Source organism: Streptomyces sp. NPDC033216 (assembly GCF_055577115.1).
The window spans coordinates 438078-495748 of sequence record NZ_JBVIQK010000001.1; the positions used below are offsets into that span (position 1 = coordinate 438078).

Annotated in this window: 40 protein-coding genes, 2 tRNA genes and 1 pseudogene (2 of these 43 cut by a window edge); 9 read left to right on the top strand and 34 right to left on the bottom strand. The window is 70.8% G+C overall.

All coding sequences use genetic code 11. The features are described 5' to 3' along the window. A protein-coding gene (locus ACZ5Y0_RS01905) for an NADH-ubiquinone oxidoreductase-F iron-sulfur binding region domain-containing protein (RefSeq protein WP_469126687.1) crosses the window boundary here: on the top strand, window positions 1-323 show its 3' end. The gene continues 1288 nt to the left of window position 1, outside the view; 323 of the gene's 1611 nt are visible here — the last part of the coding sequence; the start codon falls outside the window, past its left edge; it ends in the stop codon at window positions 321-323. A gap of 128 nt (window positions 324-451) precedes the next feature. Here ACZ5Y0_RS01905 and ACZ5Y0_RS01910 read toward each other — a convergent pair. From ACZ5Y0_RS01910 to ACZ5Y0_RS01925, 4 genes are all read right to left on the bottom strand, one after another. Then, window positions 452-524 (bottom strand) — tRNA-Ala (locus ACZ5Y0_RS01910). Window positions 525-630: 106 nt separating this feature from the next. Beyond that, window positions 631-864 carry a hypothetical protein gene (locus ACZ5Y0_RS01915; RefSeq protein ID WP_003976229.1) on the bottom strand — a complete coding sequence of 78 codons (234 nt, stop codon included), beginning with the start codon at window positions 862-864 and terminating at the stop codon, window positions 631-633. 3 nt (window positions 865-867) lie between these two features. Next, on the bottom strand, window positions 868-1041 hold the full coding sequence (locus ACZ5Y0_RS01920) for a hypothetical protein (protein ID WP_469126688.1): 174 nt from the start codon (window positions 1039-1041) through the stop codon (window positions 868-870). A gap of 69 nt (window positions 1042-1110) precedes the next feature. Then, entirely contained in the window at window positions 1111-2583 is a 1473-nt protein-coding gene (locus tag ACZ5Y0_RS01925; RefSeq protein ID WP_469126689.1) for an MFS transporter, read from the bottom strand. A gap of 94 nt (window positions 2584-2677) precedes the next feature. Here ACZ5Y0_RS01925 and ACZ5Y0_RS01930 point away from each other — a divergent pair. Then, window positions 2678-3536, top strand: a pseudogene (locus tag ACZ5Y0_RS01930) (helix-turn-helix transcriptional regulator). 70 nt (window positions 3537-3606) lie between these two features. On the opposite strand, the gene ACZ5Y0_RS01935 reads toward ACZ5Y0_RS01930, so the two are convergent. The 7 genes from ACZ5Y0_RS01935 to ACZ5Y0_RS01965 all read right to left on the bottom strand — a co-directional run bounded on the left by ACZ5Y0_RS01935 (window position 3607) and on the right by ACZ5Y0_RS01965 (window position 8114). Further along, window positions 3607-3679, bottom strand: a tRNA-Ala gene (locus tag ACZ5Y0_RS01935). 99 nt (window positions 3680-3778) lie between these two features. Continuing rightward, window positions 3779-4462 (bottom strand): histidine phosphatase family protein, encoded by a 684-nt coding sequence (locus tag ACZ5Y0_RS01940; RefSeq protein ID WP_469126690.1) that lies wholly within the window; start codon window positions 4460-4462, stop codon window positions 3779-3781. Then, a complete protein-coding gene (gene rsfS / locus ACZ5Y0_RS01945; RefSeq protein ID WP_469126691.1) occupies window positions 4462-4905 on the bottom strand; it encodes a ribosome silencing factor in 444 nt (147 codons plus the stop codon). Before rsfS ends, ACZ5Y0_RS01940 begins: the two co-directional genes overlap by 1 nt. A gap of 130 nt (window positions 4906-5035) precedes the next feature. Next, the gene (locus tag ACZ5Y0_RS01950) at window positions 5036-6898 is read right to left on the bottom strand and encodes an LCP family protein (RefSeq protein WP_469126692.1); all 1863 of its coding nucleotides are present in this window, start codon (window positions 6896-6898) and stop codon (window positions 5036-5038) included. Between the two features lie 16 nt (window positions 6899-6914). Further along, window positions 6915-7553 carry a nicotinate-nucleotide adenylyltransferase gene (nadD, locus tag ACZ5Y0_RS01955; RefSeq protein WP_469126693.1) on the bottom strand — a complete coding sequence of 213 codons (639 nt, stop codon included), beginning with the start codon at window positions 7551-7553 and terminating at the stop codon, window positions 6915-6917. 79 nt (window positions 7554-7632) lie between these two features. Beyond that, window positions 7633-7797, bottom strand: a complete 165-nt coding sequence (locus tag ACZ5Y0_RS01960) for a hypothetical protein (RefSeq protein ID WP_469126694.1) — start codon at window positions 7795-7797, stop codon at window positions 7633-7635. A 155-nt stretch (window positions 7798-7952) separates the two neighbouring features. Next, the gene (locus tag ACZ5Y0_RS01965) at window positions 7953-8114 is read right to left on the bottom strand and encodes a hypothetical protein (RefSeq protein ID WP_469126695.1); all 162 of its coding nucleotides are present in this window, start codon (window positions 8112-8114) and stop codon (window positions 7953-7955) included. A 140-nt stretch (window positions 8115-8254) separates the two neighbouring features. Here ACZ5Y0_RS01965 and ACZ5Y0_RS01970 point away from each other — a divergent pair, with 140 nt between their 5' ends. Then, a complete protein-coding gene (locus ACZ5Y0_RS01970; RefSeq protein ID WP_469126696.1) occupies window positions 8255-9349 on the top strand; it encodes a M48 family metallopeptidase in 1095 nt (364 codons plus the stop codon). 82 nt (window positions 9350-9431) lie between these two features. Here the strand turns inward: ACZ5Y0_RS01970 and ACZ5Y0_RS01975 are convergent, their stop codons facing one another. From ACZ5Y0_RS01975 to proB, 5 genes are all read right to left on the bottom strand, one after another. Beyond that, complete coding sequence (locus ACZ5Y0_RS01975) at window positions 9432-10505, bottom strand: SCO2583 family membrane protein (protein WP_469126697.1); 1074 nt, start codon at window positions 10503-10505, stop codon at window positions 9432-9434. Window positions 10506-10593: 88 nt separating this feature from the next. Further along, window positions 10594-11172 (bottom strand): SCO2584 family spore wall biosynthesis protein, encoded by a 579-nt coding sequence (locus ACZ5Y0_RS01980; RefSeq protein WP_469126698.1) that lies wholly within the window; start codon window positions 11170-11172, stop codon window positions 10594-10596. A 106-nt stretch (window positions 11173-11278) separates the two neighbouring features. Continuing rightward, the gene (locus tag ACZ5Y0_RS01985; RefSeq protein ID WP_469126699.1) at window positions 11279-12565 is read right to left on the bottom strand and encodes a glutamate-5-semialdehyde dehydrogenase; all 1287 of its coding nucleotides are present in this window, start codon (window positions 12563-12565) and stop codon (window positions 11279-11281) included. Between the two features lie 100 nt (window positions 12566-12665). Continuing rightward, on the bottom strand, window positions 12666-13172 hold the full coding sequence (locus ACZ5Y0_RS01990; protein ID WP_469126700.1) for a hypothetical protein: 507 nt from the start codon (window positions 13170-13172) through the stop codon (window positions 12666-12668). Between the two features lie 172 nt (window positions 13173-13344). Next, a complete protein-coding gene (proB, locus tag ACZ5Y0_RS01995; protein ID WP_469126950.1) occupies window positions 13345-14451 on the bottom strand; it encodes a glutamate 5-kinase in 1107 nt (368 codons plus the stop codon). A gap of 240 nt (window positions 14452-14691) precedes the next feature. Between proB and ACZ5Y0_RS02000 the strand changes: the two genes are divergently transcribed. Beyond that, on the top strand, window positions 14692-16074 hold the full coding sequence (locus tag ACZ5Y0_RS02000; RefSeq protein WP_469126701.1) for a polysaccharide pyruvyl transferase family protein: 1383 nt from the start codon (window positions 14692-14694) through the stop codon (window positions 16072-16074). Between the two features lie 140 nt (window positions 16075-16214). Here ACZ5Y0_RS02000 and ACZ5Y0_RS02005 read toward each other — a convergent pair whose 3' ends face one another. The 11 genes from ACZ5Y0_RS02005 to ACZ5Y0_RS02055 all read right to left on the bottom strand — a co-directional run bounded on the left by ACZ5Y0_RS02005 (window position 16215) and on the right by ACZ5Y0_RS02055 (window position 39205). Continuing rightward, the gene (locus tag ACZ5Y0_RS02005) at window positions 16215-17429 is read right to left on the bottom strand and encodes a glycosyltransferase family 2 protein (protein WP_469126702.1); all 1215 of its coding nucleotides are present in this window, start codon (window positions 17427-17429) and stop codon (window positions 16215-16217) included. A gap of 258 nt (window positions 17430-17687) precedes the next feature. Further along, the gene (locus ACZ5Y0_RS02010) at window positions 17688-19727 is read right to left on the bottom strand and encodes a hypothetical protein (RefSeq protein ID WP_469126951.1); all 2040 of its coding nucleotides are present in this window, start codon (window positions 19725-19727) and stop codon (window positions 17688-17690) included. 185 nt (window positions 19728-19912) lie between these two features. Further along, the gene (locus tag ACZ5Y0_RS02015) at window positions 19913-21412 is read right to left on the bottom strand and encodes an SDR family NAD(P)-dependent oxidoreductase (RefSeq protein ID WP_469126703.1); all 1500 of its coding nucleotides are present in this window, start codon (window positions 21410-21412) and stop codon (window positions 19913-19915) included. 1115 nt (window positions 21413-22527) lie between these two features. Then, a complete protein-coding gene (gene obgE, locus ACZ5Y0_RS02020; RefSeq protein WP_469126704.1) occupies window positions 22528-23964 on the bottom strand; it encodes a GTPase ObgE in 1437 nt (478 codons plus the stop codon). 125 nt (window positions 23965-24089) lie between these two features. Next, window positions 24090-24344 (bottom strand): 50S ribosomal protein L27, encoded by a 255-nt coding sequence (gene rpmA, locus ACZ5Y0_RS02025; RefSeq protein WP_040253648.1) that lies wholly within the window; start codon window positions 24342-24344, stop codon window positions 24090-24092. A 14-nt stretch (window positions 24345-24358) separates the two neighbouring features. Beyond that, the gene (rplU, locus tag ACZ5Y0_RS02030) at window positions 24359-24679 is read right to left on the bottom strand and encodes a 50S ribosomal protein L21 (RefSeq protein ID WP_093503080.1); all 321 of its coding nucleotides are present in this window, start codon (window positions 24677-24679) and stop codon (window positions 24359-24361) included. 208 nt (window positions 24680-24887) lie between these two features. Next, window positions 24888-25271: a hypothetical protein gene (locus ACZ5Y0_RS02035; protein WP_467513122.1), complete on the bottom strand. Its 384-nt coding sequence runs from the start codon at window positions 25269-25271 to the stop codon at window positions 24888-24890. 13 nt (window positions 25272-25284) lie between these two features. After that, complete coding sequence (locus ACZ5Y0_RS02040; RefSeq protein WP_469126705.1) at window positions 25285-32163, bottom strand: polymorphic toxin-type HINT domain-containing protein; 6879 nt, start codon at window positions 32161-32163, stop codon at window positions 25285-25287. A 139-nt stretch (window positions 32164-32302) separates the two neighbouring features. After that, window positions 32303-35989, bottom strand: coding sequence for a LamG domain-containing protein (locus ACZ5Y0_RS02045; protein WP_469126706.1), 3687 nt, complete (start codon window positions 35987-35989; stop codon window positions 32303-32305). Between the two features lie 74 nt (window positions 35990-36063). Further along, window positions 36064-37659 (bottom strand): VCBS repeat-containing protein, encoded by a 1596-nt coding sequence (locus ACZ5Y0_RS02050; RefSeq protein WP_469126707.1) that lies wholly within the window; start codon window positions 37657-37659, stop codon window positions 36064-36066. Between the two features lie 43 nt (window positions 37660-37702). Then, a complete protein-coding gene (locus tag ACZ5Y0_RS02055; protein WP_469126708.1) occupies window positions 37703-39205 on the bottom strand; it encodes a VCBS repeat-containing protein in 1503 nt (500 codons plus the stop codon). A gap of 1156 nt (window positions 39206-40361) precedes the next feature. On the opposite strand from ACZ5Y0_RS02055, the gene ACZ5Y0_RS02060 reads away from it, so the two are divergent. Continuing rightward, window positions 40362-40964 carry an acyltransferase gene (locus ACZ5Y0_RS02060; protein WP_469126709.1) on the top strand — a complete coding sequence of 201 codons (603 nt, stop codon included), beginning with the start codon at window positions 40362-40364 and terminating at the stop codon, window positions 40962-40964. A 70-nt stretch (window positions 40965-41034) separates the two neighbouring features. Here the strand turns inward: ACZ5Y0_RS02060 and ACZ5Y0_RS02065 are convergent, their stop codons facing one another. Both ACZ5Y0_RS02065 and ACZ5Y0_RS02070 read right to left on the bottom strand, forming a co-directional pair. Then, window positions 41035-43176 carry a glycosyltransferase gene (locus ACZ5Y0_RS02065; RefSeq protein ID WP_469126710.1) on the bottom strand — a complete coding sequence of 714 codons (2142 nt, stop codon included), beginning with the start codon at window positions 43174-43176 and terminating at the stop codon, window positions 41035-41037. A gap of 135 nt (window positions 43177-43311) precedes the next feature. Continuing rightward, complete coding sequence (locus ACZ5Y0_RS02070) at window positions 43312-44901, bottom strand: glycosyltransferase family 4 protein (protein ID WP_469126952.1); 1590 nt, start codon at window positions 44899-44901, stop codon at window positions 43312-43314. Window positions 44902-45244: 343 nt separating this feature from the next. Here ACZ5Y0_RS02070 and wecB point away from each other — a divergent pair, with 343 nt between their 5' ends. From wecB to ACZ5Y0_RS02090, 4 genes are all read left to right on the top strand, one after another. Further along, window positions 45245-46321, top strand: coding sequence for a non-hydrolyzing UDP-N-acetylglucosamine 2-epimerase (gene wecB, locus ACZ5Y0_RS02075; RefSeq protein WP_469126711.1), 1077 nt, complete (start codon window positions 45245-45247; stop codon window positions 46319-46321). A gap of 147 nt (window positions 46322-46468) precedes the next feature. Next, entirely contained in the window at window positions 46469-47794 is a 1326-nt protein-coding gene (locus tag ACZ5Y0_RS02080) for a glycosyltransferase family protein (RefSeq protein ID WP_469126712.1), read from the top strand. Further along, the gene (locus tag ACZ5Y0_RS02085) at window positions 47791-49437 is read left to right on the top strand and encodes a glycosyltransferase (protein ID WP_469126713.1); all 1647 of its coding nucleotides are present in this window, start codon (window positions 47791-47793) and stop codon (window positions 49435-49437) included. Before ACZ5Y0_RS02080 ends, ACZ5Y0_RS02085 begins: the two co-directional genes overlap by 4 nt. 11 nt (window positions 49438-49448) lie before the next feature. Beyond that, window positions 49449-50579: an acyltransferase family protein gene (locus ACZ5Y0_RS02090; protein WP_469126714.1), complete on the top strand. Its 1131-nt coding sequence runs from the start codon at window positions 49449-49451 to the stop codon at window positions 50577-50579. A gap of 67 nt (window positions 50580-50646) precedes the next feature. Here ACZ5Y0_RS02090 and ACZ5Y0_RS02095 read toward each other — a convergent pair whose 3' ends face one another. The 5 genes from ACZ5Y0_RS02095 to ACZ5Y0_RS02115 all read right to left on the bottom strand — a co-directional run. Beyond that, a complete protein-coding gene (locus ACZ5Y0_RS02095; RefSeq protein ID WP_469126715.1) occupies window positions 50647-51930 on the bottom strand; it encodes a nucleotide sugar dehydrogenase in 1284 nt (427 codons plus the stop codon). 9 nt (window positions 51931-51939) lie between these two features. Then, window positions 51940-53619, bottom strand: a complete 1680-nt coding sequence (locus ACZ5Y0_RS02100) for a glycosyltransferase family 2 protein (protein WP_469126716.1) — start codon at window positions 53617-53619, stop codon at window positions 51940-51942. 110 nt (window positions 53620-53729) lie between these two features. Further along, window positions 53730-54707 carry a Gfo/Idh/MocA family protein gene (locus ACZ5Y0_RS02105; RefSeq protein ID WP_469126953.1) on the bottom strand — a complete coding sequence of 326 codons (978 nt, stop codon included), beginning with the start codon at window positions 54705-54707 and terminating at the stop codon, window positions 53730-53732. Window positions 54708-54745: 38 nt separating this feature from the next. Continuing rightward, complete coding sequence (locus ACZ5Y0_RS02110; RefSeq protein WP_469126717.1) at window positions 54746-55861, bottom strand: DegT/DnrJ/EryC1/StrS family aminotransferase; 1116 nt, start codon at window positions 55859-55861, stop codon at window positions 54746-54748. A 460-nt stretch (window positions 55862-56321) separates the two neighbouring features. Next, window positions 56322-57671: part of an Rne/Rng family ribonuclease coding region (locus ACZ5Y0_RS02115; protein WP_469126718.1), annotated on the bottom strand (this coding region is incomplete at its 5' end). The annotated region continues 2364 nt past the right edge of the window; the window shows 1350 of its 3714 annotated nt.

Sequence of the window (57671 nt, forward strand, 5' to 3'; positions counted from 1 at the left end):
CGGCCGCGGCGGGCATCTCGTCCGGCGGAGCGCCCGAGGACGGCGGCGACAGCCGTCAGAAGATCTTCGTGGACTGGACCCTGTGCCGCGGCCACGGCCTGTGCGCGGACATCCTCCCGGAGGTCTTCCAGCTCGGCGCGGACGGCTTCCCGACGGTCGCCCAGGCGAATGTGCCGCGTTACGCGGAGGCGAAGGCGCTGCGCGCGGTGCGCCGCTGCCCGGCGCTGGCCCTGCGCATCGAGGAGGACACGCGCGCGAAGGAGCCCTCCCGCAACCTTCCGGTCCTCTCCCAGGGCCGTGGCCGCCGCGCCCTGGGGCGGTGAATCCCGTACGACACCGGGAGGGGGCCGCCCGACGGCGCGCGCGGCCCCTCGATCCCCTTCTCGCCGCACGCGCGTGTGCGCACACGAAAAAGATCCCGCCGGATCTCTCGATCCGGCGGGATCTGTTGTGGAGCTAAGGAGAATTGAACTCCTGACCTCCTGCATGCCATGCAGGCGCTCTACCAACTGAGCTATAGCCCCTCGCCCTGTCCGCCTGGTTTCCCTGGCGGCGACGCCAACATTACACGGTCCAGGGGGTGCACCACCAAATCGATTCCGACCCGTCCGTTTCGCCCGGAATGCCGCTTCAGGCGGTGACGAAGGAGTAGAACCGCTTGAGCGTGCAGTGCTCCTCGAGGAGCCGGCCGTAGATCGGCTCGCCCTCGAGTTCGCGGTACGTCTCGATCGGGTCGCCTTTTATGATCAGCGCCCGCGCGCATTCCTCGCACCAGTACTGGTAGTCGGGGTTGACCGGCTCCATGTCGCGGACGATCGGGGTGCCACTGCCGCACCAGTCGCACTTTCGCCTGTGGGCACCCATCGATCAGCTCCAGCTGTGGCCGCAGGCCGTGCACACGTAGGAGATCCCGCCGTTGTCACCGAGGACCTGGGCCACGAAGGCGGAACCGCAGGAAGGGCAGCTGAGCCGGGTGGCCGTTCCCCGTGCCGCCGCTGCTTCGGAGAGGTGACCGCCCTCTCCGAGGATGCTCGCAGGCATCGCAACTCCCTCCCGTCGGGCCGCGCCCCCTTCCGGCCGTTTGATTCTGCCACGGCCGGGCCGATACGGTCAGCGACGCCTCAGAACCAGTCCGGACACGGCACCCAGCGCGGCTGTCGCGGCGAGCGCGAACATGCATGTGAGAAGCGCTTCCGAAGAGGTATACGCCTCCAGGGCGCCGAGTGACTCAAGCCGGTTAAGGAAGAGTGCGCCGAAGACCGCGACACCGATCAACTGCCCGAGCTGCGTGACCGTGGCCAGCAGCCCACTGGCGTCCGCCGCGTCATCGGGGCGTACGGCGGCCAGGGCCCGGGTGAGAGTCGGACTGAACGCCAGCGCGAGCCCCACGCCCACTCCGGCGTACGCGAGGTACAGCCACGCGCCCCCGTGGTCACCGCCCTCGAGGGCGAGGCCCACCGCGGTCACGGAGAGCGCGGTGAGCGTGAACCCGGCCGGGGCGAGCGCCCGTTGCCATGCGGCGGGCCACCTGCGCCAGGTCAGACCGACCACGCCGAAGACGACCGCGGTCGGCGCGAACGTCAGACCGGCGCGCAGCGCGCTGTAGCCGAGGCCCGCCTGGACGTGCAGGGTGAGGACGAACAGGAAGCCGCCGTTGACCGCCATGACGGACCCGATGCGCAGCACGGCGAGCCCCATGCCGGGATGGCGCAGCACGCGGGGCGCGATCAGCGGGGCGCCGCCGCGCCGGGCGAGGCGGGACTCGTAGCCGCAGAACACGGCGAACAGGAGCGCGCCGACGGCCAGCGAGAGCCAGGACCACAGCGGCCAGTCCTCCTCCTGGCCGAGCACGAGCGGAACGGTGACCAGGGAGACGGCCGCGCCGAGCAACACCAGGCCGGGCACGTCCAGGTCGCGGGGCCGCTCGGCCCGGGCCCCGGCGCCGCGCGGCAGCACCCGCCCGCCGACGGCCAGCAGGAAGAGTCCCACCGGCACGTTCACGAGGAACACCGGCCGCCAGCCGGCGCCCAGCAGGTCGGCGCTGACCAGCACCCCGCCGACGACCTGCCCGGCCGCCGCGCCGACGGCGAGGACCGCCGAGTACGCCCCGAGCGCCCGCGTCCGGGCCTCGCCGCCGAAGGCGCGCTGGATCAGGCTCAGTACTTGAGGGATCATCACCGCCGAGCCGGCGCCCTGCACCAGCCGGAAGACGATCAGCTCGGTGCTCCCCCGCGCCAGTCCGCAGGCCAGCGAGGCGGCCGTGAACAGGGCCAGACCGGCGAGATGGACCCGCCCGTGGCCGAACCGGTCGCCGAGCCGCGCGCTGGTGATCAGCAGCACGGAGTAGGTGACGGCGTAGCCGGCGACGACCAGCTGGAGGTCGGCACCCGAGGCGTTCAGGTCGGAACCGATCGTGGGGGCCGCGACGTTCACGATGAAGACGTCCAGCAGTGCCATGAACTGGGCGGCGAGGACGACCGCGAGCAGGCGCCGGGACCGATTGTCGGTGCCAGGGTCTTTACTGGTGTCAGGAGTTGGAGCGGGCGCGGGGTCCGGGCTCGTACGGGGTGAGGTCGTCGTCATGCCGTCGAGCCTGACGCGGCTTCGGTACGGGTGCCGAGGGCCCGCTGATGCTGGTACCGACAGCACCTGGCAGGGGAGGAACGGGGGTTCGACCATGGTGGACGTGACGACGGCGACGAGGACGGCCGCGGGTCCGCGGACCGGGTCCGCACAGCGACGCCGTCCGGAGCTGGCGGTCTTCCTGCGCAGCAGGCGGGCCCGGGTGACACCGGCCGACGTCGGCATGCCGCCCGGCCTGCGGCGCCGCACACCGGGGCTGCGGCGGGAGGAGGTCGCCCAGCTGTCGGGCGTGGGCGTCACCTGGTACACCTGGCTGGAACAGGGCCGACCGATCAACGCGTCCGCCCAGGTGCTGGACGCGGTGGCGCGCACCCTGCGCCTGGACCCGCCGGAGGGCGGAGGTGCCGTACGTGCCCACCCCGGAGGCGCTCGCACGGAGCGTGGGGCCCGAGATCCAGGGCGTCATCGACGCCCTGGTGCCCCGGCCCGCGGTGGTCTACAACTCGCGGTACGACATCCTGGCCGCCGACGCCGTGTACGAGGACCTCTTCCTGACCTCGACACGGGCGCCGGGCGGACCACCGACCAACGCGCTGCGGGCGCTCTTCACGGTGGACGAGGAGGACTGCCCGCTGCTGTTCCGGGAGACGGAGCTGCCCGTGATGGTGGGGACGCTGCGGGCCGCGTACGGGCTGCACGCCGGGGAGCCCGTCTGGGAGGACTTCATACGCGCGCTGTCGGAGACGAGCCCGCTGTTCGCGCGACTGTGGAAGTCCGGCGACGTGGCGGAGCCGGGCCGGCGCGTGAAGGTCTTCCGGCATCCCGCGGTGGGCGAGTTGCGGATGACGTCCCTGTCGCTGTCGGTCAACGGCATGCCGGAGTGCCGGATCGTGGTCTACACCCCGGAGGACGAGGAGACGGCACGGCGCGTGGAGTCGCTGCGCGGGCAATGAAAAATCCCGCCCCCTGAGGGGCGGGATCATTCGAAACCGATCTTTGACAACTCAACAGAGTGTCGACCAGTGGAGCTAAGGAGAATTGAACTCCTGACCTCCTGCATGCCATGCAGGCGCTCTACCAACTGAGCTATAGCCCCCCGCGTTCTTCCCGCTTGCCGCTCGGCGGGGCGAACAAGAAGAACTTTAGCCTGCGACCTGCCGGAAAGTGAAATCCGGGTCCAGGGGTCCCGAGGCAGTCAGTCGTCGTCGCCGAGGACCGGCTCCGGCAGGGTGCCGGCGTTGTGCTCGAGGAGCCGCCAGCCGCGGGCGCCCTCGCCGAGGACGGACCAGCAGCAGTTGGAGAGGCCGCCGAGGCTCTCCCAGTTGTGCGCCTCCAGGCCGAGCAGGCGGCCGATGGTGGTGCGGATCGTGCCGCCGTGGCTGACGACGACGAGGGTGCCGTCCTCGGGCAGCTTCTCGGCGTGCCGCAGCACGACCGGGGCGGCACGGTCGGCCACCTCCGACTCCAGTTCGCCGCCGCCGCGGCGGACGGGCTCACCGCGCTTCCACGCGGTGTACTCGTCGCCGAACCGGGCGACGATCTCCTCGTGCGTCAGTCCCTGCCAGACGCCCGCGTACGTCTCACGCAGGGCTTCGTCGTGGGTCACCTCCAGGCCGGTGAGCGCGGCCAGCTCGGCGGCCGTGTCGGCTGCGCGCCGGAGGTCGGAGGCGACGATGGCGTCGGGCCTGAGGGAGGCCAGCAGCCGGGCGGACCGGCGGGCCTGGGCCACGCCGGTCTCGGTCAGCGCAACGTCCGTGGTGCCCTGGAAGCGGCGCTCCACGTTCCACGAGGTCTGGCCGTGCCGCCAGAGGATGACGCGCCGGCCGCGGTCCCGCGTCCGGCCGGCCGCGGACGCGGCCTCGGCACCCGGTGCGGTCATCACCAATCACCGTCCGGCTCGGCGGCGTCCTGGGCGGCCTGGAGCCGGGCGTGCTCCTGGGCCTTGCCTCGGGTCGCCTTGGCGTCGGCGGGCAGGTCCAGCTCGGGGCAGTCCTTCCACAGCCGCTCCAGGGCGTAGAAGACGCGCTCCTCGCTGTGCTGGACGTGGACGACGATGTCGACGTAGTCGAGCAGGACCCAGCGGGCCTCGCGGTCGCCCTCCCGGCGGACCGGCTTGGCGCCGAGTTCCTTCTGGAGGCGCTCCTCGATCTCGTCGACGATCGACTTGACCTGGCGGTCGTTGGGAGCGGAGGCCAGCAGGAAGGCGTCCGTGATCGACAGCACGTCGCTGACGTCGTAGGCGATGATGTCGTGCGCGAGCTTGTCGGCGGCCGCCTGGGCGGCGGTCTGGATGAGCTCGATGGAGCGGTCTGTGGCGGTCACTACGCGGCTTTCGGTCGGCGGTCGTTTGACCTCAAGGGTCTCACGGCCGCCGACGGCACCCCACGCGAATACTCCGGACCCGGCGTGACCGGGGGTCACTGCTGTGCGCGGCCCCCGGTTCCGCGCCCGGTCAGGACGACGCGGGCTCGTAGTCCTTGCCCAGGACCACCGTGACGTCGGCGTTCGCGGGGACCGTGCCCTTCGTCACGGCGGTGTCGGGCAGGCCGAGGGTCTTGGCGACCTCGGTGGCGTTCTCCTTGTCGGCGGCGTCCGCGTAGAGCACCTTGGACGCGGAGGCGGTGCCGCCCGACGCCGTACCTCCGTCCAGGAAGGTGAAGCCGCCGTTGAGGAGGACCACGCGCGCGTCCTCGGTGGTGGCCTTCGCTCCGCTGGCGTTCTGCACGAAGACGCTGACCGCCGCGTCCTGGTCCGGACTCTTCGCGGTGCCGCCGAGGACGTCCTTGACCACACTCGCACCGGCTTCGGCACTGAGCGTGCCGTCGGCCTGGACGGGCAGCAGAGCGGTCCGGTAGTCGCCGCCCTTGGCGAGGTCTGCGAGGTGGGCGAGGAAGGAGCCGAGGTCCTTGTCGGTGAGCGAGGGGTCGAGGATCTGCGCCAGGGTCTGCACGGTGACCGTGGCGCCCTGCGGATCGGAGGACACCTTGCGCAGCACCGCCTGCATGACCTGGCCGAACCGCTCCAGCTGGGCGTTCTGGGCCTCGCCCTCGGCACGGTAGGTGGCGTAGGCGACGGCCATCTTGCCGCTGAGGGTCCGGCCCTCGCCCTTGCTCACGAGCGGGGCCTGGCCCTTCTTCCCGGCGGCCGGGTCGGGCACGGCGGTGTCGGTGTCCACCTCGATGTTGCCGACGAGGTCGACGAGGTTCTGGAGATACGGGGTGTCCAGCCGCCAGGTGCCCTGGATCTCGGTGCCGAGGACGGTGTCCAGTGACTCGCGTGTGCCGGCGGAGCCGTCGCCGTCGACGGATTTGGCGAGGGTGGTGGTGGTGCCGTCGTCGGTGGTGACGACGAGCGAGTTGGGCAGCAGGACGGTGGTGCCCTGCTCGGTGGTGGTGTTGTCGACGAGCAGGGCCGTGGAGGTGCCGCCCCTGGCGGTGTCGTGCAGGTGGACCACGATCACGTCGCGCTTCTGGGCGGCGGGCGCGGCCGTGGTGCCGGTCCCCGAGTCGTCGGACGACGACAGTCCGGGCAGTTTCCCTGCGTACCAGAGGTAGCCCACTCCACCGACGGCGGTCAGCGCGAGGACCACGACCAGGGCGACCATGCGGCTGCGGGCGCGGCGCTTGGCCTCCTCCCGGCGCTCGGTGCGGTTCTCGGTGAAGTTCAGCCAGTCGATGACGTCCTCGGAATCCCCGTCGGGGTCCTCGACGAACGCGAACTGCTCGGTGTGGTAAGCCCTTTGGTCTCGCTCGGAGGAGGCGTCCCCGTCCTCCTCGGCCCCCGCCGGTCCGGCCTGCTGCGGGATGTAGGGGGTCTGCTCGGCGACACGTGGTTGCCGCCCACTGGTGGCGGTCTGCCCGTAGGGGTCGTACGGGGCCGCGGCCCCGGCCCCCTGCTGCCCGCGCGTACCGGTGCCGTAAGGGTCGTAGGCGGGCGTGGCCGACTGCTGACCGGAGTCGTACGGGTCGTGGGCAGGCGTCGTCGGTAGCTGACCGGAGTCGTACGGCGGGTAGGCGGGCGCCGCCGACTGCTGACCCGTGTCGTACGGGTCGTGGGCAGGCGTGGCCGGCTGCTGACCGGAGTCGTACGGGTCGTGGGCAGGCGTGGCCGGTAGCTGACCGGAGTCGTACGGCGGGTAGGCGGGTTGTTGCTGTCCGCCCTGGGCGTACGGGTCGTAGCCGTACCCCTGCTGCTGCCCGTACGGGTCGTAGGCCTGCTGGGGCGGGACCTGGCCGTACACCGGCCGCCCGTACTCGTCATAGCCGACGACTTCGTACGGGGTCTCTTCGTGGTCCGCGTCGTATCGGTCGTTCACCGGTGCCCCTCTCGGCTCACTCGCCGCGGTACAGCTCGCGCTTGTCGATGTAGCGCACGACTCCGTCCGGCACCAGATACCAGACGGGGTCGCCCTTGGCGACTCTCGCGCGGCAGTCCGTGGAGGAGATGGCCAGTGCGGGGACCTCGACGAGGGAGACACCGCCCTCGGGGAGGCCGGGGTCGGCCAGGTTGTGGCCGGGCCGGGTGACTCCGATGAAATGGGCGAGGGAGAACAGTTCCGCGCTGTCCCGCCAGGTCAGGATCTGGCCCAGGGCGTCCGCCCCCGTGATGAAGAAGAGGTCGGTGTCGGGATTGAGGGACCTCAGGTCGCGCAGGGTGTCCACGGTGTAGGTGGGGCCGCCCCGGTCGATGTCGATGCGGCTGACCGAGAACTGCGGGTTCTCGGCGGTCGCGATGACCGTCATCAGGTAGCGGTCCTCGGCCAGGGAGACTCTGCGGTGGCTCTTCTGCCACGGCTCGCCGGTCGGGACGAACACGACCTCGTCCAGGTGGAACTGCGCGGCGACCTCACTGGCCGCCACGAGGTGCCCGTGGTGGATCGGATCGAACGTTCCGCCCATGACGCCGAGGCGACGCTTGCCCGGGTTCGACGGGCCGTTCGACGGACCGGTAGGCATGTCCTGCTCTCCCATGCGTGCAGACCCTACCGGCCCGTCCCGAGGGCACCGATCGGCCGATGCCCGGAGTGCCCGGCTATGAACACGGCGGGCCTCAGCGGTCGCGGTTGAAGAGCGTGGTGACCCACAGCAGGAGGAGCAGGATCAGGAAGGCGGCACCACCGGTGACCAGGGGGCTCAGGCTCTCGTGGTTGCCACCGTGTTCCTCGCCCTCGGCGGCGAGGGTGACCAACTGGGCGGCTGCGCTGTGCAAGCTCATCTTCGGCAGGACCTATCCGATGGAAGTCCCCCCGCTCGAGCGAGTTCGAGTGTGGGGGAAGGCGGAAAAGATGTCGGCCCATCGTAAGGGGGCACCTCACCGCGCCACACGCCGACTCCGCCGTTGGCGAAGCGAGAGGGAACCTTCCCGGTGGCTCAGTCGTCTTTCCGCTTGTAGCCCCGCAACAGGAACCAGGCTGTCGCCACACAACCCAGCACCATCACGATCAGTACGACCCGGAGCAGGTTCCCCGAACCTTGCTGCTGCGCGGCGCCGGTGGCCTGCGCGATCCAGGCTGCTGCGGGGGTGTGGTCCATGGCGCGGGACTCCTTCGGTGTAGTGCCCGTCCACCGTAACTCCGCCTAGGGTGGGCCCTGCTTCGGGGGCGCAAAGGGCTGCACAAAGGTCCGCAAAGGACCACACATACAAGGGCCATACACACGCACTTGGGGGATGGATGTCCGACGACGGCCACGAGCACAACGGTCACGAGAACGTGCCGAGCAGGCAGCGCAGGCGCTTCCCCGGGATCTCCTCGCGTGCGTACGAGCACCCGGCCGATCGCTCCGCCCTGGTGGCGCTGCGCAAGCTGAGCGGTTTCGACACGGTCTTCAAGGCGCTCAGCGGGCTGCTGCCCGAGCGGAGTCTGCGCCTGCTCTTCCTGTCCGACTCGGTCCGCGTCTCGGACCAGCAGTTCACCCACCTCAACGACATGTTGCGGGACGCCTGCTACATCCTGGACCTGGAGAAGGTCCCGGCGATGTACGTCACCCAGGATCCGCAGCCCAACGCGATGTGCATCGGACTGGACGAGCCGATCATCGTGGTCACGACGGGCCTCGTCGAACTGCTCGACGAGGAGGAGATGCGGGCGGTCGTCGGCCACGAGGTGGGCCACGCCCTGTCCGGGCACTCCGTGTACCGCACGATCCTGCTGTTCCTGACGACCCTCGCCCTCAGGGTCGCCTGGATCCCGCTGGGCAACCTGGCGATCATGGCGATCGTGACCGCGCTGCGTGAATGGTTCCGCAAGTCGGAGCTGTCCGCCGACCGGGCCGGCCTGCTGGTCGGGCAGGACCTGAAGGCCTCGATGCGCGGCCTGATGAAGATCGCTGGCGGCAACCACCTGCACGAGATGAACGTGGACGCGTTCCTGAAGCAGGCCGAGGAGTACGAGGCCGGCGGTGACCTGCGTGACTCCGTGCTGAAGATCCTCAACGTGCTGCCCCGCTCGCACCCCTTCACGACCGTGCGCGCCGCCGAGCTGAAGAAGTGGGCGGAGTCCCGCGACTACCAGCGGATCCTTGACGGCCACTACCCTCGGCGCGCCGAGGACAAGGACACCTCCGTGACCGACTCCCTGCGCGAGTCGGCGTCGCACTACGCCGACCACGTGAAGAGTTCCAAGGACCCGCTGATGCGGCTGGTCACCGACATCGCGGGCGGGGCGGGCAACCTGGGCGGCCGGGTGCGCCGAGGCTTCGACGGCTTCACCGCCGCCGCACCATCGCAGGGCCGCCCGACGGACGGGCCCCCGCGCGACGAGGACTGACGGCACACCGCCGCCCGGCGGGGCACGACCGCCTCGCCGATCCCAACATGTCGGTCACACCCCTGCCGTACCGCCCCATCGCTCACACCCTGGGCTGTGCGCTCTCGGCCAGTGATCCGCAGACCGGCGTCGCGCCGCCTGTCGCGTAGGGGTCGGTGCCGGCCGGGCCGTCGTTCCCGGCGGTCTGGCCGGCCAGCAGGGGGCGCAGGTGGTTCGTGGAGTCCTCGCCGCAGGACAGCGGGCCGGCCTGGACGTAGGAGACGATCAGCTGGGTCTGGCGCAGCCGCAGGTCCTCGCGGTCGAAGCGGAACTGGAGCTCGCGGCGGACGGTGAAGAGCGAGACCGGGGCCTTCGCGCCGGCTCCGGCCGGCCGCAGGGCGTACACGAAGGTGTGGTCGGCGCTGACCTCGAGGGTGGAGGCGTCGGCTTCGGCGGCCCGGAGGGTGCCCTGGACGCGGATCCCGCGGTCGGCGAGTTCGGCCCTGGCCGGGTCGAAGCGCACGAGCCATCCGGTGGGCGCGTGCCGTCCGTCGGCGGCCGGGTGGGTGAAGCTCTCGTCGAACTGGTCGAGCTGATCGGGGTCGAGCAGCATCCGTACGGGCCTGACCTGCTGCCCGGTGAGCACCTCCGGGAAGAACGAGGAGCGCACGATGTAGTCCTTGGCGGTGGTCAGGGCGGTGACGACCTGGCTGTCGGAGAAGTGCGCGGTCCGCCGGAAGGGCGGCAGCGGGATGCCCTCGGCGCCGACGCGGTACTGCGCGGCGGGGCTGTGCGCGAACAGGTGGGCGGGGTCGGTGGTGCCGGGCACGGCGCCCTGCGGGGCGAGCGGGATGACCGTCATCCGCAGGGGCTCGACGGCGCGGCGCGGGGCCGGGGGCTGATAGGGGTGGCGGACACCCATGTAGATCGCGGTGCCGAAGGCGAGGGCGATCAGCAGGACCAGGGCGAAGGCCTGGCGGGAGAGGGTCGTGCGGCGCGGGGGCGGGCGGCGGCGTACGGCGGGAGCGTGGTCGGCGATGCGCTCCTCGGCTGAGTACTCCTGGAGGCGGGCAGCGCGCACGAACGATTCGTCGAAGACGACGGATCGGTACTCGTCCTCGCCGCCACCGGGAGTTCCCTCGGGTGCCCCCTCCGGTGGCTGTCCGGGCCCGCCCATACCTTCAGGGTAGGTCGCGGGAAGCCCGGATAAACGCCCCGCTGCGCGACAAGTTCTGACAGGTTCTCACCCGCTCGGCGGCGCTCCCTCAGGGCGTGCGTGGGACGGCCGCGACGGGTGGCCGGGACTGGTCGGTGGGGGCCGCCGGAACCTGCCCGGCACCGTGTTCCAGCCCGGTCGACGCGGGCGACGGGGGCTGGTCGCGACTTCCCGAGGAGGCGCCCCGGTAGACCGCCGCGAAGGCCAGAACGACCATGCCGACGCCCATGACCACGGCGAGCATCCAGGCGACCGGCCGGTGCCAGCGGACCTGCTTGCCGTACGGCCCGAAATTGCCGTGTCGGCGGTCCCAGGGGTCGGGGTCGTCGGGATCACCGAGGCCGTCCGGATCGTCGTGGTCCGGATCATGGCCGAATCCGCCGGGGTGGAACAGATCGTCGTAGCGGTCGCCCCGGGCGCGGCGTGCTTCCGCCTCGGAGGCCTCGGCTCTCGCCTGGGCGGCGGCCAGGAGGCGTTCCACGGCGGTCGGCTCGTGCACCGGTGCGGCCTGCACGAAGGCCTCGTCGAAGACCACGGAGGCGAACTCTTCGTCCGACACCCCGCGGTCGTGGTCGTCGTCGGGCTCCCAGCCGTCAGGGAACGGCATGCCCCCCACGTCCTCCGGCACGCCTCCAGAGTAGACCTGGGGGGTCATTTTGGGCACACGGTACGGAAATTCATCCGCCTGTCGAGACACCCCGCCCGCCCCTGGCGGGCGGGGGCCGCCCTTCCCGTCAGCGCCGTACGTGACCGTCGCCGGTGACGATGTACTTGGTGCTGGTCAGCTCCGGCAGGCCCATGGGGCCGCGGGCGTGCAGCTTCTGGGTGGAGATGCCGATCTCCGCGCCGAAGCCGAACTGACCGCCGTCGGTGAAGCGGGTGGAGGCGTTCACGGCGACCGTGGTGGAGTCGACCAACTGGGTGAAGCGGCGGGCGGCCTGCTGCGAGGTGGTCACGATGGCCTCGGTGTGGCCGGAGGTCCACAGCCGGATGTGCTCGACGGCCCTGTCGAGCGAGTCGACGACGGCGGCGGCGATGTCGTAGGAGAGGTACTCGGTCTCCCAGTCCTCCGGGGTGGCCTCGACGACGGTCGCCCTGGATCCCTTGGCGTAGGCCAGGACGCGCTCGTCGGCGTGGACGGTGACCCCGGCGTCCGCGAGGGCGTCGAGGGCGCGGGGCACGAACTCGGGGGCGATGTCCTGGTGGACCAGGAGGGTCTCGGCGGCGTTGCAGACGCTGACCCGGTGGGCCTTGGAGTTGATCAAAATCTCGACCGCCATGTCGAGGTCGGCCTGGGCGTCGACGTAGACGTGGCAGTTGCCGGTACCGGTCTCGATGACCGGAACGGTGGACTCCGAGACGACCGTCCGGATCAGCGAGGCACCGCCGCGCGGGATCAGCACGTCGACGAGACCGCGGGCACGCATCAGTTCGCGCACGCTCTCCCGGCTCTCCCCCGGCACGAGCTGGACGGCGTCGGCGGGCAGCCCGGCGCCGCCGACGGCGTCGCGGATCACCCGGACGAGAGCGCTGTTGGACTCGTAGGCGGAGCCGGAGCCGCGCAGCAGCACCGCGTTGCCGGACTTCAGGCACAGGGCGGCGGCGTCGACGGTCACGTTCGGGCGGGCCTCGTAGATGATGCCGACCACGCCGAGCGGGACGCGGACCTGACGCAGGTCGATGCCGTTGGGCAGAGTGGAGCCGCGCACGACCTCGCCGACGGGATCGGGCAGGGCGACGACGTCCCGCACGTCGGAGGCGATGGCCCGCACCCGCTCCGGGGTGAGGGTGAGCCGGTCGACGATCGCCTCGCTGGTGCCGGCCGCTCGGGCCTTGGCGATGTCCTTGGCGTTGGCCTCGACGATCTCGCTCGTACGGACCTCCAGCGCGTCCGCGATGGCGAGCAGCGCGTCGTCCTTGGCGGCCCGGGGCAGCGGCGCGAGGTCGGCGGCGGCCGCCTTGGCGCGGTAGGCGGCCTGGGTGACCGGCGAGAGGGCGTCGTACGGAGAGAGCGTGGTCATATGTGAAGGGTAGTGCGCCGCGGGGGCGCTTTCACGGCTCGTTCCACACCCCGAGACATCGGCCGGGACGCGCGCGGGCGGCTCCTCGCGAGGGCCTCGGTCAGTAGGGGTGGACCCCGACCGGGGTCGCGGGTGCGGGGCCGTAGCCCTCGGCGACGCGCTGGTGGTAGGTCTGGCGGTCGATGACCTCCAGGCCGACGATCTCCCACGGCGGCAGTCCGGCGGTCTGGCGGTGCTCGCCCCACAGGCGCAGGGCGACGGCGGCCGCGTCGTGCAGGTCGCGGGCCTCCTCCCAGTAGCGGATCTCCGCGTGGTCGACGGCATAACGGCTGGTCAGGAGGAACGGGTGGTCGTGGGCGAGCTGCTCCAGGGCACGCCGCACCTCCTTGAGGTCGGCCTGCTCGCCGGAGACGCTGAGGGTGACGTGCCACAGGCGGGGCAGGTCCGCGGGCCGGTTGCGCTCCTGGCCGTCCTCCTGCCCCGCGCGGTAGTTCTCCCCGGCCGCCACGCTCGTCAGGGCGCGTTCCTCGCCCGCCGGGCGCGAGGCCGCCGGACTCGCCCCGGCACTCCCACGGGCCGTCGCCACCCCAGGGCGCACTCGTCTCACGACGGCCTCCTTTACGCAACGCTCGTGCGGAACATGTCCCAGACACAAAGTTGAGCAGGCCGCACGGCTCCATGGGGCCGTTTCACGGAACGTCCCCCACTGGTAGGGACCGTTCGAGCATCGGCGAGGGCGACCGTTCGACTGCGGGCGAGCGGGCGGAATCGCGGGATGTTCAGGTGTGCAGGATCACCAGGTCGTCACGGTGGACGACCTCCCGCTCGTACTCGGCGCCCAGTTCGCGGGCCAGTTCGCGGGTGGACCGGCCGAGCAGCTGGGGAATCTCCTTGGCGTCGAAGTTGACGAGGCCACGGGCCACGGCGCGTCCGGAGCCGTCGCGCAGCTCGACCGGGTCACCCGCGCTGAAGTCGCCCTCCACGGCCGCGATACCGGCCGGCAGCAGCGACGTGCGGCGTTCGACGACCGCTCGTACGGCGCCGTCGTCCAGGGTCAGCGAGCCCTGCGGGGTGGAGGCGTGCTGGAGCCACAGCAACCGGTCGGCGGAGCGCCTGCCGGTGGCGTGGAAGTAGGTGCCGGTGTCGCCGCCCGAGAGGGCGTGGGCAGCGTGGACGGCGTTGGTGAGGACGACGGGGATCCCGGCGGCTGCGGCGATCCGGGCGGCCTCGACCTTGGTGACCATGCCGCCGGTGCCGACGCCCGCCTTGCCGGCGCTGCCGATCTCGACGCCGTCCAGGTCGGCGGGTTCGCGCACCTCCGCGATCCGCGAGGTACCGGGTTTGCTCGGGTTGCCGTCGTACACGCCGTCGATGTCGGAGAGGAGCACGAGGAGGTCGGCGTGGACGAGGTGGGCGACGAGGGCGGCGAGCCGGTCGTTGTCACCGAAGCGGATCTCGTCGGTGGCGACGGTGTCGTTCTCGTTGACGACGGGGAAGGCGCCCATCGCCAGCAGCTTGTCGAGGGTGCGGGAGGCGTTGCGGTGGTGGGCGCGTCGGCTCATGTCGTCGGAGGTGAGCAGGACCTGGCCGACGCGGACGCCGTAGCGGGCGAAGGAGGCGGTGTAGCGGGCCACGAGGAGGCCCTGGCCGACGCTGGCCGCGGCCTGCTGGCGGGCGAGGTCCTTGGGGCGGCGGCGCAGGCCCAGCGGCGCGAGTCCGGCGGCGATGGCACCGGAGGAGACCAGCACGATCTCCCGCTCCCCGCCGCTGCGGATCTTGGCGAGGACGTCGACGAGCGCGTCCACCCGGTCGGCGTCCAGGCCGCCGGAGGCGGTGGTCAGCGACGAGGAACCCACCTTGACGACGATCCTGCGGGCCTCGCGCACGGCCTGCCTTGCCCCTGCCACCTTGTTCTTCGTCCCCTCGAGTAGGTCCACGGCTGCCCGTGGGGGCAATCTACGCGACCGGGCCGGAGGGCGCGCCCCAGGGTTCCACGTGCCGGACGGGCACGCGCCGCAGGGGCGAGTTCACCGTTCGCGTACGGCAAAGAGGTGAGGGTGGTTGCACAGGGACCTTGAAGAGAAGCAAAATTCATTTTGAAGTTTGAGTCACTTAAAGTTCGCCCTGTGAAGCGCATACTCCTGAGATCGGGGAAGAGCCCCTTCGACGTCGTGCCGGTCGAGGAAGCCCTCCACCGCGATGTGATCGCCACCAACTCCGGCAACCTGATCTTCAGCGATGCCGCGCACAAGATCCTCACGACCCCGGGCACCGAGGTCGTCTCGAACGGCATGCGGACCGAGGTGAGCGCGGCCGCCCGGATCAACGACGAGTACGACGCCTTCGTCGTTCCCCTGGCCAATGCCTTCCGGCCGACGTTCGAGCCCGCCCTCCAGCGGCTGACCCGGCTCATCACCAGGCTGAAGATCCCGGTCGTGGTGCTGGGCGTCGGCGCGCAGGCCGGCCTCGACCAGGACGCGGCGCGCCTGAAGGCCATGGAGCCCACCGTGCGGGCGTTCTGCTCGGCGGTGCTGGAACGCAGCGCGTCCATCGGCGTGCGCGGCGAGTTCACCGAGAAGTACCTCACCGACATGGGTTTCCGGGACGTCGAGGTCATCGGCTGCCCGTCGATGTTCCTGCACGGCGACCGGCTCACCGTGGAGAAGCGGGTGGAGTCGCTCACCGCGGAGTCACGGATCGCCATCAACGGTTCGCACACCGCCGTGCGCAGCGGGGGCCTGCACAAGATCATCACGCGGACCCACGCGCACTACCCGAAGCTGCGGTACATCGGCCAGAACCTCACCGACGCCAAACAGCTCTACTGGCGCGACGTGAACTCCCCGGCCGGGCGCGTAACGCAGATGCCGACCCACCCCGACCACCCGATGTACCGGGAGGACAAGGTCCGGGTGTACATCGATCCCGTCAGCTGGATCGACGACCTGCGCGACTTCGACTACTCGTTCGGCTCACGGATCCACGGCAACATCGCGGCGCTGCTGGCGGGCACGCCCGCGACCGTGTTGGCCTTCGACTCGCGCACGCTGGAGCTGTGCCGCTACTTCGAGATCCCGCACCGGCTGCTCAACGAGGTCCCCGCGGACCTCGACCCGGCCGACCTCTACGAGGAGGCCGACTTCGGGCCGCTGACCGGCAACCACCGGGAGCGTTTCGAGCGCTTCACGAGCTTCCTCGACAAGAACGGTCTGGAGAACACGTTCACGCACGGCGACGGCGGGGCGGCCTTCGAGAAGAAGCTGCGCTCACTGTCCTTCCCGGCCGGGGTGGCGCCGTGGAACGACACCGACCTCGCCTCCCTGACGAGCCGGTTCGGCTGGCTACAGCAGCGGATCAGTCAGCTGGACGCGCAGAACGCCGAGCTGAAGCGGGAGCTGGCGCGGAGCCGGACGGTGACGAAGGCCGTGCTGGCGTCCCCGTCGATCTACCGGCGGGCCCGGCGGGTGGTCGGGGGGCCGCTGCGGCGGGCGTTGAAGCCGTCGAAGTAGCGGGGCCGTCGGCGGGACGCGGGTGGAGGGTGGCTGGTCGCGCGGTTCCCGCGCCTTTGAGCCGGCCACCTCCCGTCCGCGTCACGGCCGGGTCGGCCGGCATACGTCCGCCGACACCGGCCCCGAGCGAGAACGCCCGCTCACGCCGCCGCCGTCCTCCGCACCCTCAACCGCCGCACCTGGCGCCGGACCTTGCGGGCCGCTCGGCGCAGGAAGGACTCGGCCGGGCCTTGGCGCCAGCCGGGGAACTCCTTCGCCTCGCGGGGTTCGGCCAGGTAGACGCGGTCCGGGATGCCGGCTGCGTGGTCCCGGAAGTGCGGGTAGGCGAGGTAGAGCCGGGTCCCGCGCTTCTCCAGGACGGGCTCGGGCTCGCGCTTGTCCTTGATGAACGCGATGACGTCCGCGAGGAGGTCGGACCGCCCCTCCGCGACGAGATGCAGGCGCAACCGCTCGTGGATGCGGAGGCGGTGGGAGACGCCCTCGTTCCAGTACGCGTCCATCAGCGGCTTGGCCAGTTCGAGTTTGGTGCGCCGGATCTCCTCGTCGTTCCTGAGGAAGACCGGCCCGAACTGCGGCAGGACGGTCACCAGGAACGGGCGGACCATGAGCACGTCCCGCTTGGCGCCGGGCGGCAGCATCCGGGCGATCAGCTCCATCAGGGCTCGCGCGGAGTCGAAGCGCAGGGTGTAACTGCCGCTCTTGGTCACGTGCTTGCCGTCGCTGCGGCCCACCAGGTAGTAGCAGGTGTAGTCGGCGACGACGGAGACGCCGTCGGCCCGCAGATAGGCCTCCATGGTGAACACCGCGTCCTCGCCGGTCCACAGGGACTCGTCGAAGCGCATGCCGTGCCGCTCCAGCAGCGCGCGGCGGAACAGCTTCTGCGCGCTGAGCGTGAACTTGATGTTGGACGAGAACACGTCCGTACGTTCGAGGGTCCTGCCCCACATCGATCGGGGTGCCTTGCGGTTGACGCCCTCGACGCGGCCCAGAACCACGTCCGTGCCGTTGCGGTCGGCCATGGCGATCATGCGTTCGAGGGCCTCGGGCCCGAGCCGGTCGTCGGCGTCGAGGAAGAAGACGTAACGGCCGGTGGCTTTGGCCAGGCCGACGTTGCGCGGGCCGCTGGGGCCGCCGGAGTTCTCCTGGCGGATCACCGTGACCGCCATCGGGACGCGGGCCGCGAACTCCTCCAGGCAGTCACCGCTGCCGTCCGTGGAGCCGTCGTCGACCGCGATCACCTCGATGCGCGCCGGGTCCAGCGACTGCGCCTCCACGGACGCCAGGCATTCGACCAGGTACGGCATTGCTTCGTACGCCCCGATGATCACGCTGACATCGGGCTCCGCCACGGTCACTTCTCCCCCTGATCACGCACGGTTTCCCCCTGGTCAACGATCCGGCAACCCGATAGACGGGGGATTACAGAAAGGGGTTGCTCGCGTCAGCCGCGCTCTGGATGTGTCCCGTGTCACAGCCTACGGAAACGACCCGGCCCCGGGCGATTCCCTCTCCGGGGCCGAGCCGACTCGCACGCAGCGCGTCACACGGCGCGCGCCACATCCGGGTGCCTCACCTCCAGGTGCCTCGCATCCGGGGCCTCACATCCGGGTGCCTCAGACCGCGGTCACGCCGCCCTCCGCGAGTTCCGCCTCGCCGGCGGCCGCGACGATGCGGGACTCCTGGCCGACGTTGCGGGCCTCGGCCTTCAGCGTGAGATCGGCGATCGCGGCGTCGAACCGCTCGATGGAGGTCGGCTCGTCGGGGCCGAGCAGATACTCCTTCAGCTCCTTGCGGTCCTCGGCGAGCGTGTCGGCGGCCGGGTCGCGGACGGCGTCCAGCAACTGCTCCACCCCGGCGGCGTCGTTCGTGAGGATCACGGCCGCACGCACCGCGGTGTTCTGCCGCCGGAACTCCTCCGCACCCAGCTCCGCCGAGTCGGTGACGGCGTACGGCTTGCCGCTGGCGATGAAGTCGGAGACGACGCTGGAGATGTCCGAGACCATCGCCTCGGAGGCGTTGAAGCAGTCGTACAGCCGCGGCTCGGTGCCCGTGATGACCCGGTGCTCGTACGACGGGAAGGAGCGCCAGTAGGCGTCGTTCCAGTCGGCGCGCAGCCGGGCGGCCTCCTGGTGCTTGCGCATGTCGACGAGGCTGTCGCGGCTCGTCACGGCCTCGTCGGCCTTCTCGTCGAAGGCGAGGGAGAGCCCGTCCAGGCGCGCCTTGAGGCGGGTGAGCTCGGCCTTCGCCTTCGCCTGGGCGGCCGGGTCCGCGGTGAAGCGGGGGTCGGCGGCGCGCTCGGCGGCGGCCTTCTCGACCAGGGCGACGATCCGGTGGTGCGCGGCGCGGGCCTTGGCGCTGCGGGTGCCGGTGAAGGGGTGGGGCTTGTACAGGACCCGGACCGGGGGCTCGGCCGCGACCAGCTTCCTCACGATGTTCTCGCCTGCCAGCAGGATCGAGGTGTTGCCCGGGTCGTCGTCCCAGCCCTCCCAGGTGGGCGCGTACAGCACGGTCGGGATCCGGTCCTTCGGCGCGCCCTGCCAGGGGTTGATGGGGGCGAGCTGCGGGCGGCCGACCTCGACGATGTCCTCGTCGCGGATGCCGACGTCGGCGATGGCATAGCGGTCGCGGCCCGCGCGGCCGGCGGTCCACACCTCGTCGTACACCTTGCTGAAGGGGTTGACGCTGGCGAGCTTGTCGCTGTCGCCGTGGCCGATGAAGACGTGCTTCATGGTGGGCACGCGCAGCAGGTGGATGTTCTTGCCGACGTTCGCCGCGTACAACGCGACCCGCACCATGGAGAGGTCCATGTTCATCAGGTGCACCCCCCCGGGCACGCAGACGACCGGGACCGTGGTGGGCGCCATCTTCTCCAGGATGACGCGCTCACGCAGGATGATCAGCGGGCGGCAGTCCAGCTGCTCCATCGTCTCCAGCCACATGTTGACCTGGTAGGCGGAGTCGGCTGAGCCGGAGAAGTAGAGCACCGTCTCGGGACGGTACTCGCGCAGCCAGGAGCTGACGGCCTTGAGGACCTTGTCGGCCTTCGGCGGCACCCGCTTGGCACGCAGGTACGGCATCAGCGCGAGGACGTACAGGGCGCCGAGGCCGACGGTGACGCCGACTCCGGCGAAGCCGGCGGCCTCGTTGTCGGTGACGGCGTACACGAGCAGGCCCACGACGGCCGCGAGGTCGAGGTGGAGCACCTTCACGTCGGCCTGGCGCAGCAGGAGACGCGGCGGGGCGCCGGGGATGGACAGGCGGGAGACGAGGTCGACGTTGCGGGTCACGACCGGCATCTGACGGCGGTTGCCGATCAGGGTGACGAGGGCGCCGTGCGGGGCCTGGAGGCCGAAGAAGACAGTGAAGCAGGCGATCGCGGCGTAGAAGACCGGCTCCTCGGACAGTCCGAGCCGGGCCAGGAGCAGGATCAACAGCAGCTCCCTGACCAGGAAGCGGGTCGAAAGACCGGCTCGCACCCTGCCCAGGAGGCTGATCAGGTAGCTGCCCTTGCGGTGGAGATGGAGGTCCGCGAGGTAGGTCACGGCGGCCGCGGCGGCGAAGGCGGGGACGCTCGGGACGAGCGCGGCCAGCATGAGGCAGGGGAAGCCCAGCGTCATGAGGGCCACCGCGGCCAGCTCGGCCACGCTGCCCACCCGGGCGACGCGAATAGCGGTCGTTATCACGGAGAAACCTGCTCTGGGAGGGGGCCGGTCAGTGAATCCGAAAAGTCCGGAAAATACTTTGTGAAGGTCCCGAAGCTTTACGGATTCAGGCCTCTGTGAATATCCCGTAAACAGGGAGTCACAGAGGCCTGAATTTCAAGGCTAATTGCGGTTGATTATGCCACGCCATCCTGTCGGTCGAGCACGCCGGCCAGGGCCTGCTCGAAGCCGGAGGCGCGGGAGGCGTCGGCGGTCGGGTCCTGCTGGCGGACGTCGATCACGTGTCCGGTCAGCTCCGACAGCAGCACGTCCAGGGAGGTACGGGCCACGGCCTCCGAGGAGAGCAGGCTGCCGGCCGGCTCCTGGCCGAAGGCCTTGGTGCGCATGGGGGTCGCCGTACGCTCGGGGTTGACGCAGTTGACGCGGACGCCGTCACCCGCCCACTCGTCGGACAGGGCCTGGGTGAGGTTCACCATGGCGGCCTTCGTCGAGGAGTAGAGGCTGTACTCGGCGCGGCCGCGGGTGTAGCTGCTGGACGTGTAGAGCAGCAGCTGGCCCTTGGTCTCGGAGAGGTACTTGTAGGCGGAACGGGCGATCTGCACCGGGGCCAGGTAGTTGACCTTCAGCGCTTCCTCGATGGTCGCGTTGTCCGTCTCGGCGAGCTTGCCGATGCGCAGCACGCCCGCGGTGTTGACGACGTAGTCGATGCGGCCGGTCTCGGCGTAGGCCTTGGACAGCGCGTCGTCGACCTCCTCCGGGTTCTCCACGTGGGTGTTGGTGGTCGAGCGGCCGAGGGCGTAGACCGTGGCCCCGTAGGACTGGGCGAGTTCGGCGATGTCCTTGCCGATGCCGTAGGAGCCGCCGAAGACGACGAGCGTCCTGCCGGTGAGGAGTTCGCGGTAGGCCTCCTCGCCCATCTGCTCGGGCGCGGCGGTGGAGCCGAGCTGGAACAGCTTGTCGGCGATGAAGACGTCGACGGGCTGCGTCACCTTCATGTTGTACTCGTCACCCGCCACGACGTGGATCGGCACGTCCGGCAGGTAGCGCAGTACGACGGTGCAGTCGTCGGTGGCCTGGAAGTTGGGGTCGCCCGCCGCGACCTCGTAGGCCCGCCGGATGGTGGAGAGCTTGAAGGCCTGCGGGGTCTGGCCGCGGCGCAGCCGGGAGCGGTCCGGGATCTCGGTGATGAACTCACCGTCCTCGCCGTGGGTGCGGGTGACGATGATGGTGTCGGCGGACGGGATGGCCACGTCGACGGCCTGGTAGCGGTCCAGGGCGGCGACGCAGTCGTCGATGACCCGCTGGGAGAGCAGGGGGCGTACGGCGTCGTGGAAGAGGACGTTGAGGTCCTCGCCGTCGGCCAGGCCCTCACCGAGGGCGGAGATGGCCCGCTCGGTGGTCTCGTTGCGGGTGGAGCCGCCCTCGATGATGCGGGACACCTTCTTGAACCCGGCCTTGGCGACGATCTTCTCGACGTCCGGCACATAGCCCGGCGCCATCAGCACGATGACGTCGTCCACGGAGTCGGCCTGCTCGAAGGTGGTCAGGGTGTGCTCGATGACGGCCTTGCCGGCGATCTTCAGCAACTGCTTCGGGATCGACAGACCCACCCGCTGGCCGGTGCCACCGGCCAGGATCACTGCGGTGGTACGGGGCTTGGCTATGCGCTGGGACACGGGTGACCTACCTCGGGGCGACAGGGAACGGGGAAATGCTCCCACTTTCGGTAACCGCGATGCAAGGTGAGCGCCGTTCAGTGCATATGTGCGCGCTACCCGTCATTCACCTTGCGGCGCGGATGAACCGCGCGGCGCGGGTGATTGGCCCGACGCGGGTCAACCCTCCTCCGATCGTCTCGTGAAATCCTGTGAGTCACCGCACAGACGTTAACGGATTGCCGAGAGTGACGACATTGCGGCTCACCGGCGTCGCCCGTTTCCCGCTCCGATGACCGAGCACTTCACGAGTTCCTTCGAGGACGTCCGGTGCACCGGCCCTACGGCACGCCGGCCGTATGTCACGGCCACCGCCGCGAGCGTCCCCTAGGGCACCGCAGCCGCCACCGCCTGCGCGATCACGGGGTCACCGGACGGCGACTCCCCGGCCTCGTCCGCCATGGCTACCGCCGCGTCGACCTGCGGACAACGGCACCGGCTCCCCCAGCCCACGCCCGCCCAGGACCTCGCTCCGTGCGCCCTGCGAGGCGCCGGTCTCGGCGGCCGCCGCCACGCCCGGGCCGGGGCGAGAGCTTCGCGTCCCATGCCGTGGGACCGCACGCGTTCTTCCCCTGCGTGACCGCGCCGTTGCGGACCGGCTGGGAACAGATCCCGTCGGAGAGGCCATGGCTCCGCAATTCCCTATCGAGTTTCCGCAGCATCTCGGTTTCGGTGGAAGTGACGAAACGGTTTCGGTGGAAGTGACGGAACGGTTTGGGTGGAAGTGACGCAACGGTTCGCTGTGCCGGGCGCGGCCCCCAGCGGACGTCGGACGGTCCCAGCAGCGCCTCGAAGGTGCGCGTCAGCTCCGCGGGGCCGCACCCGTGCCGCCCTCCGGGTGGCGACGCGCACGCGCGGGTCGCCACACCCGTGCCACCTTCCGGGGGGGCGACGCACCCGCGCGGTCGCCGGTGCCGGGCGGATGTCGGGGAAGTGATGGCCGCGGTTGCCGTCGATCGGCTTCCGGTGCGGGTTGCCGACCTTCGGCGGGTCCCACCGGACGGGGCGGGTACCACCGAGGACACGGAGAGACCCGCCGCGGCGGGTGCCGCGACGGGTCTCCGGGGGCCGGTGGCTCAGAACGGCTCGAAGCCCTCGAACTCCTGGGCCGCCTCGTCGTGTTCGGCCTGGCGGTCGCGGCGGCGCTGGGCTGCGGGCCGGGGGGCCTCGAAGCGGTGGTCCTCGCCACGGCGGCCGAGCATCTCGGCGCCGGCCGTCACGGTCGGCTCCCAGTCGAAGACGACCGCGTTGTCCTCGGGACCGATGGCGACGCCGTCACCGGAGCGGGCGCCCGCCTTCATCAACTCCTGCTCGACACCGAGCCGGTTGAGGCGGTCGGCGAGGTAACCGACGGCCTCGTCGTTGCTGAAGTCGGTTTGCCGCACCCAGCGTTCGGGCTTCTCGCCGCGGACCCGGAAGAGGCCGTCCTCCTCCAGCGTGACGGTGAAGCCCGCGTCGTCCACGGCCTTGGGCCGGATCACGATCCGCGTGGCCTCCTCCTGGGGCTTCGCGGCGCGCGCCTTGCCGACGATGTCGGCGAGCGCGAACGACAGCTCCTTGAGCCCCATGTGCGCCACGGCGGACACCTCGAAGACGCGGTACCCGCGCGCCTCCAGATCCGGCCGCACCATCTCCGCGAGGTCCTTGCCGTCCGGTACGTCGATCTTGTTCAGGACGACTACGCGCGGACGGTTCCCGAGCCCGCCGTACTGGCGCAGCTCCTCCTCGATGATGTCGAGGTCGGAGATCGGATCGCGCTCGGACTCCAGGGTCGCCGTGTCCAGGACGTGCACGAGCACGCTGCACCGCTCGACGTGGCGCAGGAACTCCAGGCCGAGGCCCTTGCCCTGGCTGGCGCCCGGGATGAGGCCCGGCACGTCGGCGATGGTGTAGACGGTCGAGCCGGCGGTGACCACACCGAGATTCGGGACCAGGGTGGTGAACGGGTAGTCGGCGATCTTCGGCTTGGCGGCCGAGAGGACCGAGATCAGGGACGACTTGCCGGCGCTCGGGTAGCCGACCAGCGCCACGTCGGCGACGGTCTTCAGCTCCAGCACGATGTCGTGCAGGTCGCCGGGCTCGCCGAGCAGCGCGAAGCCGGGCGCCTTGCGGCGGGCCGAGGCCAGCGCCGCGTTGCCGAGGCCGCCGCGGCCGCCCTGGGCGGCGACGAAGGAGGTGCCGTGGCCGACGAGGTCGGCGAGGACGTTCCCGGCCCGGTCGAGGACGACGGTGCCGTCCGGCACGGGCAGGACGAGGTCCTGGCCGTCCTTGCCGGAACGGTTGCCACCCTCGCCCGGCTTGCCGTTGGTGGCCTTGCGGTGCGGGGAGTGGTGGTATTCGAGCAGCGTGGTCACGGACTGGTCCACGGTGAGGATGACATCCCCGCCGCGGCCGCCGTTGCCGCCGTCCGGGCCGCCGAGCGGCTTGAACTTCTCACGGTGGACGGAGGCACAGCCGTGACCTCCGCTACCCGCGGCGACGTGCAGCTCGACGCGGTCCACGAAGGTGGTCATGGTGGGTGCCTCCAGTGATGTACGTGATGTACGGGGTATTCCTGTGCTAACACGCGAAAGGCGGACCCGCCTTCCCGACAGGGAAGTGAGGTCCGCCTCGCGAAGCGTTCCCGCAGAGCCTGAGATCAGGCGACCGGAACGATGTTCACGACCTTGCGGCCGCGGAACGTACCGAACTCCACCGCACCGGGCTGGAGCGCGAACAGCGTGTCGTCGCCGCCGCGGCCGACGCCGGAGCCGGGGTGGAAGTGGGTCCCGCGCTGGCGGACCAGGATCTCACCCGCGTTGACGACCTGACCGCCGAAGCGCTTCACGCCGAGCCGCTGGGCATTGGAGTCGCGACCGTTCCGGGTGGACGATGCGCCCTTCTTGTGTGCCATGTCTCCTCAGTCCCTTACTTCGCAGCCGCGGGGATCTCAGTGACCTTGATCGCCGTGTACTGCTGGCGGTGGCCCTGACGACGGCGGTAACCGGTCTTGTTCTTGTAGCGAAGGATGTCGATCTTGACGCCCTTGTGGTGGTCCACGACCTCGGCCTGGACCTTGATCCCGGCCAGCACCCACGGGTCGCTGGTCACGGTGTCGCCGTCGACCACGAGCAGGGTCGAGAGCTCGACCGTGTCGCCAACCTTGGCGGTGGAAATCTTGTCAACCTCAACGATGTCGCCGACAGCAACCTTGTGCTGGCGACCACCGCTGCGCACGATGGCGTACACGCGGGTCTCTCTTTCGCTCGGAGAACGGCACCCCCGCAGGCCAGCCGCCCGGGCAGGAAACACGGGCGACCTCTCCCGGCCACCGGAGACCGGCGTCCGGAAGGAAGAGGTTTACGGGGATGTGGCGGGTCAGTCGACACGCCGACGGTCAAGGTTACGGGGCCCGGCTTGAGGGGTCAAACCGGGCCCCGGGCGACACCGATCTCGGTCAGTCGCTCTCGCCGTGCGGCCGCAAGGCATGCGGGGCAAAGGCCTCGATGTCGTCCATCGCGTCCTCGGCACGGCCTCCGAGAACGGGATCCTGAAGCAGGTCCCTGACGCGGGCCACCACGCCGGGGCCGACGGCTCCATGGATCCTCGCCACGTGCCCCACGCAGGTCACCGCGAGTGCGCTGACCTGCGGGTCGACCGTCGGGCCCGCCGCGTCGAGGCATTCCAGCAGGAGTGTCTCGACCGCGTCCCGGTCCGGATCGTCGTACGTGAGAGCGAGCAGTGCCCTGGTGGCACGGCCGACGTCAGTTCCCCTGACCTCGGCCGTGAGGGTCGCGCGCCACTTGGGGGAGCCGGGCGAGCCGAAGGGCTCGCCCGGCACGCCGTCGTTGTGACTAGCCAGTTTCGATGTCCCCGTTCTTGATTGCTCGCCTCAGCGCGCTCTTGGCCTTGGCCATGCCCGGAGCCGTGTTGAGGTCGGTCCGTACGTGCCCGTGGAACACCTCGTTGGTGCCGCCCTCTACCGTGCACCCGCATGGAACCTCACCGGTACGGTCGAGGATCACAGGCTCGCCGGTCGTCCGGTCGACGCCCACTCTGCGGGGCGAGGTTTCCTTGATCTGAACGGAGTTGTCGAGCGCGTCCTGACCGTTGCTCGGCTCAGCGCTGTTCTCACCACGAGAGCTGCCGCGGGCTTCGCTGCCATGCTTGCCTCCCGGCTCGTAGATCCTTTCGCCACAGTTGTGGACCAGCAGCGGAGACCGATCTGCCAGGACATAGTAGGTGTGGACGTCATCGACCGTCAGGTCGTGCGTGCGCTGACGCTTGTCGAACGCGCGGGTGTCCGTGAGGGTGACGGACTCGCCGTCCGTGGTGTGCAGCTGCATGCCCGGCTTGAGGTCGCCGGCCTCGATCCACGCCCGCTCGGAGTCCGACCAGAAGGGGTGGGTCGTGGTCGAGACCAGGGCCTCGGCCTTGCCGGAGGTGCCCTTGACCGTCAGGTCGACGAAGTGCTTGTCGTCCTCGGTGACGATCGTGCCGACGACCTCGCGGACCGTCGTGCCGCCCGTCTTCGGGTCGGTGACGGTGATCTTGTCGCCGAGTTTTACCTGTTCGATCGGCTTGGTCTTGCCGTTGGCGAGCAGCACCTTGGTACCGGGCAGGAAGCTGTGCTTCCCGTCGATCGGGCAAGAGCCGCTCTCCTCGTTCTTCTTGCGTTTCTTGAGGGCCTCAGCCGCCTTTTTCTTGGCATTCTTCAGCTTGTCCCCGGCCTGGGAGAGACCGGCTCTGGCCTTGCCGAGTGCCTTGTTGGCGTTCCAGAGGTCCTTGGCCCCGCCGATCAGGTCCCCGACCAGCCCGGTGACTCGCTTGGCGAGCTTGATGCCCTTGGCCCAGTTCCACGGGGCGCCGTACTTGGCGAGGATCTTGCCCGCCAAGCCACCCGCGAAGCTGCCGGCGATGTTAAGCAGCGTCTCGCCGCAGGCTCCGACGTCACCGCTGGAGATGCAGTCCAGGGCCGCGTCGACACCGAGGATGTCGCGTGCGATCTTGACCAATGCCTTGCCCGCGGACTTGATGCGCTGCTTGGCCGTGGACTGCTGGCCCTGTGCCTGTGTGACGTTCCAGGCCGCCTTGTCCTTCTCGGACTCCGCCTTCTCGACGTCGTTCTTCGGGAAGTACGGCTGTCCGCCGCGGCACTCGATCAGACCCTCCCGGCACTCCGGGATGATCATGCCGCTGGGGTCGGCGTGGGTGACCGGTGAGTTGTTCGCGTAGGCGTAGCCGTTGATCTGCTGCGGCTGGGTGTAGTCGATGATCGGGTCGACCGAGATGAACTTGCCGATCACCGCGTCGTACTCTCGCGCCCCCAGGTGGGTCAGACCGGTGGAGGCGTCGATCGTGCCCCCGACGTAGCCCTTCTCTCCGGGCCAGACGCCGGTCTTCTCACCGCGGTCCACGCCGAAGGGGTCGAAGCGGCGCTGGCTGATCGCGCCGGTAGCGGCGTCGATGGCCACCTCGCCCGTGCCGTGGTGGTCGGAGGCGACGAAGGACACCTTGCCCGCGGTGCGCACGGCGACCGTCTGGCCGGCGTACTCGTAGTAACGGGTCGCCTCCTTCTTGGTGCCGTCCGCCGACAACTTCAGCTCGGTGCCGGGCAGGTAGACCGTCGTCCCCGACGGGTCCTTGCGTACCAACCGGTTTCCGGAGCCGTCGTAGAGATAGCTGGTCTTCGAGCCGTTCGCCTCGGTGGCCTCATTGAGCTTGCCCTGGTCGTCCCAGACCAGGGACTGTGCGTTGCCGCCGATGGTGCGCTTGGTGGTGTTGCCGGAGTCGTCGTACTCGTACGTCGACTGCCGGTCACCGGTCGGAGTCTTCTCGACGATCTTGGTGACCTGGTGCGGACCGTCACCCAGCGTGCCCGCGGTGCCGTACTCGTAGCTGCGGGTGATGTTCTTCGCGGCGTCGAGCCCGGTGTCGTGGACGGTCTCCGACACGCGGTTGCCGATGGCGTCGGTCTCGTACGACTTCCAGTACGGGGCCGGGCCGCCGAGGGCGCTCGTACCGGCGGCGGAGTCACAGGCCGTCGGGCCGGACCCCTCCACCGGGATGGACGAGCCACGGGTGCCCATGCCGGCCGCGCTCGTCGCGGTGGCCGCAGGCGTCCAGGCGTCCTTCAGACGCTGACGGTCGTCGTAGGCGAAGCACTGCGTGTCCGGCGACGCGGAGTTCGCGGTGTCCGCGATGGACAGGACGTTGCCGGCCTGGTCGTAGGAGTACCGGGAGTCCTTGGCCGGGGCGGTCGCGCCGTAGACGTCGACGATCGAGCGGGTGAGCCGGTCGGTGCCCTTCTCATAGTTGTAGGTCTGCCAGACCTTCTTCCCGCTGCCGGTGTTCAGCTCCAGTTGCTGGAGGAGGCTCTTGCCGGAGTAGACGGTGTCGGTGACGTACGAGGTGGAGCCCGTCATCGTCTTGGAACGCTGGAGGCTGTCGTACGTGTAGGTCAGCGCCTCCTCCGGCAGGTCGCCGACGGCCGGAAGCGTGGATCCGCGGACTGTCCCGTCCTGGTTGTAGGAGGTGCTGAAGACATACGTTCCCGCCAGGGAGCCCTGCGAGGCGGGGACCTGGTAGGCGGTCTTCAGCGGGCGGTAGAACTCGTCCATCGACTGGACGGCCGTAGCGAAGTACTCGGTCGGCGAGGTGTAGTTGAAGAAGCCGTACGCCTGGCCCAGCCAGCCCGCCTTGTCGTACCTGGTCTCCGTCAGCTTCGTGCCCGTGTTGGGGTCGCCCTGCCAGGTGGTCAGGACGCGGCCGAGGCTGTCGTAGACCGTGGAAATCTTCTTGTTCCGGCCGTCGTACCTGGCGATCGGCCGGTCCAGCTCGTCGTACTCCATGCGCGAGGTGCCCGCGTCCGGGTCGATCGACTTGGTCTGCCGGCCCAGCTGGTCGTACTCGTACCGCCACACGTTGCCCTTGGCGTCGGTGACGGTCTCCAGCTGGCCCAAGGCGGTGTACGTGTACTTCGTCGAGTCGTACGGCACGCCGGCGGCCGGTGAGGCGCCGCGGTAGTGGCGGATCTCGGAGACGTTGCCCTGGCCGTCGGTGATCGTCGTGGTGGGGACGCCGCCGATCGGCGGGTCGACGCTGGTCAGCTCACCGTTGTAGGTGGTCGTGGTGCGCCACTGCTCGCCGCCGCCGACGGCGAGGATCTGCGCGGTCGGGCGGCCCAGACCGTCGTACTCCATCAGGCTCTGCTGGCCGACCTGGCCGTTGCTGACGAGCAACAGCTCGTCCGCGGCGGCGCCGGCCGCGTTGTACGTGGCGTTGGTCTTCCTGACGTTGCCCGTGCCGTCGTACCAGGTGTCGGCGACCATACGGGTGCCGTCCGGGCCCTCGGTCTGGATCTGGCGGGGCCTGAGGAATGCGTCGTAGAGCTGGTACTCGGCGCCGTAGGAGCCGTCGTTCTCGATCTTCTCGGTCTTGATCGAGGTGACCTTGTCCTTGCGGACGTTGTACGAGTACTTGATGCTCGGCGTCTGGGTCGACACCCGGTCCGGCAGCCACACCGACGTCAGCCGGCCCATGGCGTCGTACGCGAGGTCCGTCCGCTTGCCGTTCGGGTCGGTCTGCCCCTTGGACATGCCCCAGGCGGGGCTGTAGTCGGTGGTGGTGACGTGACCGGCGGCGTTGGTGACGACTGTCTTCGTCAGCAGGCCGTTGGTCTCGGTGTAGACGGTCTTCGTCTGCTCCGTCGTGCCCTGTTGCTTGGCGTCCTTCTGCGTCAGCGGACGGCCGAAGGCGTCGTAGGTCGTGGTACCGGTGACCTGGTACGTCGCCGTGGTGCCGTTGTGTGACGTCATCCGCTCGGTCTTGGTCGCGTCACCCTTGGTGGGTGCCGCGCCGAACGCGCCGCCGTCGTAGGAGGTGCGCTCGTCGGCCAGGACCTGCGTCTTGCGGTCGGGCGTGGTCGCGCACTTCACGGACACGGACTCGCTGCGCGCGGGCAGCGAAAGCAGGTTCTCCGCCGTGTTGTCCGCGTACGTGGTGCGGGTGCAGGTGTCGTCCTTGGCGGTGGAGACGTCACCCTGATCGTCGACCGTCAGCACGCGGGCGGTGCCGTTCGATGTGTCGAACGTGGTGGTGGACTTCGTCTCCAGCCAGGTGCCGTCGGCTTGCAGGTTGAAGCCGCGGCCGGTCTCGGCGCGCACGTTCACCGCGCGGGTGGTACCCCAGCTGTTGGTCTGCGTCGCGGTGTAGCGCTTCCAGGGGGTCTGGATGGACTTCGAGATCAGCTTGGCGCCGTCGTACGTGGCGACCTCCAGCTGGTGACCGGTGAACTCCTCGTCGTCGGAGTACGACGCGCCCGTGGAGTCCTTCACCGTCACCGAGCGCGTGTTGCCCGCCGCGTCCTTGTCGCCGTCCATGCCCTGCATGAACGTGTAGTCGACGCGCGTCTTCTGCACGTCGGCGGTGCCGGAGGTGACCTTGACCTTGCCGTAGCCCTGCCAGCCGCCCCAGGTGAGGTACTTGGCGTCGGTGATGCCGTCCGGCTTCGCCTTACGCCAGGCCGCGTCGCCCTGGTAGTCGTAGCGGGTGACCATGCCGTCGCTGCCGCCGGTGCGGTCGGTCTCGATGACCGCGGAGACGACGTACTTGTGGAACCAGTCGGTGATCGGCTCCAGGTAGCCCGGTGGGGCCCACTTCACGGGGTAGCAGCGCTTGGTGGACTCACCCGGCTTGGGCAGCGTGGCCTTGGTGCAGTCGGTCGGCGCGTAGTTGACGTCGAGCTGGGCGCCGGTCTCGCTGAGGACCATCGAGAGGCGGAAGCGGTGGAACGGCGCGATGTTGTCGCCGATCGCGTCGACGCGGTTGGCGAGCTGCTCGCCGAACAGGTCGACGGAGGGCAGCTTGATCGCCGTCGTACCGGCGCGGCCCTCGTGCTCGATCTTCGACAGCCACAGCGTCTTGGAGTCGTCACCGTTGTCGGTGAACAGGTGCGTCAGGCTCCAGGCGTCCACGTCCTGGTAGGTCGTGGCGTCCTTGCGCATCTGGGTGACGACCGAGGTGAGCCGCTTGGTCGTGAAGAACGTCTGGACCGGCGAGGTGCACTTCGTGCTCGCCTTGCACTCCTGGTCGACCGGCACGTCCGGCCAGTTGGCCGCGTTCGCCTTCGTGCGCTTGCTCTCCGCGCAGTCGAAGTCCGCTGTGGGCAGGCAGCGTTCGGCGGTGTTGAAGACGATCCGCGCCGGGGCCTTGGCCGCGTAGACCTGGCCGTCGCGCTGGCCGTAGTCGATGCGCTTGAGCCAGCCGCCGCGGTGGTAGGCGGTGCCGTTGACGTCCGTCTTGCCGTTGAGCGCGTAGTAGTTGGTCTCGCGGTCGTAGAAGTAGGACATCACGTTGCCGTGGGTGTCCTTGACGTAGTCCAGGCTCCAGCGCCAGGCCTGCTGGCAGTGCGCGCTGGTGAAGGTGGCGTTGTAGCAGGGCTCGCCGGAGTCGTCGCCGAAGACCGGCGCGGTCCAGGTGGAGTTGGTCTCCTCGTTGCCCGTGGCCCAGCCCGGCAGACGGTTCTGGCCGAAGTAGTACTCGGTGCCGTCCGAGGTGGTGATGCGCCAGTACTCACCGTCGTTGTCGCCGTTGGTGGCGCCGGTCAGCTTCTCGACCTTGCTGCCGTCGTCGGACGACATGTGCCACTTGCCGGTGGTGTCGTCCTTGACCAGCTCGCCGGCGGAGCCGTTGAGCATGACCGTGGCGTTCTCGAACGCCCAGCACTGCTCACCGGAGTTGTCGTGGCCGTCGTCGGAGCACGGCTTGTAGCGCCGCTCGATGTAGCCGGGGTCGTAGGAGAAGCCCTCGCCGATCCAGGAGCCCTGGTTGTTCGTCGCCGAGGTGCGGCCGTCCGCCGACTGGGAGGAGTAGCCGAGGCCGACGGTCGGGGTCAGGCCGCCCGGGGTCGGCACGGACCGGAAGGGGTAATTCCAGTTGAACGAGCCGGAGGAGGTGGCGACGCTCCAGCTCGCCGAGGGGGCGAGGGCCGTCGCCTTGTAGGTGCCCTGGGCGCTGGAGGGGCCCGCGGCGACGGCGACCAGGGAGGTCGCCTCGCCCGCCATCGTGGACACGCCCTCGGCCGGGGCGGGCGCGGCGGTCACGTCGGCGGAGACGGTGCCCGTCTTCACGTCGTTGACCGTGGGCAGCACCCTCGGCTGCTCCGGGCACTCCTTGCTGCCGGGTACGGCAACCGTGGCGCAGGCGGGGAGCTGCACGAGCTGGAGGCGGGAGCCGTAGGAGCCGCCGAAGCCCTCGGCGAACTCCGAGTAGTCGACGGTCAGGCGGACCTTGGCGGCCTTGTCCTCGCCGTCGGCGCGCTCGACGCCGAGGAGGACTCCGGCGCCGAGCTGTCCGGCCCGCTTCGGGTCGAGGACGTCGACGCGGACCTTGTCCGCCGCCGTCGCCGCCTTGGCCTGGGCCTTCGCCTTGCCGACCTTGACCGGCAGGCCGCCGGCCTCGGTAGCCGCGGCCGCGCCGACCGCTATCTCGGCGCCGCCCTGCTTCGGCCACACCGCCTTGTCGAGGCCCTTGACCGCGGCCTTGCGCGCCGGGTCGGAGGGGCGCTTCTTCGCTTTGGCGTCGGATCCCTGGAGGGGATCCCCGTCGTCCTGGACGCCGGGGCGGCTGGTGCGGCCCCGGTCGCCGTCGTCGAGCACCACTGCCTGGACCGACGACGCGGACAGTGCGAGGGAGAGTCCCATCACTGTGGCGACGAGCGTCTGTCTGGGCATGCGGCGGCTCAGTGAGCGGCCACGGAAGAACATTCGGCAACTTCCTGATCGTAGGGGAACGTCATGCAAGGAGGGGGTGCGGTCAGGACAGGTGTGCCGGGCCTCGAGGGACCCGGCACACCTCACAAGCGACCTGCCATCACATGTCGGGCACGGCAGCCAGAAGGCTCATCTGCTGTACCGCGATCACGTCGGCAGTTCCGCTGTAGACGCGCACCTCGTCGATGGCGCCCGCGAAGTACTCGCTCGCCCCGCGCAGTGAACGGCCGACCTGGAGACCGCCGGTGGCGGACCACAGGGTGGTGTCCGTGCCGTAGGCGCCGGCGACGAGCTGGCCCTCGACGTACAGGCGGATCGAGTTGGCGAAGGCGTCGTACACGACGGCCAGGTGCTGACCGGAGCCACCGGTATCGGCCAGTTGCTGGTTGTCGGTGAAGGTGACGATCTCGGCCGTGGCCGTGTCGGTCTTCGCCACCGCCAGCTCCCACTGCCCGGTGGTCGCCTGGTAACGGACCTGGACGCGGTTGGCGTTGGTGCCCGGCAGGGACAGCACCGTCTGCGACTTCTCCGGGTCCAGCGAGGTGAGCTGGGCGCGGGCGGTCACGGTGAAGCTGCTGTTGCCGGTGACCGGGGCGGTGGCGGTGGACGCGTAGTCACCGTCGCCGTCCAGGACGAGGTTGCCGTCGCCGACCAGGGCGGCCGTGTCGAACAGCGGGTCGGCCGGGCGGTAGATGGAGGCGTTGCCCGCGAGGGTCAGCGCCTGGCCGCCGCCGGTCTCGGCCACCGAGCCGTTGGTGGCCTGGTCCAGCTGCCAGTAGGCCTTGCGGTCCGGCTTGATCGTCATCAGCTCGGCGACCTGGGCGGCCGGCAGGACACGGTCGAAGACGCGGACCTCGGCGAGGTCACCGACGAAGTGGTCGCGGTAGCCGCTCTTGGCCGTCGCGCGGCCGATCTCCAGCGGGCCGTACGACTTCCAGGTGGACCGCCGGAGGGCGGAGCCCTTCAGGTCCTTGTTGACGTAGAGCTGGAGCTGCGGGCCGCCGCTCTTCTGCGCGTCGTAGACGCCGGTGAGCAGCACCCACTGGTCCTTGACCACGGAGATGCCGGTGGAGACGGCCTTCCACTCGCCGAGCGAGTCCACGTCGTTGACCGGGACGGCGAACTTCCAGGTCTTCGCGGTGGCGTCGTAGCCGAGGGTGAAGCCGGGCTCACCGGTGCCGTCCTGGCTGACGACCGCCATGTCCTTGTCCAGGGCGGTGGGTCGCACCCAGGCGCTGACGCTGAAGCTCTTGGCGGTGTCCAGCACGGTCTCGCCGGCGTCGAGGTAGGACTCGGCGCCGCCGTCGAAGCGGGCCGCCTTGTCGACCTTGCCGCCGGGGCCGTCCGCGCCGAAGGTGACGGCGGTGCCGGCGGTCGCCGAGAACTCGCCGCTCTCGTCGTGGGCCTCGGTGTCACCGGCCTGGTCGGCGAGGTTCCACTGGGCGACGACCGGCTTGCCCTCGCTCACCAGGAAGTCGTACGGCGTGCTGCTGGCGTGCGCCGCCTTGTCGATGGCGACCACTTCCAGCACCTGGCGTCCGGAACGGGTCGGCATCCACTGGAGGGAGACCGAACCGCCGGGCGTGGCCGGGGTGAGGGTGGTCATCGCCGCGCCGTTGAAGGAGTACTGGTACTTGACGACGTCGTTGTCCGGGATGGAGTCGTTGGGGTTCGGCGAGAAGGTGAAGGTGCCGTAGGTGCCCACGCCGTCGCGGTAGACGGTGTCGGACGGGTACTGCTTGGACAGCACGAGCGGCTTGCCCGGCCAGGTCTTGTCGTAGGTGAACTCGCAGCGCTGCGGGGTGTCCCCCTCCGAGCTCCACGGGCCGTAGCCGTCGCCGTCGTACGCCCGCGCGCTCCAGTAGATGGGGGTGTTCTGCGGGATGGACGACTTGACGGTGTGCACGAACTTGGTGCCGCTCGTCGGGGAGAGCCAGTCCGGGGTGGTGTACGTGTACGAGCCGGGTGTGGTCCCGCCCCACTCCACCTTGAACTGGACCTTCACCTTGTCGGTCTGGCCGTTGCCGTGGTCCGGGTCGCTCGCGATGGCCTGGAGCTTCGGCGGCACGTCGGTGGTCGGACGGCTCGCGCCCCACTTGCACACGCCACCGGGGTCCGTGGACATGTCCGACGTCTTGATCTGCCGGGGCAGGTTGTTGTACTTGATCGACAGGTACGCGTTGCCGCAGATCCGCTTCCACTCCGCGAAGCGGGACTCGTCGGACGCCCGCAGGCCCAGCGTCATCGCGTTCCAGCCGCCCGCGGCGGCCGTCTTGATCTCGCTGGTCAGCTCGCCGGTCGCGCCGCTCTCGAAGTGCAGGTTGGCCTGGCTGGAGCAGGAGGTCGGGGAGATCGCCTTGTCGACGGTCTGGAGGTAGTCGTCCCAGTCGTCCGAGGTGTTGGACCAGCTGCTGGACGAGCTGAGGCTGTAGTTGGCGCCGCCGATCCGGTAGAGCTGGATGGGCTCGGCGGTCGGGGAGGCACTGTAGATGTGCTCGACGCGGGCGGAGAAGGTGGCGCCGAGGATCTGCTTGCCCTTGTAGAAGGACAGCGGCATCGTGAACATCACGCGCCGGGTGCCCACGCCGTTGCAGGAGACCGGGTTGTAGTCGGTGGGGCACTTGCCGACGCCCGCGCTGCCCGAGTACTTCCAGTCCTGTTCGCCGGGCATCCCCGACATGACGCCGGTCCACGAGGTGCGCGAGGTGGTGCGCTGGATCGGGTCGATGACGACGGGGAAGACGGTGTCCTCGTCCTTGAGGAGCTTCTGGTCCGGGACGAGGCTCAGCCTGTCCTTGCCGACCTCGACGCCCAGCGGGGCCACGCGGCCACCGCCGCCGGGGCCTTCGAGAGCCGGCTCGGGGGCCGCCTGCGGTCCGGCGGTGGTGGGAGCGGCGGACGCCGTGGTGGCGGCGGTCCCCTCCGCGGCAGCCGAAGCGCTCGCCCCGGTGCCGGCCGCGGCGGCCTTGAGTGCCCTGGCGACTGCCTTGGGCCCCTGCTTCCTGGCAGCCGTCTCCTTGACGGCCGCCGAGTCCCACATGGCCGGCTTGCCGGCCTGGAAGACGGTGCCGCCGACGACGGCGTCCTCGGCCAGGATCGCGCCGGTGGCGTCCTCCGCGACCTTCAGGCCGTCGGTGGTCATGCCGAGGTCGAGCCGGGCCAGCCGGGGGTCGGCCGCCGCCTCGGGCGTCTTGACGACGATCAGATGGCCGAAGCCGTCCGCCTCCGCCCGTACGGTCAGGTCGACGCCGGGCAGGACCTCGGCGTAGGTGGCCGTCTCGCCGTCCACACTGGGGGCGGGCAGCTTGCCGTACGGCCAGGTCAGGGCGAACTCGCGGCCGGCGCGCTGCATCGTGACGAAGGGCTTGCCCGCCTGTCCGGCGGAGAAGGCCAGGTCGACGGTGGCCGCCTTCGGCCCCCAGGTCCCGTCGGCGCGCTTGACGAGCGTCGGGTCGACGGAGACCCACTTGCCGCCCTGCACGGTGCGGACGGGCTCGGTGTACTCGCGGGCCGTGAAGGTGCCGTCGGGCTCGGCGAAGATCTCCCTGCGCTCGGTTCGCAGCCCGACGACCTCGGCCCTCTTGCCGCTGTCCTTCGCGGAGGCCATGGCCTGCTGCTCGGTGACCAGCGGCTGGTCGGCCGAGACGGGCGCGGGGCCCCGGCCGGGTCCGCCGCCACCGTTCGGGAGCGCCGCGGCGCCGGCCACGACGGCGCCGGTGACGGCCGCCGCTACGGCGGCGCGCAGCACGAGGCCGCGCCGTATCGGTCTGGGTCTGTCTGCGGACACGCGTCCACTCTCCCGTCGGTTCATGTCTGTCTGATCAGGGCGGCCGTCAGCCGCATCGCTCGGTCGGGGGGCGGTCATCGGACGGTCGCTCCGAACGCGGTACCGCCCGCGGGGATCCCGCCCTCTCCGGGCTTCCAGGTCTGCGTCGGCGCACTGCCCGTGGTGGCGTTCCACGAGTACCCGTGCACGGCACGTCCGTCGGCCGGGCCGTAGGGGACGCCCACGTACAGCAGCGACGGGCTGCCGCCGACGCTGATGCCCGCGTAGGTGCGGGCCGCCGGTCCCGAGGGGATGCCGGCGCCGGGCTCCAGCCATGCGTCCGAGGCGCCGGGCGCCCCGATCGCCGGCAGGATCTGGACGCCGCCGGCCTCCGGGGCGTCCTCCGTCGACTCCTCACCGGGCACGCCCACGGCGAGCCGCATCGTGGCCGCCGTACTCACCACGTTGGTTGTGGTGTTGACCGCGGTGATCCGCTGGCCGAAGAAGTCGCCGGCCTCCGCGTCGCCCTCGACCCCGTCGATGTTCTGGTCGATCCAGTTGAGGAGGGCGACCGTGCCGTCCGCCTTGAGGTGGTAGACGTGCACCGCCCCGGCGTCGACGGTGGTGCCGAGATCCTCGCCGGGCACACCGACGGCGAGCACCGCGTCGGTGGTGGTGGCCGCGCCCGAGGGGCGGTAGGGAGCAATGGCGAGCGCGCTGCCGTAGCGGTCGTCCGTCTGGGCGGCGGCGTCCGGGCCCGGGGTGCGCCCCTGTCCCATGCCGAAGAGGGGCTCGGGAATGCCGTCGGCGTTGATCGACGGCCTGAAGGCCGCGACGCCGCCGGCGAAGGCGACGGTGCCGATGCTCTCTCCGGGGGCGCCGACCACGAAGTGCCGGTCCGTGGCGGTGATCGAGGCGCCGAAGCGGTCGTAGGGCTCGGCGTCCTCCCACACGCCGGTGGTGTTCTGCCCGACGGACGCCGCCTGGTAGTCGGTTCCGTAGACGTAACCGAACAGGCCGATGTCCGCGCCGGCCGCGCCGTCCTCGCCCGGCACACCGATGACGAGGAACGGGAAGCCGGTCGGAGAGGTGCCGGCCGCCACCGCGTAGCCGAGCCAGTCCTCGGGCTCGGGGCCGCCGCCCAGCGGCTGGGTCTCGCCCTGGACGAAGCCCCTGCTGCTGAACTCCGACCCGACCGCGGTGGTCGAGCCGTAGATCACCTGGACGTATCCCGCGTCCTTGACGGTGCCGACGTCCTCGTACGGGATGCCGACGGCGAGGTCGGAGCAGCCGTCCTTGTTCGCGTCGTACACCGCCAGGGAGAAGCCGAACCGGTCCCCGGCCTCGGGGCCGTCGGCCACGTTCGGCGTGTCCTGGGAGATCTCGACGACACCCTTGCCGCCGCCGAGCACCACGTGGACCAACCCGGCCCGCGTCTGGCCCGACACGGTGGCGTCGGGGTCGGCGATGGCGGTGTCGCGTACGCCGTCGCCGTTGAAGTCGGACTGTGCGCCCGCGCAGGCGCCCGCGGCCGTGGCCGGGGTGACCTCTCCGGTCGCGAGTCCCAGCCCCAGCAGTGCCACCACGACCGCGCCTGCGGCACCCCGCCGACGGCGGGTGTTCCTTCTCGGCGGGCGCGCGGTGCCGGGCACCGGGCGGTGCCACGCCCTCTCGTATCCGTCAGTGGACATGCGTGTCCTCCCCGAAAGCCGATCCTGTCCGTCTGGAGGGCCGTCAGCGGACGGTCGCGCCGAAGGCGACACCGTCGGCCGGGACTCCGCCCTCTCCGGGCTTGATCGTCACCGTCGGAGCGCCGCCGGCCGTGACGTTCCACGAGAAGCCGTGGACTCCGCGGGACTCGGCGGGGCCGTAGGGCATGCCGACGTACAGCAGCGAGGGGGTGGCGGCCAGGGAGAGGCCGGCGAGCTGGCGCGGAGCGGGAACGCCCGGAATGCCGTAGCCGGGGTCGATCCACTGGTCGGAGGCACCGGGCGCGCCGACCAGCGGGACGATCTGGACGCCGCCCTTCTCCGGGTGCTCCTCGGACGACTCCTCGCCCGGGACGCCGATGGCGAGGCGGGTGGTGGTGGCCGTGGAGGTGGCGTTCGGGGAGGTGTTGACGGCGGCGAGCCGCTTGCCGAAGAAGTCGCCGGCCTCGGACTCCTGGTCCACGTCGGCGGTGTTCTGGTCGATCCAGGCGACCTGGGTGAAGGTTCCGCTCGCCGTGAGTCGGAAGACCTGGACGGCGCCCGCGTCGACGGTGGTCGACAGGTCCTCGCCGGGCACGCCGACCACGAGCAGCGACTCGGTGGTGGAGGTGGCGCCGGAGGCCCGGTAGGGGACCATGGCGAGCGCGTCACCGAACTGGTCGCCGACCTCCTCCGCGCCGCTGATCTCGTCCTGGTCCTGAGCGAGGCCGCCGAGCGGCTTGGGGTAGCCGGAGGTGAGCGTGTGGTTGAAGTAGGCCACGCCGCCCGCGAACGTGGTGGTGCCGAGCGCCTCGCCCGGTGTGCCGACGGCGAAGTGGGTCGGGGTCGCGGCGAGGGCGGAGCCGAAGCGGTCGTCCTGTTCCGCGATGCCGGCCACGGCACCGGCGGCCTCGGTGTCCTGGTGGTTGAAGGTGGCGGTCTGCGCGGTGCCGCTGACGTAGTAGAAGCCGCCCGCGTCCTCGAGGGTGCCGACCGACTCGCCGGGGTCACCGATCAGCAAGTACGGCGTGCCGGCCGAGGTCTTGCCGGCCGCGAGCGCGTAACCGACCCAGTCCTCGGCCTCCGGGCCGCCGCCCAGCGGCTTCTCGGCGCCCTGGAGCCACTCCTTGACGGCCTTGCTGCCGGCGTTCAGCCCGCTCGTGGAGCCGTAGAGCACCTGCACCAGCCCGGCGTCGGGCACGGTGTCGAGGTCCTCGTAGGGAATGCCGATCGCCAGGTCGCTACAGCCGTCGAGGTCGGCGTCGTAGACGGCCAGCGAGGAGCCGTACCGGTCGCCCGCCTCGGGCGCGCCCGGCACGTTGGCGGGCGCCTGGGAGACCGTCAGGGTGCCCTTGCCGCCGCCGTAGACGATGTGGACCGCGCCCGCCTTGGCCACGCCGTCGACGGTCGCCTCCGGGTCGGCGATCGCCGTGTCCCGGACGCCGTCCCCGTTGAAGTCCGAGTCCACCCCGGACGGACACGCGACCGCGGCCACGGCCGGCGTGCCGCCGGTCGCGAGCCCCCAGGCCAGCAGCGTCCCTGTCACCACTGCGGCAGCGCTGTGCCGCCACGTTCTGCCCACGGTCAACACAGCTCTGCCCCCGCAGATGAAGAGATCCTCAAGAGAAGTCACCGGATCATCGCTATGTGTGACGTGCGCATGCAAGAGTTCCCTCGATCATCAGAACATGACAAGAATCACACGAACCTCACACCGTCTTCATGCGTTCTGGCATATGCCAACGGATGGGCTGCTTGCCCCAGTTGGCCCCGCAGTCACAGTGCACTCGCCCTTGTCGACGGGGCCTTTCCCACCCCTCACACCCCGCGCCCACCTCCAGCTCCGTTCCGCCGACCACGACCTGCTCCGCTCCCGTCGGCCCGCCTCGATCACGTCGGCCGCACCGCCGCATCCCGCCCAGGCCCTCACCGACTTGTCCGCACCCACCCGGAACAGGACGCCGCCTGATGACCACACTCCGACACATCCCGCCTCTCGCCGCGAGCGCAGCCATGGCGACGGGCCCGTCGACCCACGCCCCCGGCAGAGCCCGCTGACCCGACGAGTGCCTCGACGCACGCTCCTGCCCAAGGGTTCGGTGGCCCTCTTCGTCACCGGCGGTCACACTCCACCGGTTCAGGGCCGCGTACGCGCCTCTCTACAACCGGTCCGCGTCGACGCACGCCCAACTGGCGACCAGGAAGGTGCCGTTCTCCCGGACCACACAGGCGGCCCCCGTCGGCGTCCGGCGACGCACCGAGGGGGCGCGCCATCTGCCACCGCGTCACCGCGGGCGCGTAGGTGGGCCGGTGGGCCGGTGGGCCGGTGGGCCGGTGGGCCGGTGGGCCGGTGGGCCGAGGAGTACTACCCGAAGGTCTTCCCGGACGGTGCACACCTTCCACCTCCTACCACCCACAGCGCACGGCCACGTTCCTGCCGAGCGTCTCGATCGCGCGCGTCAGGTCCGGCAGCGACGGGACGACCGGCACGACGAGGACGGGGAAGAGCACCGAGCTCGAACATCGGCTTCGACCGGGGTGCCATCGTCAGCGGCCGGCCCATGGCCCACATGGCCACGGGCGGGGCTGACCGGCCGCCTGGCACCCGCCGGACCGGCCCTCACCGACGGCCACCAGTCCCCACGCCCGCCCCGGCCGCGTATGCTCACCGGGCGTAACAGCCACCCCGGAAGCGAGAGATCGAAGTGAACTACAGGGTCCAGCCCAGCGCTCAGGTCGACGACACCGCCGAGATCGGCGCCGGCAGCAGCGTCTGGGACCTCGCACAGGTCCGCGAGGGCGCCCGCCTCGGCGAGGGCTGCGTGATCGGCCGTGGAGCCTACGTCGGCACGGGCGTGCGCATGGGCGACAACTGCAAGCTTCAGAACTACGCGCTGGTGTACGAGCCGGCCGAGCTGGGCGACGGTGTCTTCATCGGCCCCGCCGTGGTCCTCACCAACGACCACAACCCCCGCTCCGTGGACCCCGAGGGCAAGCAGAAGCGGGGCGGCGACTGGGAGGCCGTCGGCGTGAAGATCGCCGACGGCGCGTCGATCGGGGCGCGCTCCGTCTGCGTCGCACCGATCACCATCGGCCGCTGGTCCATGGTCGCCGCCGGTGCCGTCGTCACCAAGGACGTGCCGGACTTCGCCCTGGTCGTGGGGGTGCCCGCCCGCCAGGTCGGCTGGGTCGGCCGGGCCGGCGTCCGGCTGACCGAGCGCGCCGGGGAGAACGGCGTCTGGGAATGCCCGCAGACCGGCGAGCTGTACGACGAGAAGGACGGCGTCCTCGTCGAGCGGGCGGCCTGACTCACGCAGACGCAGAGGGGGCCGGCAGCGTACCGAGTACGCTGCCGGCCCCCTCGGGCGTCCGCGGCCGTTACGCCTTGTCCCCGAGCAGCAGGCGGTCGAACTCCAGGCCCACCACGGACCAGTCCCACGTCGCCAGGGCGTGCTTGGCGGCGGGCTCCGTTGCGGCGCGCCAGTTCTCCTCGGTCTGGGTCAGCGCCAGGATCCGCTGCGCGGCCTCCTCCGGCGTCGAGACGACCCAGTCGGCCGGGAAGAGGGTCCGCGGCCCGGTCTCCAGCGACGCGAAGAACGGCCAGTCACGCACCACCGGAAGCGCCCCGCTGACCACGCCCTCGACCAGACCGCAGTGGAAGCTCTCGCGCACCGAGCTGCTGAGGATGACACCGACGCCGGTGAGCGCCGCGGGCACGTCGTCGGTCTGTCCGACCCGGTGCACGGCGCCGACCGCCTCCAGTTCCTCCAACTCGGGCTGGAGCAGGTCGTCGTAGGCCCGGACCGCGGCGCTCGCCTTGCGGTTGAGGCCTTCGCCGATGATCACCAGGCGGTAGCGCTCGTCCTTCTCCCGCAGCAGCCGGAGCACTTGGAGCGTCCAGCGCGGATCCTTCGCCACCGCGCTCACGCCGACGAGCCCGAGGACGAAGCGGACGTCGGCGTCGGCCTTGTCCCGCTGGAACGGCGCCAGGTCCATCGCGTTGGCTATCACGTGCGTGGTGGCCGTGTCGGGTTCTGCCAGCTGTGGCAGCACCTTCTCCGTCAGCTCGCGCAGGTGGTCACTGACCAGGATCAGATCGTTCACGCGGGTGAAGTCCACGACGTGCGGCCACCACGCGAACACCTCGTAGCTGTGCAGCCGGACGACGACGCGTGTGGTGCCGGGGTCGACGACCGTGAAGAGGCCCGCCGCGTTGGTGCACCAGTCGACGAAGACGGTGTCCGCCCAGTCCAGATGGGGGCGCAGGACCTCCTCGACCTTGTCGTGGAACGCGGGCTGGCCGCCCAGCGCGTGCTCCGTGATCCTCTTCAGGCCCTTGGCCAACGGCCGGATCGCGTCGTCCTCGTTGACGTCGAGATAGCGGATCTCGACGTCGGGGTGCTCCTCGTAGCGCTCCCGGATCGCCCGCAGGAAGCTGGGGTTCGCGTAGGTGGTGACCAGCAGCCGCAGCGGGCGGCCGGTCGGCGCGGGGGCGGCGGGCAGGGCCCGCCCGCGCGGCGCGGACAGCGCCTTGAAGGCCACGCTCCTGCGGAAGACCGCGAGGTAGCCCTCCGGGTCCTTCGCCATCGGCGAGGACGTGCCGTCGAAGTGCAGGCCACGGTTGAAGGCGAGGGAGAACGCGGTGGAGAGCTGGTCGGCCGCCGCCGAGAAGTCCTTCTTCTTGTACCGCTGGTCCGCGAGGTTCAGGGCGGCCTCGATGGCCTTGGCGCGAACCCGGGGGTCGTCGTGGCCGCGGGCCAGGTCTGCACGTGCGGCGTCGGCGAGGAGGGCGGCGCTGAGCTTGCGGTTGGCGATCCGGTCGGCGGCCTGGTTCAGCACGATCGTGGCGCCGGTCCTGCGGCCGCCCTTCGCCATGCTCAGACTCACCCGGCGGGCCAGCTTGGCGCGCATGCCGTCCGGCACCTTCGGTGCGACGACCGCGGTCCGCCAGGCCTTGGCACCGATCGAGGTGCGCATCACGGCGGGCGACGAGGCCCGGCGCAGCACCGCACCCGCCCCGTGCCGCACCGAACGCTTCGTCGTGCGCAGCGTCACCGCCGGGGACGGCACGGTACGCACGGCGTCACGCAGCGCGTAGTGCATCCGGTGCTCGCCCCGCGCCTGAAGCGCGCGCAGCCCGGGGGCGACGCCGAAGACCGCGTCGGCCCGCCGGTTGCGCTCGGCGAGCCGCCAAACGGTGTACACGGCGTTGGCGTCCAGGGCGACGAGGACCTGTGCCTTGCGCGCGTGGCCGCGCACCCAACGGCTGCGTTCCGCGCTCGCCCAGGTCCTGCGGGGCGGCGGCAGCTTCGCGACGCGCTTGACGAACGCGGTGCCCCGCTCGGCGTTCGCCTCGGTCAGGGAGCACACGTCGGCCGCGTCGAGGACGCCGTCCACCGCTTCCCGGTCGAAGAGTCCGGCGAGGTGCACCGTCGCTCCCGCAGCCCGGAACTGCTCGACGGCGGCTTTGAGCATCGAGAGCGTCGGCGCCGTGCCGGCGATCAGGAGTACATGGGTCATGCGAGGAGGTCCTCCACCTGTTCTGCGTTCCGTTCCGGGGATGTGCCGTGGGCCCGTCGGCCCGGTGAGGAGGTGCGGGGGCGAGCCCCCGCTGACACTCCTCACCGGGCCGACGGGCCGGTCACGGACGTCCCGTCAGACGGTGCTCTCGTAGCCGGAGCCCTCCGGCTCCGCCGTCGGGGCCGGCCTGCGCCGGTCCCTCGACGCGGCCGGCGCCTCGGTGCCGGGCAGCAGCCGGCTGTAGATCTCGTCCAGGACGACGGCCTGCGCCTCCCAGGTCCACTTCCCCAGCAGCTCCGGGTCCTCGTAGGCCTTGCGGTAGCGGTCCGGGTTGGCGAGCACGGCCCTGACGGCGCGGACGTAGTCGTCGACGTCCTGGGCCCTGAAGACCTCGCCCTGGCCGGTCCTCTCGACCATCTCGGCCATGGTCCGGATGTCGCTGACCACGAGCGGGAGCCGGGCCTGGGAGTACTCGAAGAACTTGTTGCTCAGGGCCAGCTCGTGGTTCGGCAGGTGGTGCAGCGGGCTGACCGCCGCGTCCGCCGTGGACAGGAACTCGGGCACCTGCCAGTGCGGTACGAACGGCAGGACGTGGACACGGTCGCCGACGCCCAGCTCCTCGATCAGCTCGATGATCTTGGCGGTGGCGGGGAACGGCTTGCCCGAGGGCGGCAGTGAGACCAGCGCGACATGCACGTCGGGCATCTGCACGAGACCCTGGATCATGGTCTCGACACCGCGCACCGGGTTGATGCCGCCGCAATAGGCCAGCAGCGGGGTGGCCCTGTCGATCCCGCACAGCTCGCGCAGGTCCGGCGTGGGGTCCACGTCGGCCACCTCGTCCGGCGCCGGCTGCATGACCGGGGCGTTGAGGACGACGTACGGCGTCTCCTTGAGCTTGTGGCCCTTGACCAGCAGCTCCGCGAGCGAGGGGGAGACGGTGATCACCGCGTCGGAGAACACCGCGTGTTCCTTCTCCCAGGCCACGTGGCCTGGGATCCAGCGCTCGTGGTGGGAGTGCAGGCCCGGCACGAACTCGTGCGCGTCCCAGACCAGTTTGACCGGGTTCCCCGCGGCCCGGAGCCGGACGGCGGCACGGGCGCCGACGCCGAGCATGCGGAAGTCGTGCGCGTGGATCAGGTCGGGCTGGAGCTCGTCGATGTGCTTGGCGAAGGCGAGTTCGTAGTCCCACAGGTAGGGCAGCAGCTTGCGCCAGGCGCGCTCGCCCATGGACACCTGCCAGAACTTGATGATCGCCTTGTCGAGCGGTGTGTCGAACTTCGTGCGCTTGCGCTTGGCGCGGCGCGTGGCGCGCGAACGCAGCCCGACCCACTTGCTGGTGGCCTTGGCCGCGGCCTTCGGCACCACCAGCCGGGCGGGCGAACCGCCGGCGCTCGGCTTGCCGGGCCCGTCGGCCTTGGCCGCGGCCGCGCGGAAGCGGAGGTCGGCACGCCAGGCCTTCACCTGCTGCTTGCGGAACGAGGCGACGTCGGACGAGCGGTACGCCAGCGGGCTGCGGTAGCGCAGCCCCTTCAGTTCCTGCCTGCGGTGCGACAGCGGACTCGGCTTGGGCACCAGCCGGACCTCGGCGTCACCGAGGTTCCAGCTCTGGATCTCGCGAGTGTTCGAGATGCCGAACAGAATGACGTCCCATCCCGCTTCCGCGGCGGACCGGGCCGACTTCTGGACGCGGGAGTCGTTCCTGACCCCATTGTCCACGAGCATCACGATTCGGCCGCGGGATCCCTTGGGCCGGCGCTGCCCGTCAGCGCTGTCGAGCTCCATATATACGTGTGCCTTTCGTGATCTGAAGCTTCTGGCACGTGGCAGGAGCCCGCACGGAGGATCGAGCTCGCACACCAGTTCCGTTCAAAGCGGGCGTCTCGTGCATCGCACTTACGCGCGGACGGCACGGCCACATAACCCGGCCCGCATCAAAGCATACCGTCAGTGAGCCACAGCCCCCTGCCCGGCCCGCTACCGCTCCCGGGCACGCGCCGTCAATCGCCGACACGCCCGTATGATCGTGGTTCGGTCGTCAGTCGCTTATTCGGCAGGAGCAGTACACGTGAAGGTCATCAGTGTCGTGGGAGCACGTCCCCAGCTGGTCAAGCTCGCCCCCATCGCGGCCGCTTTCGCCGAGACGCCCCACGAGCATGTCATCGTGCACACCGGCCAGCACTACGACGCTGACCTCTCCGATGTCTTCTTCTCCGGCCTGGGGATCCCGGACCCGGACGTCCACCTCGGTGTCGGTTCCGGCGGCCACGGCGCGCAGACCGGTGCGGTGCTCGCCGCCATGGACAAGGTACTGGAGACGGAGAAGCCCGACTGGGTGCTGGTGTACGGCGACACCAACTCGACCGTCGCGGGCGCGCTCTCGGCGGTGAAGCTGCACTACCGCGTCGCCCACCTGGAGGCCGGTCTGCGCTCCTTCAACCGGCGGATGCCCGAGGAGCACAACCGCGTCCTCACCGACCACGCCGCCGACCTGCTGCTCGCCCCGACCGAGGAGGCCATGCGCCACCTCGCGAACGAGGGCCTGGCGCAGCGTTCCACGCTCGTCGGCGACGTCATGGTGGACGTCTGCCTGCGCATCCGCGACGCCGTACTGGCCGGGGAGCACCCGCGCCCGGCGCTGCCCGAGGGCATCGACGCGCACGCCCCGTACCTGGTGGCGACGCTCCACCGCCCCGACAACACCGACGACCCCGAGCGCCTCGCCGCCATCATCGGCTCGCTCGCCGCGCTGCCCGTCCCGGTGGCCCTGCTGGCGCACCCGCGTCTGGTGGCCCGTGCCGAGGAGCACGGCCTGAAGCTGAACCAGGGCTCGGTGCACGTCGGCCGTCCGCTCCCCTACGCCGGCCTCGTGGGCGCCGTTCTCGGCTCCGCGGGTGTCGTCACCGACTCGGGCGGCCTGCAGAAGGAGGCCTTCCTGCTGGGCCGCGCCTGCACCACCATCCGTCCGGAGACCGAGTGGGTCGAGACCCTCGAGGGCGGTTGGAACGTGCTCGTACCGAACCCGCACGAGACGCCGGAATTCACGGAGCTGGCCACCCGCCCCGCCCCCGACACCGAGCGCGGCACGCCGTACGGTGACGGGAACGCCGCGGTTCGGGCCGTGCAGGCGATCGTCGAGGGCTGATCCGGCCGCACGTCCCGTCACCGTCCATCAGTCTCTCGGAGCACCCCTTTGCGAAACGTGATCAAGCGCCTCAGCCCGCCGGCTCCGGGTGCGGTCCCGTCCGGCACCAGGACCACGGGGCCGCGGCCCGACGGCGTCCGGCCGCACATGATCTACCTCGCCATCGGCTTTCCGCCGGCGGCGAAGAGCTGTGCGTACCGGATGCGCGAAACGGCCAACAAGTTCGTCGAACTCGGCTGGGACGTCACCGTGCTCACCATCGCGGAGGAGTCCTGGGAGCGGGAGTACGGCTTGGACCACACGCTCTCCGACCCGGTCGACCCGCGGGTACGGATCGTCGAACTCCCGTTGGCCCGTGAGGACCTGGAGACCGACATCCGGCTGTTCACCGAGGACCGGGCGCTGAACCCGATCCGCTGGATGCAACGGGAGCGGGAGCGGCACCTGGAGCACTTCCCCGAGCCGGTGTTCGGCGGCTGGCGGTCGGCGCTGGAGCAGGGTGTCCGGGACATCCACCGCGAGTTCCCGGCCGACATGCTGCTGGCGAGCTGTGCCCCGTACGTGAACCTGGCCGCCGCCTGGAAGCTTTGGGAGACCCACAAGGTCCCCTACGCGATCGACTTCCGGGACGGCTGGTCGGTCGACGTCATCGGCGGCGGCGAGGCCTTCACACGGGACTCCGAGGCCGGCCAGTGGGAGGAGCGTGTCCTGTCGGACGCTACCGCGATCTGGTGCGTCAACGACCCGATCGCGGACTTCTACCGGGAGCGCTACCCCGAACTGGCCGAGCGGGTCCACGTCGTGCGCAACGGCTTCGACCCGGACAGCGTTCCGGAGGCGCACGGCGAGCCTGCCGCAGAAGAGGGCCTGACTTTCGGTTACCTGGGTTCCGTGAACTTCAAGCCCGCGTTCCTGGCCACCGTCCTGGACGGCTGGCGTGCCGCGCGGGAGCGCGACCCGCTCGTTGCCCGTTCCCGGTTCGAGATCCGCGGCCACATCGGCGCGGGCGCCAGCCGTGAGGCCAACGCCCATATGACGCTGATCCGGCAGGCCGAGGCCGACGGGGTGCTGTTCGGTGGCCCGGTGGCCAAGGCGGAGGTCGCGGCGACCTACGGCCGCTGGGACGCGCTGGTCCTGATGCTGGTCGGCGGCCGGTTCGTCACCTCGGGCAAGGTCTACGAGTTCATGGCCTCGGGGCTGCCCGTGGTCTCCTGCCACGAAGTGGACCACGACGCCTCCCACGTGCTCGCGGGGCACCCGCTGTGGACCGGAGCCGTCGGTCTGGACGCGGAGGGCATCGCGGACTCGTTCGTGAAGGCGGCCCGGATGGCCGTGGAGGCGACCCCCGAACAGCGGGCCGAGGCCCGTGCCCACGCCGCCAGGTTCACCCGCGGTCTGCTGATGGCCCCGGCCGCCGAGCAGCTCTCGCATGCCGTGCGGCCCGCGCTCCTCGCCGGGGGCGCTGGCGCATGACGAAGGTCCGACGGGGGATCCGCGCAGTGGCCCGCGGCGCGCTGCACCCGCGGGTGCTGCGCACGGGTGCGGGGGCCCGCGCGTGGCGGCTCGTGGTGACCGCGCCCGGGCTGTCCGACAGTGTGCGTTCCCGGCTCGCCCGCCGGGTGGGCGGCGGCCTCGACCAGGCCAACCGGCCCGAGGGCGCGGTCCTCACGCTCAGCTCGGCGGCCCGCCGTACGACCGGTGTGCGCCACCGGGCCGACCTCCTCGGCGAGGCCGCTCGGGTCGAACTGGCCCGTGGCCGGGCCCCGCGCGCGCTGGCCGCCGCCGTATCCGCCGAACTCGCCTGGGCCGACGCCCGGTGGGCCGACGGGGACGTCAGGGCGGCCGCGGCCTCCGCGGTCACCGCGCTCCAGCTCGCCTTCCACCGGGTGCTGCATTTCGACCGCACCAGTTCGCCGCTCGCCGACGATCCGCAGGCCTACACCGCGCCGCTGCGCGCCAGTACGACCGTCCGGGCGCTGACGAAGGCGTCCGGCCGGTCCACCCCGCCCGCCGCTCCCGTAGGACGGCCGCTGCGCCTGCTCTTCGTCACCCGCGGCAACGCCAACTTCCTCCACCGGATCCGCGGCCACTACGAGGACCACCCCGATGTCGAGGTGCGCTCCCTGGACCTGCGGGACGTGCCGGCGCTCGACAAGCTGGCCACCTCCCTGACCCGGATCGCCGCCCACCGTCTGGGGGGCGACGAGGAGTTCGGCCGGCAGGCCGAGGAACTCCTGCGTCCCCATCTGGACTGGGCCGACACCGTCTTCGTCGACTGGTGCGTCGGCCCCGCGGCGCTGCTCACCTCCGTCGACCCCGGCACCACCCGGATCGTCGTACGCCTGCACAGCGCCGAGACCTTCAGCCCGTGGCCGTACCTGGTCGACTTCTCGCGGGTGGACGACCTGGTGTTCGTCGGCGCCCACCTGCGGGATCTCACCGTGGCGACCGTGCCCCAGCTCTCCGCGGACGGCGCGCCCCGGCTGCACGTCGTCCCCAACGCCATGGACCTGGCGTCCCATGTCCGCCCCAAGGCGGACGACGCCCGGTTCACCCTCGGTCTGACCGGCATCTCGTCGGTGGCCAAGGATCCCCGGTGGGCGATCCAGGTACTGCGGATCTTGCGCGCCCAGGACTCCCGCTACCGGCTGTTCCTGCTGGGCGAGGACGTGGACGCCAAGCTCAGCCCCGCGTCCCGCGCCTACGCCCGGCAGTACCGTCGTGATGTGGCCGAGCTGGAACCCTCGGGTGCGCTGCGCCGGCTCGGGCAACTGGACGACGTCCCCGCCGCGCTGACCGAGGTCGGCGTGATCCTCAGCTCCTCGGTGCGGGAGAGCTTCCACTGCGGATTCGTGGAGGGTGCCGCGAGCGGGGCGGTGCCGGTGGGCCGGGACTGGCCGTTCTTCGCGGGCAAGGACAACGGCGCCCGCACGCTGTTCCCCGCCGACTGGGTCGTGGGCTCGGCTCAGGAGGCCGCCGACCGGATCCTCGAGGTCACCTCGACCGCCGAGGGCTGGCGGAAGGCCGCACAGGCGGCGTCCGCGCACGCGCTGGAGTCCTGGGACTGGCCGGTCGTGCGCGCGGAGTTCGACCACCTGCTGCTCCCCGACCGCTGAAGGACCCGTCCGTGACCTCGATACCGGCGCCCGGTCGCGATCGGCTGCCCTCGCTGACCGGGCTCCGTTTCTGGGCGGCGCTCCTCGTCGTCCTGTACCACCTGTCACGGCAGGTCGGTACCGTCCCGGGGATCAGCGAGGCGGTCTGGTACGGCCGGAGTGGCGTAACGTTTTTCTTCGTTCTGTCCGGCGTCGTTCTCGCCTGGACCTACGACGGCGCACGCGTGCCCGTCAAGGTGTTCCTGTGGCGCCGCTTCGCCCGGATCTGGCCGCTGCTCGCCGTCAGCACCGGCCTGTCGGTCGCCGTCTGGGCCGTCATGGGCCAGGCCGTGTCCCTCAAGGCCCTGACCGCGACCCTGGTGCTGGTGCACGCCTGGTTCCCCGAGCCGGTCATGTTCACCGGCGGCAACCCGGCCGCCTGGTCACTCACCGACGAAGCCTTCTTCTACCTGATCTTCCCCGCCCTGCTGACGCTGCTGGCCGGCCGGCGCGCCAGGACCTGGGCGTGTACCGCGCTCGCCGTCACCGTCGCCGCCCTCGTCCTGTGGCCGGCCCTGTCCGGACTCCAGCCCACCACCCGCAGCTGGGCACTGGACTACCTGCCACTGACCCGCTCGCTCCAGTTCGTGCTGGGCGTGGTGGCGGGACTGGCTCTCAAGCGCGGCTGGCGTCCCCCCGTCTCTCTGCCGGTGGCCGTCGGGTTCGTCGTGGCGTGGCATCTGGCCCTGATCCCCTGGCACCACGCGGTTCCCGACGCCCTCTGGTACAGCCCCTACACCGCCTCGCAGTGGCTCTCGGCACCGATCTTCGCGGCGCTGATCTGCGCAGCCGCCCGCGCCGACCTGGACGGCCGCCGCACCGGCCTGGGCGGGCCGTGGATGATCCGGCTGGGTCACTGGTCGTTCGCCTGGTACCTCATCCACGAGATCGTGATCCGCGCGGCCGTCTTCCACTGGGGCAGGCCCGCTCCCGGCAGCGCGACCCTCGTCCTCTGGGCGGGCGTCCTCCTGGCCGGCCTCGCCGCCGCGGGCGCCGCCTACCACGTGGTGGAACACCCCGCCGAGCGATGGCTCCGCCGGGTCGGCCCGGCCGTCCGCCGCCCCCGGCACCCCGCACCCCCCACGCCCGTGAACGCTCCCTGAGACGTCTCCGGCCCCTGCACCGTACGGATGACGGGGCAGGGGCCGGAGACGTCTGCTGTGCGCCTGTTCAGCCGCCGATGACGACCCGCCGGACGCCCTTCCAGGCCTCCGGGTCGGTCGTACGGCGACCGTCGACCAGGACCGTGACGTCCGGCAGGTCGGCCGGGGTCAGGGAGCGGTACTCGGCGTGGTCGGCCTGGAGGATCGCGGCCGTGACCTTCTCACCCGCGTGGGGGGTGAGACCGTGCGCCGCCAGCTCCTCGGCCGAGTACATCGGGTCCGAGACGAACGGGACCGCGCCGCGCGCCCTGAGCGCCTCGACGGTCGGGAACACGCCCGAGAACGCGGTCTCCTTGACGCCACCGCGGTAGGCGGCGCCCAGCACGAGCACGTTCACCCCGGTCAGGTCGCCGTAGGCGGCGGCCAGCAGGTCGACGGCGTACTCCGGCATCGCGGCGTTCGCCTCGCGCGCGGAACGCACGACGGTCGCGGCCGGGTCGTTCCACAGGTACATCCGCGGGTAGATCGGGATGCAGTGCCCGCCCACGGCGATGCCGGGCTGGTGGATGTGGCTGTACGGCTGCGAGTTGCAGGCCTCGATGACCTTCTTGACGTCGATGTTGTTCTGGTCGGCGAAGCGCGCGAACTGGTTGGCCAGGCCGATGTTGACGTCCCGGTAGGTGGTCTCGGCGAGCTTGGCCAGCTCGGAGGCCTCGGCGGTGCCCAGATCCCACACGCCGTTGGCCTGCGGCAGGTCGGCACGCTCGTCGAAGTCGAGGACCTGCTCGTAGAACTCCACACCGCGGGCGGTCGACGCCTCGTCGATGCCGCCGACCAGCTTCGGGTAGCGGCGCAGGTCGGCGAAGACCCGGCCGGTCAGGACGCGTTCCGGGGAGAACACCAGGTGGAAGTCCTCACCCGCGGTCAGGCCCGAACCCTCGGCCAGCATCGGCGCCCAACGGGTGCGCGTCGTGCCGACCGGCAGCGTGGTCTCGTACGACACGAGCGTACCCGGCTTCAGACCCTGGGCGATCGCCTTCGTCGCGGAGTCCATCCAGCCGAAGTCCGGAACGCCCTCGGCATCGACGAACAGCGGCACGACCACGATGACGGCCTCGGACTCGGCGACCGCGGACGCGGTGTCCGTCGTCGCGCTCAGCAGCCCGGCGTCGACGGCCTGCTTGAGCTTGACATCGAGGTCGTGCTCACCCGGGAAGGGCTCGACACCGGCGTTGACCAGCTCGACGACCTTCTCGTTGACGTCCGCGCCGATGACCCGGTGGCCCTTGGACGCGAACTGCACGGCCAGCGGAAGACCGATCTTGCCGAGTGCTACTACACAGATGTTCATGGACGGTGGCTACTTCCTTCTGGAACCGTTCGGCTTCTTGGAACCGATCGACTTCAAGCCGACGGCACGGGACTTCAGCCTCCGCGCGAAGCGCAGCAGCGCCTCGCGGGCCAAGTCCCTCTTCGGTGGGTACATCCGGGCCGTGTCGACCACCACACGGCCCTTGTCGTTCACCAGGGCCGACGCACGGTACGGATCCGCGTCCCGGCCCCAACGACGCGCCAGCGGCATGGGCAGCCCCTCGCCGCGCACGGGAATCTCGTACGTCCGTCCCGCGAGGTCCAGGTAGACCCGGACCCCCAACTTGGCGGTGACCTGGTCGAGCGGGACCCGGGCGTGCAGCACGCTGGCGGCGCCGTTCTCGGCGGGCTTCACCGTCATGTCACCCACCGGCGCCGGAAGGCTGTGGCCCTCCTTCAGCCGGCGTGCCCCTGGCTTGTCCGCCGACTTGGGCATGGCCCCCTTGGCCAGCCGCAGCGCGGCCCCGCCCACGTCACCGACGACGGGCACCCGCACGGACGCGGTGTAGGTGAGCCCGTCGTCCTGCTGTTCCCAGTCGCAGCCGAGCAGCTCGGTGCCCTGCGCCAGCGGACCGGGGACGGACTCCCCGAGCAGCTCGTAGGTGCGGTCGGGCAGGCCGATGAGCGGGTCACGGAAACCGGGGTAGCGGGCGAAGGCCCGACCCCCTTCCACGAGGAACGACACCTGGCGGTCCTGCTCGGAGGTGATCGCCTCGCACAACTCGTCGATCGCCCCCACGTGCGCCAGGGCGATGCGCACCCGGCGCTTGACGTCCATGGCGTCGCGGATGCCGTCGGTGAAATACACGTCGGCGAGCCGCGCGACGCCCGCGCAGACCTCCCGCTGCACCTCGCGGTCCAGGCCGGGGAAGTCGTCCTGGACGAGTTTGGCCAGCTCCCAGGTGAAGTGCCGGCGCAGCACGGCGTCACGCTTCGGACCCGCCTCGATGAGCCCGGCGGTGAAGTCCATGATCTCCGCCGTGGCCCGCAGCCGAGCCAGATGGTCGGCGCGGTAGGTGATGTTGCTGGCATCGCCCCGCTTGACCGCGAAGTAGCAGATGTAGTCGGCCACCACCGAGATCTTCCGGGCACGCACGCACGCCTCGATGGTGAACGGCTGGTCACTGCCCACCGGAAGGTGCTCGGGGAAGCGCAGCTTGTGCTTCTCGACCAGATCCCGGCGGAACAGCTTGGTGTTGGCCAGGGTGAACGGCAGCGCGGAGTCGTACAGGCTGACGTCCGGGTCGTTCTCCTTGTACAGCGCCTGATGCACGTACCGGCCGTTGGTGCCGACCATCTTGCCGACCACCACGTCCGAGTCGTTGCGGTCGGCGCACTTCACCATGCGCTCCAGGGCCTCCTCGCCGAGGTAGTCGTCGGAGCCCACGAAGTACACGTACCGACCGGTGGCCACCTCCAGCGCCCTGTTGCTGGGCGCGGCCGGGCCACCGGAGTTGGGCTGGTGGAGCACCTTGACGGTGTCCGGGTAGAGCGCCGCGAACCGGTCGAGTTCGCGGCCGCTGTCGTCGGTGGAACCGTCGTCGACGGCGACGACCTCCAGCCGGTCGCGCCCGATGCTCTGTCCGAGAAGCGAGTTAAGGCACTCCGTCAGATAGGGCATCGTGTTGTACACCGCGACGATGACGCTGACGTCAGGCGCAGCACTCATGCTCCGGCTCCTGGTCTCCGACAGCCGATGGCCGGCTGGGTCCTGCGGGGAAGGTCTCACAGAACATAGGAGTCCCGCCGAGCACACACCGTTCCCCCGATGAGTGACGCTCAGCTGCCATGGAGGGCCAGGTCCTCCGGATGAAGGGAAACACTGACATTGTCCATCGCGGAACGGAGAACCGCCGCCGCCACCTCCACCGTGCGCATGCCCTGCCGCAGGGTGCAGATGTCGGCGGGCTCGCCGAGCACCGCGTCCCGGAACAGCTCGTGTTCCACCTGGAGCGGCTCGCGCTTCGGGATGGCGTAGCGGATCATGTCGCCCTCGGAGACGCCGCGGAAGGCCTGGAGGGCCTCCCATTCGGTGGTGACCGCCGCGTTGGAGTGGAAGGTCAGGTCGGCGGTGAGGGTGTCGGCGATGAAGCAGCCGCGCTCACCGGTCACCGAGGTGAACCGCTCCTTGAGCGGGCTCAGCCAGTTGACGAGGTGGTTGACCATGGTGCCGTCGTCCAGGCGGCCGACCGCGGAGACCATGTCCTCGTGCTCACGGCCGCTCTTGGAGACGGTGTGCGCGGCGATGGAGACGTACTGACGACCCGTCACCCAGCCGGTGAGGTCGATGTCGTGCGTGGCCAGGTCCTTGACCACGCCGACGTCGGCGATGCGGTGCGGGAACGGCCCCTGGCGACGGGTGACGACCTGGTAGACGTCGCCCAGTTCGCCGGCCTCCAGGCGGGCGCGCAGCGAGCGCAGTGCCGGGTTGCACCGCTCGATGTGACCCACGCCGGCCACCAGGCCGCGCGACTCGAAGGCCTCGACGAGCCGCCGGGCCCCCTCGACGGTGTCGGCGACCGGCTTCTCGATCAGCGCGCAGACGCCGGCCCCGGCGAGCGCCAGACCGACCTCCTCGTGCAGATGAGTGGGGCAGGCCACGACCGCGTAGTCCACACCCAGCGCGATCAGCTCTTCGACCGTGTTCAGGACCGGCGCACCCTGCGCGGCACCGAACTTGTCGCCCATCGGGTCCACGACGCCGACGAAGTCGACGCCGTCCAGACCCGCCAGGACACGGGCGTGGTGACGCCCCATGGAGCCGAGGCCGACGAGTCCGGCCCGCAGAGGCTTGGTCACAGCTGCTCTCCCAGCGCGTTCACGGTGGTCACGATGCGCTCCAGGTCCTGCGCGGACAGCGCGGGGTGCACGGGCAGCGAGACGACCTCCGCGGCCGCCCGCTCCGTCTCCGGCAGGTCCCAGGAGCGGCCCGCCTTCTGGTCCGGCTCCCAGTACGGCTTGAGCCGGTGGATCGGGGTCGGGTAGTACACCGCGTTGCCGATGCCGGCCTCGGTCAGCTTGGCCATGGCGGCGTCACGGTCGCCCTGGATGCGCACGGTGTACTGGTGGTACACGTGGCGCGCGCCCTCGGAGACCTTCGGCGTCACCACGTTGGGGGCGGTGATGTGCTCGGTGAGGTAGGTGGCGTTGGCGATGCGCTGCTCGGTCCAGCCGCCGAGCTTGGCGCGCTGCACGCGGCCGATCGCGGCGGACACGTCCGTCATCCGCACGTTGGCGCCGACGATCTCGTTGGCGTACCGCTGCTCCATGCCCTGGTTGCGCAGCAGGCGCAGGGTCCGCGCGACCTCCGCGTCACCCGTGGAGATCATGCCGCCCTCGAGGCTGTGCATGTTCTTCGTCGGGTAGAAGCTGAAGGTGCCCGCGGCGCCGAACGCACCGACGGGCGTGCCGTGCAGCGCGGCCGAGTGGGCCTGGCAGGCGTCCTCGACGACAGCGAGCCCGTGCTGCTGCGCGATCGTCATGATGCGGTCCATCGCGGCCGGGTGGCCGTAGAGGTGGACGGGCATGACGGCGGCGGTGCGCGCGGTGATCGCGGCCTCGAAGGCGGCCGGGTCCAGACAGAAGCTGTCGGCCTCGATGTCGGCGAAAACCACGTCCGCGCCCACCAGACGCACCGCGTTGGCGGAGGCGGCGAACGAGAACGAGGGGACGACGACCTCGTCGCCCGGACCGATGCCGAGGGCCATCAGCGTCAGATGCAGCGCCGAGGTGCCGGAGTTGACGGCGACGCAGTGGCGCCCGTCGACCAGCTCCGAGAACTCCTCCTCGAAGGCGGCCACCTCGGGCCCCTGGACGACACGGCCGCTGCGCAACACGCGGACCGCGGCCTCGATCTCGTCCTCGCCGATCACAGGCTTGGCGGCCGGTATGAACTCCTGGGCGTCGGTCATCGACATCCCCTCCTCTACGGCGACCTCAAAGGCGCGTCGTGCTCTGTCGGGAAGGGGCCGCATCGATCTCAGCACGGCCGCATCCCTGGGTGTTCACCGCTGCCTTTGGGCGGGCGAACGGCTCGTACACAGGACCCGCCCCCCGAAGGTTCCTTGCGGGAATACAGCCGTATCCGAGCCGCGGGGCCGGATGTGCTGGTCGGCTGCGGTCGCGGCGGACATGACTGTCGCCACCGGGACCACGGTTCACGTTACCAGCACGGAGACGGCGATTTTCCCGAGGGTTACCACACAGAAACTCGTCCTTCAGGTGCGCTCCATCACAAGCGAGACACAGCGTAACTCTCGCACGGGCGCCGGACGACGCGGCACGACACGAGCGGCGGCGCATGGCACCCGGTCGGCACCGGGCGTCACACGCCGCCGCTGTCCGGTCGGCCCCGAAGGACCGACGGGACGGTCAGTCCTCCGTGTCGGCCGAGACGGACGAGACGCCCTGCTGGGCCGCCGCCGTCGTCTTCGCCGCCGGCTTCGCGGCCTTCTTGGCCGTCGTCTTCTTGGCGACCGTCTTCTTCGCGGTCGTCTTCTTCGCCGCGGTCTTCTTGGTGGCGGCCTTCTTCGCCGTGGCCTTCTTCGCCGTCTTGCGGGCGGCCGTCTTCTTGACCGGGGCGCCCTCCTCCGGCTCCTCGGCGGTCTCCGCCTCGGCCGGGGCCGGAGCCTCCACCGGGGTCTCCGCCGCGGCCGACGGGACGACCACGACGGCCGTCTCCTCGGACGCGGTGGGCGCGGTGGCCTTGCGCACGGCACGGCGCCGCGGACGGGCCGGAGCCGCGCTCTCGACGACCGGCTCGGACACGGGCTCGGTGGCCGGTTCGGCGACCGGTTCGGCCTGCTCCGCCGGGGACTCCACCGGAGCCTGCGCGGGCTCCGGCTCGGCGACCGTCACCACGGCGGCCTCCGCTCCGGCGGGCGAACCGGCCGGTGCGGACACCTTGCGCGTGGCCCGCCGACGCGTACGGCCCTTGGGCGCGGCCTCCCCGGCGGGGTTCTCGGCGGGGTTCTCGGCGACGGGGGCCTCGACGACCGGGTCCTCGACCGCGATCGGCTCGGCGTGCGCGACCGCGGCCTCGGCCGGCTGCACCGGACGCTCGGCCTCCGCCTCGGCGGACACGTCCTGCGCCGTGGGAACCTCGGCGACCGGCTCGGACACCGCCTCCCGCCTCGGCGCGCCGCTCCTCGGCGCGCCCGCGGGGGCCGAGGCCCGGCGGCTCGACCGGCGGCGGCCACGACCGCGGCCGGCGGCGGCCTCCGCCTCGGCGACGCTGCTGTACAGCTCCTCGTCCGGCTCGAACTCGGGCACCTCCAGGGCGACCGGCTCGGCCACCTCGGCGGCGACCTCGGCCACGCTCTCGGTCTCCTCGTCGGCGTCCGGCACTGTCTCGGCGGCGACGGTGTCGTGCTCGTGCTCGTGGGTGTCGCCACCCCTGCCGCGCTTCTTGCGCTTGCCGCCGCCACCGACGGCGGACGGCTGGTCGAGGTGGACGATGACACCGCGGCCGTTGCAGTGGACGCAGGTCTCGGAGAACGACTCCAACAGGCCCTGACCGACCCGCTTGCGGGTCATCTGCACGAGGCCCAGCGAGGTCACCTCGGCGACCTGGTGCTTCGTACGGTCCCGGCCCAGGCACTCCAGCAGGCGCCGCAGCACCAGGTCCCGGTTCTGCTCCAGCACCATGTCGATGAAGTCGATCACGATGATGCCGCCGAGGTCGCGCAGCCGGAGCTGACGCACGATCTCCTCGGCCGCCTC

What these genes read in the sequence shown, in the direction of transcription:
- ACZ5Y0_RS02080 (WP_469126712.1), top strand. Translation starts at nt 46,469, where the DNA reads ATGATCTACCTCGCCATCGGCTTTCCGCCGGCGGCGAAGAGCTGTGCG.
- ACZ5Y0_RS02100 (WP_469126716.1), bottom strand. Translation starts at nt 53,619, where the DNA reads ATGAGTGCTGCGCCTGACGTCAGCGTCATCGTCGCGGTGTACAACACG.
- ACZ5Y0_RS01940 (WP_469126690.1), bottom strand. Translation starts at nt 4,462, where the DNA reads ATGACCGCACCGGGTGCCGAGGCCGCGTCCGCGGCCGGCCGGACGCGG.
- ACZ5Y0_RS01985 (WP_469126699.1), bottom strand. Translation starts at nt 12,565, where the DNA reads ATGACCACGCTCTCTCCGTACGACGCCCTCTCGCCGGTCACCCAGGCC.
- ACZ5Y0_RS02065 (WP_469126710.1), bottom strand. Translation starts at nt 43,176, where the DNA reads ATGACCCATGTACTCCTGATCGCCGGCACGGCGCCGACGCTCTCGATG.
- ACZ5Y0_RS02040 (WP_469126705.1), bottom strand. Translation starts at nt 32,163, where the DNA reads ATGCCCAGACAGACGCTCGTCGCCACAGTGATGGGACTCTCCCTCGCA.
- nadD (WP_469126693.1), bottom strand. Translation starts at nt 7,553, where the DNA reads ATGGGAGAGCAGGACATGCCTACCGGTCCGTCGAACGGCCCGTCGAAC.
- ACZ5Y0_RS02070 (WP_469126952.1), bottom strand. Translation starts at nt 44,901, where the DNA reads ATGCTCGTGGACAATGGGGTCAGGAACGACTCCCGCGTCCAGAAGTCG.
- ACZ5Y0_RS01960 (WP_469126694.1), bottom strand. Translation starts at nt 7,797, where the DNA reads ATGAGCTTGCACAGCGCAGCCGCCCAGTTGGTCACCCTCGCCGCCGAG.
- ACZ5Y0_RS02110 (WP_469126717.1), bottom strand. Translation starts at nt 55,861, where the DNA reads ATGACCGACGCCCAGGAGTTCATACCGGCCGCCAAGCCTGTGATCGGC.
- ACZ5Y0_RS02095 (WP_469126715.1), bottom strand. Translation starts at nt 51,930, where the DNA reads ATGAACATCTGTGTAGTAGCACTCGGCAAGATCGGTCTTCCGCTGGCC.
- ACZ5Y0_RS01920 (WP_469126688.1), bottom strand. Translation starts at nt 1,041, where the DNA reads ATGCCTGCGAGCATCCTCGGAGAGGGCGGTCACCTCTCCGAAGCAGCG.
- ACZ5Y0_RS02105 (WP_469126953.1), bottom strand. Translation starts at nt 54,707, where the DNA reads ATGGGGCGTCACCACGCCCGTGTCCTGGCGGGTCTGGACGGCGTCGAC.
- ACZ5Y0_RS02050 (WP_469126707.1), bottom strand. Translation starts at nt 37,659, where the DNA reads ATGTCCACTGACGGATACGAGAGGGCGTGGCACCGCCCGGTGCCCGGC.
- obgE (WP_469126704.1), bottom strand. Translation starts at nt 23,964, where the DNA reads ATGACCACCTTCGTGGACCGCGTCGAGCTGCACGTCGCCGCGGGTAGC.
- ACZ5Y0_RS01970 (WP_469126696.1), top strand. Translation starts at nt 8,255, where the DNA reads ATGTCCGACGACGGCCACGAGCACAACGGTCACGAGAACGTGCCGAGC.
- ACZ5Y0_RS01975 (WP_469126697.1), bottom strand. Translation starts at nt 10,505, where the DNA reads ATGGGCGGGCCCGGACAGCCACCGGAGGGGGCACCCGAGGGAACTCCC.
- rpmA (WP_040253648.1), bottom strand. Translation starts at nt 24,344, where the DNA reads ATGGCACACAAGAAGGGCGCATCGTCCACCCGGAACGGTCGCGACTCC.
- ACZ5Y0_RS01925 (WP_469126689.1), bottom strand. Translation starts at nt 2,583, where the DNA reads ATGACGACGACCTCACCCCGTACGAGCCCGGACCCCGCGCCCGCTCCA.
- ACZ5Y0_RS01965 (WP_469126695.1), bottom strand. Translation starts at nt 8,114, where the DNA reads ATGGACCACACCCCCGCAGCAGCCTGGATCGCGCAGGCCACCGGCGCC.
- ACZ5Y0_RS01915 (WP_003976229.1), bottom strand. Translation starts at nt 864, where the DNA reads ATGGGTGCCCACAGGCGAAAGTGCGACTGGTGCGGCAGTGGCACCCCG.
- ACZ5Y0_RS02085 (WP_469126713.1), top strand. Translation starts at nt 47,791, where the DNA reads ATGACGAAGGTCCGACGGGGGATCCGCGCAGTGGCCCGCGGCGCGCTG.